Origin of the sequence: Novipirellula caenicola, assembly GCF_039545035.1 — a bacterium.
GTDB classification, from domain to species: Bacteria; Planctomycetota; Planctomycetia; order Pirellulales; family Pirellulaceae; genus Novipirellula; species Novipirellula caenicola.
The window spans coordinates 57,672-115,342 of sequence record NZ_BAABRO010000003.1 but is presented as its reverse complement, the minus strand read 5'-3'; the positions used below and the strand labels follow the sequence as shown (position 1 = coordinate 115,342).

The following is a 57,671-nucleotide window of genomic DNA, read 5'->3' as shown; positions in this document are numbered from 1 at the left end:
GAGCGAAGTAGTCGACCCTGCGTTCGATTGGACCGATTCGCAGTGGCAATCGGTCAAGCGAGACGATTTGATCATTTACGAAATGCACGTGGGTGCGTTCACACCCTCGGGCACCTTTCTCAGTGCGATCGAGCGACTGGATGAACTGGTCGAACTCGGCGTGACGGCGATCGAATTGATGCCGCTGGCCGATGCGGCGGGCCGCTGGAATTGGGGCTACGATGGCGTGAATTGGTTCGCACCGAACCACAATTATGGAACGCCGACAGATCTGAAACAGCTTGTCGATGCGGCCCACCAAAAAGGATTGGCGGTGATCGTCGATGTGGTCTACAACCACCTTGGTCCCGAAGGCAATTATCTGGGTGAGTTTGCTCCCTACTTTTCCGCAAAACACGGCACGCCGTGGGGCGATGCGCCAAATTTCGATGATCCGCAGTGGGGCAGCGAAGTCCGCCGCTACGTGATCGCCAACGCGATCTACTGGCTTGACGAATTTCATATCGACGGGCTCCGTGTCGACGCAATTCACTGCACCCGCGATGACAGCGACCCGCACATCGTCGCCGAGATGAGCGAGGCGGTACGGCGTTGGTCCGAAGCAGCAAACCGAGACGCGCTATTAATCGCCGAATCCAACGTGCACGATCCCGAGATGAATCGACCGCTTGCCGAAGGCGGGATCGGGTTTGATGCCCAGTGGTGCGACGATTTTTTGCACAGCGTGTTTGCCGTGGTGCGTCCGGGTGAGCAACTTTCCAATCGCGTCTATCGCTCGGGAACCGACTTGGCTCAGTCGCTATCCAAAGGATTTGTCTTTGAAGGGACGATGCGAAAGGCACGCAGCCGACAGACGCCGGATACGCGAACCGAGACCCATGGACTGGTTTATTCGATCCAAAACCACGACTTCATCGGCAACCATCCGCTAGCCAAAAGACTGGATCAATTGACTTCACCTGCGACACAGAAGTCGGCGGCGGCGCTGTTATGTTTGACGCCGGCGATTCCGATGCTGTTCATGGGCGAAGAATTTGCCTCGACCCGGCCGTTTTTATTCTTCGTCGATTTTACCGACGCGGAACTGCAACAGGCTGTGGTCAACGGACGACGACTCGAGTATCCACAGCACGATTGGTCCGAAGGCCTATTGCCGACCGAAGAGGCCGCGTTCCGGTCCTCGAAACTGGAATCACGAGAGAACGGAAACCAAAGCATGTTGCAGTGGTACCAATCGCTGATCAAGCTGAGAAAGCAGTGGCGAGCATCAGGTTTATTGAGTGATGCGAACATTCAAACGCATTACGATCGTGAATCGAGTCTGTATCAAATCCGCTACGCACGAGGGCCGGAAACGGCGACCGTCTATTCGCGACTAACGACGAACGAAACCGATGCAGGCCCGATCACCATCGAGCCCACCGGCGAGTTGCTGCTCGACTCACTACCGGAAACCTCGGTCGAACACGTTGCCGTCAATGAATTGCTGCTCAACCAAGCCAAAATCTTCTACTCAAGCGGTTCGTAGACGAGAATTTGTTAGGCAGGGCCGATCCCTCGCTGCTTATTTTGCGCTGCATCGTGCCAATAGGTTTGTTGCTGCGATGCGCCGGATCCCCTGCACCACCGGTAAAGTTTTTGTAGGAAGATGGGAAGACTGACCGGTGGATCACGATGAAGGCGGCTTCATTGTTGGCGATGCAGATCAACTGGATCGCACGTCGACGGTACCACAATTACATTTTTTATCCTCCCATTTTCTAACCTCCTCTTTGTCCGAGCTAGGTCGTATTGCGGCGGCTCACGCCCGCGAATCGTCCCACGCGTGCTAGTGCCGATCGAAGGGGAGCAAGGTTAAAAAATGGGAGGTTAGAAAACAATAAGAATGAGCGTCAGACAAACTCGACGTTCCCCTCGCTATCACAGTGACGTGGAGCACCGTGCGGCTGTACCGTACAATCCAATCATCCGCCGCTTTGAAACACCCCAACATGACGACGTTTCTCACTAGAGCAATCGCGTTGAGCAGCCGGACGAACCGAACATTGAATTTTTGAGGAGCTTCAAATTGCAACGCAAGTGGATCGTCGTCGTTTTAGGCATCATCGTGATACCGACCTTCCTTTGGATGCAGCGTGACAACGGCGATCATCGACAAGCTCAGCAACTCATCGAGCGTGAGAAGCGTCTCGCTATCGCTGAACCAAGCGAATCGATCCAATCGAGCGATTTCGACCTGGCGGCCTCCGCCGATCGAGGACTCGGACAACCGCTTCCCAACGACTTTCTAAGCTCGTGGGTCGCAGAAGATGGGTATTGGTTTGTCGGTTACCCTCGCGCGGACGTGGGGGTCGAAATTCCGTTCGCCCCGGGAAAGATCGCGAAGACCAGCACCAATACAGAACCCGTGAATGAAAACCCTGGATTCATGGGGGCACAATCCTGCCGTGAATGCCACGCGGAAAAATTTGACTCGTTCATCCACACCGCACATTTTCAAACCAGTCGATTGGCAACGCCTGAAACGGTTCACGGGGATTTCAGCGAAGGCCGCAACAAGATGACGACCCGCGAACCGAATGTGACGTTCCACATGGTCCAGCGGGATGACCAACTGTACCAGAGAGTCAATTTCTACGGATGGCGATTTGAGGTACCGATGCAAATCGTGTTTGGGTCAGCCAAGATGGGCGAGTCCTATCTTTACTGGCACGGCGACCAACTGTATCAGCACAACGTCACCTACCTTACCGATCCCGACCATTGGGTGAACAGCCCAGGGTATGTCGATGGTGATGCAGCGTATGCACGCCCCATTCCCTCGCGATGCGTCGAGTGTCATACGACCTACGCTGATTTTCGCGAAGAACGCAATCACTACACGCCTGGGTCACTTATTTTGGGGATATCGTGCGAACGTTGTCATGGTCCGGGACGCGAGCATGTCACTTTTCATCAAACGCATCCTGATTCGCGTGAAGCAAAGGCAATCACGAACCCTCGACAATTGACACGTCAACAGCAACTTGACATTTGCGGACAGTGCCACTCGGGAACGGCCCCCCGAAAAACGACGCCTTTCGCTTTTCGTCCGGGTGATCGTGTTACCGACCATTTTGATATGAGCAAGGCGCACCTGGATGACAACCGCGTTCACACCAGCAATCAACTCAATCGATTATCGCGGAGCGAGTGCTTCCAAGCATCAGAGATGACCTGCGCCGATTGCCATAACCCGCACCAATTGGAACGAGGTGACATGCAGCTTTTTTCGCAGCGATGCATTCAGTGCCACCCCCCTCAACAATGCGGCATGGCGGAATCCATTGGCGATCGAATCACAGAGAACTGTATCGATTGCCATATGCCACTTCGCAACACCAAAAAGCTGAGGTTTGAAACCGCAGCAGGAAAATTGTTCCCACCGCTTCGTGACCACCACGTTCGCATCGACGAGATGGCGACGGAAACCTACCTTCGTTCGACAGCCTCGGAATCGTCCGCATCGGAATAACCCTCCGCCGAAATCATCACGACTGGCGAGAAACCGATTCCGGCATCGCGCAAAAAAAACTTGGCCTCGAAAGACCAAGTTTCATTAATTTAAAGCAATCGTAACGCTAAGCAATCTTCACGCTAAGCCATCATCACGATGGCAATGGCTTGATCGCCGCTCGGCTATTCGAGCGATTCCACTTCTTTGCTGGCCTTGGTGCCAAGTGCCCCCCACAGTCCGTAAGGGCTCTTGCTTCCCGATGGCGGCCACGGGCCTCGCACCTGGACGGGCGCTTGATTCTGGTTGCCTGACTCGATGCTGTCGGTGATAAATTTCACTGCCCCATCGGCCATCAGCACATGACATCCACCTTGGTGGCGGCTGCCTGCTGATAGAAAACCTTCGTCGCGATCGTTGTTAACGACTGCACTCACGCCGTTTGGCGGGATAATCGTTTGGAATCCCGAGTAGGTCAAATAGCCATCGGCCCAGCGGCTACCACGAGCAAAGGTATTTCCGGCGACTAGGAAACTTGGCCGTGCAGGGTCACGACTGTCCTTGTCGATAGCGGCGGGTTCATGGGGCGAACCGCCCGAGAAGGATCCGCCAACTCGCAACACGTCGCCCACGACCGATCGGTCGCCGAGCGAACAACCAATTTCACCCACTGCGATGGTGTTTGCGGTGCCATCGAGAATGTCGCGGAATTTTGTAAAGTGCCGACCAACAAAGACGCCGCGTTTTGTGGCACCACTGCGTTCGACCACCCAGTTTTCGTCACTATCGGGTCCTTGCTGCCAACTATTGTCGTCTCGATAGTAACCTTCCTCGTTCTTTCCGCCGATGTTGGTCATGTTTGACGCATCCCCTACGCAAGCCGCGTAGTTCGTGTAACCAAGACCGGTCGAGGTGGCGGGATCACTTGGGCAACGGAATGTCGCCAACTCGGTCGTCCAGGGTTTGTAGCCCGTCTTCCACGGACCAGGCCCCATTGCGGGATAGCCATCGAGTGGATTGCTGATTTGCTCCCACAGAGCTTGTTGCTCGACGAATGGCAAAATTCCAACCAAAAAGCTGAGCCGTCGCACATTACTGATGTCAGTGTTCCTGGCGCCGCCATCTTGGTTGATGTAGGTGCCGCCCAGATGTTCTGGGAATCGGCCGTAGGCACTGTGGTAGTTGTGCAGCCCCAAGCCGATTTGCTTGACGTTATTGCTGCACTGCATCCGACGCGCCGCCTCGCGGGCCGCTTGAACCGCCGGAAGCAACAAACCGACGAGAACACCGATGATTGCGATGACCACCAATAACTCGACAAGGGTGAACCCTTGCCGGACTCGAAGAAACTTCATTAAGAGACCCTCTTAAAAACTAGAAAAGAACCTTGACCGTTGCGCAAACAAAGAGATAAAGCGACAAAACGGTCCCTAGCGAACAGCTTAGTGGGACAGCCATCCCCTGTCAAACCGAAAAGCTGGAACTCTATATACAGCAGCAGGTTGCATCGCCGCTCTATACGCTCCGCCACGCTGCATCGCGGACGTGAGAAATGCGAGCGAAACTTAGCGGCTCGCGCCCGAAATCCGCTGAACGCCGCGGGCGGCCGACTGATCCGAGGGGTCAATTTGGAGGGCCCATATGTACTGCCGCAGCGCCGCCTCTCGATCCCCAATCCGTTCTAAACTGGCACCAAGTGCTCGCGCCACCGAGGTCAATTCCGGATCAATGCTCTGAGCTTGCCTGAACGCCGCAATTGCCTCGTGGTGACGACCATCGGCAGAATAGGCGCGTCCGAGGTTAAAGTACGTTGCCGCCGATTGTGGGTCGATCTGTAGCGAGCGTTGCAACCACTGTATGGCTACATTCATATCACCATTTTTTCCCGCTGCGGCTCCGACATTCATATAAGAGGTGGCGAGCAACCGGGTTTCATCGTGAACCCGCCAATGACACACGACCGCCACCGAAAGCACCGTGCATGCTGCGTAAGCAAAGGTCCGCCAATCCCGTGTTCGCAGGCGGCCAATGACATCCCAGAATCCAATTGCAGCCCAAATCACTAACAGCGGAACCAATGGCTGGCGATAGCGGCCGAGAATAAAGAACCCGACAATCGCCAACGACATGGTCAACAACAAAGTATAGAGCAGCCAAAGCCGGCGGCCGTTCTTTAGCTTCAGCAGCATCCCCCAACAAGCGATGGGAAACAGTACGCCAAAGTTCCACCAAGACAAGAGGATCGCCAACGGTGTGGACGAGAAGCGATACACCAGAATGCTTTCGACATCAGGAACTTCGTATCGATTCACCAACATGAAGGACTTCGTCACCATCAGCCGCACCCAATCAATCGGATGCTGAGCAATTTCGGCCCAGGCACGTCGCATCCAAAATTGAGAGACCTGTCGGGGAGACAACTCTTGCCCCGTTTCCGCCTCGGCCAACCACTCGGCGTCGGATCGCTCGTAAACAGGCGTGCCGCGGCCAGCAATCAAAGGGATATAGATCCCATTGGCACCATGATGATTCCCGATATAGAAGTTTGGTCCCGCTTGAAAGGTCGTCGGAGACCACTCGCCGCCAAGGTAGGCATTTCGCGCAGCGACGGGGAACAAAATGAGTGCCGCACCACATCCAAAACACGCGGTCGCGATGCAACGGCCGCGAAAAGAAACACCGCGCAACCCCCACAAAAGCCAACAGGGAACAAGCGGTACCCACAACAGTGCGTTCTCACGTGCAAGCACAAGTAACGCAAGCGTGACTCCGACCAACACAGCAACCTGGTAGACAACCGCCACGCGGCGTCGGCGATGAAGGAACGCGAGGCAGGCAAGGAATGCTGCGAGCAGGAAGGACGCCAAGCCGGCTTTCTGAATCAGCGTGTCATAGTAAATGGCCGGCGGATAAATGGCCAGCATCGCCGCAGCAGTCAACCCGATTCGCCGGGTAAACCACCACCGCCCGGCAAACGCGATCAGAGCAACGGTCGCGGCGCCCATGCAGCCTTGGACCATTCGCACCATTGTCAAACTTTCAAAGCCGACCGTTTTCAGGACTGCTAAAAAGTAGGGGTAAGCCGGGGCCTGATAGAAAGTCGATTCACCAAACCATTTGCCCGCGGCGATCTCATTCGCCCAAGCAAGGTAGCCTGCTGAATCACCTACCGGCGACTGAGACGTGGGGACGCCGAACGTTTCAAGAACGTGCAGGACCCGCAAGAATAACGCGACAACGCAGACGACAAGCACCGCCCCAAGAAAAAACCGATCCGCGTTGACCCGAGGCTTCTGCTGATGATGTCCAACCGAATCGGTTTGCACGTCAACCACCTGCTTTCGCGATTGGTCGTTGCGAGCGATATTTTTGCGAGCGACATCATCGTTTCGAGCTTTGCTGGCAGAACGCTTTGACTTGGGCATGATACTCCAATAATTGCGGTCAATCGTTGCGTTACCGCCGAGTGGCGAATCGGTGGTGCAAAGCTCGTTGATTCGCCCCATGCCGCGACGACGTCATGCCACCGCCGCGGATGTGACTTTTACAGCACAAACGCGGTCGTTTTACTGCTCGATGGGCGCCGATGGTGCTTCGTCCAGTGCATCCGCTTCTGCTTCCAAGTTTGGTGCGGGCTCAGCCTGCCGCGTTCCCTCGGACGATCCACAACCCACAACGGCCAACGAAAAACAAACTGTCAAAATTGCAAGACTATTCCAGATGACAGACATATTCCAATTCTCTTTTCTTAATAGGAGGATGAACCGACCACGTGCCATAGAAACCAAATGCATCCAACATGGCACTGGCGAACACCGATAACGCTTGTGAAAAAGCGAATCAATGGAGCTTCTGAAAACAAACAGAAACGCATGCGATCGGTGAAATAATAGACCACCTAAAGCTAATTCAAATCACCAAGGACGTCCAGTACTAGAAGGGGGAAGGCTTCGAACCGCGAAAATCAGAAAAATCTTGCAACGAAGCACCTAACGATGCGGAACAATACGGCGGTCGCCGTGCGTCTTTGAAAAAAAGATCTTGACAGTCGAGGCAAACCGACGAAGACTAAAAATGTAAACCAACTCTTCTTTGCTCGACCTTTCTCGGTTTGCATCGCCAAACCTTTTGAATGTCATCGCCAAAACTTCGCCGCCAAATTGCTTGGGAAGCGGCACGCTTGATGTACTCGCGCGAATGCAGTGAATACTTCAACGCCAAACAAAAAGCAGCCCGTCGAATCTACAAAGGCTGGATCAAACCAGCCGACTTGCCCACCAATGCGGAAATCCGCGAACAGGTGCAACTGCTTGCTCGCATCAGCGAAGGCGACCAGGGTTATTCCCAGCGACTGCTCGAGATGCGACTGCGGGCAGCATGGTGGCTGCAAAAACTGGCTCCGTTCCACCCCAAATTGATCGGCAGCGTGCTGACCGGCAGCATCCGCAATGGCTCGGATATCGATATCCATGTCTTCGCCGCTTCGCCTGAATCGATTGCGGTCGTGCTGGATGAGCAGGGCGTTTACTATCACATGGAACGTAAACGCGTCGAAAAAAATGGCGAGCAGCGTGTGTTTACTCACCTGCACGTACGCGACCAATTCCCAGTGGAATTGACGGTGTACCACCCATCGCTGCTGGGGTTCAATTTCCGCAGCTCGATCACGGGCAAACCGATCGAACGCGCTGGGATCGGCGAACTTGAACGTGTGATTGCGATGGAACACGACGTTGATGTCAACGGACAAGCCGAACAATTGCAGTCGATGGACGCCTGTCCCGATCGCAGCAACGTATTTCTGTCACTGCTGGTGCCGCTGGAAAACGTGCGGCAAAGCCCACGCTATCACCCCGAAGGCGACGCGTTGTTTCACAGCATGCAAGTTTTTGCATTGGCCAAGGACGTGATGCCGTACGACGAAGAATTTCTGTTGGCGGCGCTGCTGCATGATGTCGGCAAGGCGATCGATCCCGACGACCATGTCGCCAGCGGGCTGGAAGCACTCGAGGGATTCATTAGCGAACGAACCGCTTGGCTGATCCAACATCACATGGAAACTCACAAAATCCATGACCGTACGATCGGGGCGCGACGCCGTAAACGATTGGCCGCTCACCCGTGGTTCGAAGACCTTTGCTTGCTGGGTGATTGCGACCGAGCGGGGCGTGTTCCGGGAGCGGAGGTGGACGAACCCGAAGAGGCGCTGCAGTACATCGAGCAGCTTGCCGAAATGTTCGAATGAGGGCTGGCTAAGGATGCGACGGGGAGGACGCGTCGCAGAACGGAGCTTTGCGCCATGGGGGATCTTTAGCAAGATCCACTACGAAGGGAGTTAGAGGATGGGGGATCTTTAGCAAGATCCACTACGAAAGATGTGGATCTTTGGCAAGATCCACTACGGGGCGCCGATGGCTCGGCGGAAGGAGTCGAAGGCATCTTGGTAGGCCGCCGGTGGTGGCGTTCGGTTGCCGGCGTCACGCAGTCCTCGAAGTGCATCGGCTTGTTCACGGCGTTGGCTGGTCGCTCGCGTCGGTTGACGCAGCCCCAAACTTTCTAACGCTTCGGTCAATTCGCTTTTGGCGTTGGGATCATTGGGATTAGCGTTGTCCAGCTCGCGAACGGATTTCCAGCGGTCAACAAATCGCTGCATGTCCTCTTGGGTCCAATTCAGTTTCTCTAGAAGCTCTTGATCGGGTTGATCGCGAGTCTCTTCGAGGTAGTCGAGCACCATGTCGGTCGACTTTTTGGCGTAATCAAGATCGATCGGGTCCGGAGCCGTAGGCAGATCATCGGCGGCGGCATCGCCTGCGTCCGCTGCGGCCCCCGAGCCATTACTGCCCTGGCCGGAGGAAGCCGAGGCTTGGTCCGATGTAGCTTCGGGCTGCCCCGCTTCGGACGACGGCTTGGAATCCATGCCGGAATTGCTGGGTTGCCCCGATGATGACTCACGGCCCTGGGATTCACTGCCTTGCGATTTCGCGTCTTGATTGGGTTTGGACGCGGAATCTTGGGGCGTCCCCGACTTGGATTGACTTCCGTCATTTCCCTGATTTCCATCACTCCCTTTGTCTGCGTCAGCTGTCTCGCCCTGATTCTCCTCGCCTTGCCCCTTCTCGGCTCCTTCGGCCTGCTGTTGTCCCGCCGCGTCTTGCCCACTGCCGTCTTGCTTGCTGCCAGCTTGATCGCTCATTGGATCATTTTCGGCCGCGGAGTCGCTCCCGTTTTCGCCGTTGGCGTCTGCTGCTTTCGCATCGTTTTTCTCACCGGATTGGCCAGCCGCTCCGTCGGCCTTCTGCTCGCCAGCGGCTTCGCTGCCGGATGGCTCCTTCGCGGACTCCGGTTGTCCCGCTCCGCCGTTGTCCGCGGATTGGCCGTCTGCACCGGACGGTTGCCCCTTGGGATCGCTGGTGGCCGATTTGGAATCTTCAGCTGCGTCCGACTGGTTCCCTTGCCCTGATTGGTTTCCTTTATTGGGGTCGTTCGGTTTGTTCGCCTCGCTGCCTTGTGTGCCTCCGTCCGGTTTTGCGTTCGTAGGATCTCCGCCGCTTTGCTCTAACTTCGATTCCGACTTGGCCGAGGAATCCGCTTGCGTTCCCTGGCCGCCTTGCTGTTCCGCGCCCGCTTGCTGTTCTGGGCCCGCTTGCTGCTCGGAGCCGCCTTGCGGTTCCTGCCCAGGCTGTTGTCCCTGTCCTGCTTGCTCTTGTCTCTTTTTTTCCAGGTAGTCACGAATCCGCTCAATCGCCTCGCCATCATGCTGAGGCGTTTCGGGCTTGCCGCGATCCGCCGATGAATTTTCGGAATTCGACGATCCTGCAGCTTGCGACTCACCAGATTGCTGGCCCGAACCATCCGATCCAGACGCTCCCTCTTGGTTGCCAGAATCCTGTTTCGAAGGATCGATCATTCCTTCTTCTGCCCTGCCCTGCCCTGCCCCGTTTTTGGAATCGCCCGGGGGTTGGCCTGCGTTGCTTGGATCGCCCGACGGCGTTTGATTGGGATCGGTATTGTCTTGAGTCGAGGGATCCCCCTGAGTCGACGGATCGCCACTCGAATCACTGGAGCCCTCGTTTCCCATCGAATCGCCAGAGGGCTTTGAATCTGAATTCGAATTCGAATCTGAATTCGAGGCATCGCCCTGATTCGAACCGCCCTGGCCTGCACCGCTGCCGTCGGACGGGTTTTCATTGCCGTCTTCGTTTTGGTCGCCCGACTGCTTTCCACTGCCGCCGGATGACCCCGACTGATTTTCTTGATCGCCGTCTTGCGGTTCCCCCGACTCGCCACCTTCGCCGCCGCCCGACGAGCCTCCCGATTGATTGCCGGATTCACCTTCGCCACCCGAGGAAGACGAACCGCCCGAACCGCCCTGCCCTCCTTCGCCCGATGCATCGCCTGCGTTTGGATCCGCCGCAGGCTTGTTATCAGGCGACGACAAACCGTCGCCCGCGACAGGTTCCTTTGGCACCGGTTCACTCATCGTGATACGAAGCTCTAGAGGATCCGTTTTGGCAACGTTCGGCTCGACCAGGGGATCCGATTCATCTTGTCGATTGTCGGTTGCGATTGCGGTGACTTGAACCGCATCTCCCACGCGAAGGAAATGTTCATGAGGCCGAAAACGATACTCGGCAATCTGGTTACCTTTCTTGCCAACTTCGTCGCTCCACAGCGTCGCCCGTTCGAGCGTTTCGATTCCACGACGAATCTCGATTTCAATTTGCTGCAAACCAAAATCGGCATCGGCTGCATGAATCTCGATGATCTGCTGAGCGTCAATCGGGATGTTTTTGGGCGATTGCTGCGGCATCACGATTGTGACTTCGGGCGACAAGTCTGCGTTGACTCGAATCGGGTACACGATCGGCGAAGGATTGGTTTGCCCAATCTTGTCCCACACCTTGATGCGATAACTTTCCAACTGGACTGCAGCGGATCGTTGACGCGCATAGCGAACGGGGAAGGTGTAAGTGACGAGCATCCCCGAGTCATCAATGCTCATCGCCGACTCGCCTGCGGTCGCATGCACAAGGTCGCCAAGCGGTTTCGGATTGAACTGGATCGTCGCTTTTTCAATCGGACGATTGGTTCGCGCGGTCACCGTGACGCGTGTTCCGTCCAACGCCGTGATCGCCGCACTGCTGCTGGTGTGAGGTTGCTTTTGCGTGTAGGCCGGCGGTACGTATCGAATCGACTGCACCGCAACGACGGGAACGTCTTGAACGCTCAAGCAGTAAGGTCCCGCGACATCATCACCAGCCACCATTTGATAAGGCACTTGGCCGGACAAGGCGTGATCGAGCGAGACTTCGCCGACGAAACGGCCCGAATCGGCATCTCGGACCAACTTGATTTCCGCTTCACGGTCTTCGAGTTGCCAACGACAATACACGGGCTCGTCTTGCCGCAACCCCTGGACGACCGCAGACACCTCGACCGTTCGCCCCGCCAACACTTCGGCATCACCGGGGATGACGTCACGAATTTGGACTCGTTTGGCCGGTTCGATCGAAGCGACGGGCATCACCAAACGGCTGGCCGATTGGAAGCTGTTTTTCGGTGACAGCGCGGCATAGATGAAAAAGATCGCCATCAAACTTGCGGCCGCGATCCACCAACGCAGCGTGCCGGTGGCTTCGACGGGCAGCGCATCGTGAGTGCGGAGCCGGCTTGCCGCGTGAGCGCCGATCGAGCGAATGACTTTGCCGCTGAGGCTGGGTGAATTGCTTTGGTCGCGAAGCGTCACGTAGCTGGTCAATTCTTGACGCATCTCGGGAACATCCCGTTCGAGCGAACGAGCCGCATACTCGGGCCGAATCGTTCCTTGAAGGATCGGGTATACTCGTGTGATCGCTTGATGCACCACCCACCCAAGAACCAAGGCGAAACCAGCCACTCGGGCCGCAATCCCGGGGGTATAGATCCATTGATCCACGACGACCCAAAGCAACACGGCGAGAAACACACCGATAAAAATTCGTAAAATGCTGCGAACAAATTCGGACCACCACAGCGCATTTTGAGCCTCGCGGATCCTCGATTCGATCAAACTGGCCACGCTTTGGAAGGCGTTTTGATCGCGATTGGACGCAGGATCTTGGGTTGGCGAAGCGGTGGTCGGTTGCGACATGGAGACGTCAAAACTTACGTAGACGGAAGAAATTGGCTCTTAAAGTATAGCTCAATGGATACCCAGAACACTCATCGTACGACCTAGCAACAGGAAGCTTGTCGACCGCGAAATTCATTCTAGCGACGTCCCGCCCCCAAACCAATCATTGGGAACATGGCATAATCGTGTTAACCGCTGCGTTCGATCGGGGGGTAAATTGGATCGAAATCGGTAATTCGATACCTAGGCGTGACAACCGCAACTTCCTGCTACACTATTACGCAAACGGGACCACTCACTTCACTCCTCTTTTTTCGACATTCACTAATGAGATACGCATTCCGGCTTGCGGAATTACTTGGGCATACCCCGGACCGGCGTAAGCGGCCTGGGACGATCAAGTCGATTGTGGAACACACGGGTCTCGATCGGCACCAAGTGGCTTCGCTGTTAAAAAATGAGGCAAAGTACATTCCGCTGGATGCACTTTCACGACTGTGCGACTACCTGATTGACCATGGTTATGCGACGGCCGACCAGCTGCCTGGCGCATTGTTCCAGATCAATGCCGAAAACTTCTGGGAACTGCTTGCCCGTCGAGGCGACATTGAAATCGTGATTGGCGTTCGCCAAAACGATGGCGATGACTCGCCCGAAAACGCGACCGTCGTCGCTAGCGACTCGGTTTTGTTCGGCGAATTGCTCAACGGCGTCTCGACGCTCGGCGGTGCGGCCAAGCACAAATCGACGAGTGAAAACGAAGAGGGCAAGGTGCCGGACGTCCCGATGCCAGACCGTTTGCAACAAACGTTGGTATGGAGCCCGGGTCAAGTCACGCTCGAGGATGCTCGCGAACGAGCCGGCGAGGTCTTTAACGGTTTCGTCGAAGCGACCGGCGACCGCGGCTTGGTGTGCATCGGCAGCGTGAAAAGCAACCCTGTGGTCGAGCTGATGTTTTCAGACGCATTCGGATGCACTCCGTTTGTGACCGAAGACGACGTCGATGACGTCTCGGCTCGCTCGTGCCCGTTCTTCCTGCGTTACCGCGATAGCGATCCGAAACCGGGTGCGGCATCGGCAGGGATGCGATTGAGCAAGAACGAAGATGCTCCGGAACCCGGCTTTTACTACGAGAAAGACGACGGCACTTGGGCCTACGCAGGCGGCAAGGGCAAAGACTCGGCATTGGTGTTTTACATCTTCCGTGAAGCCCTCGGACGACTCGATATGGTGCTAAGCGGTTTCTCAGGACGAGCCACGCGACTGCTGGCCAAGACGCTGGCGATTCGCGGCGAAGAATTCTGGCCGCCGGTTTACGAGCATGGCGGGATGCAGGTCGGAGCCTACTTGGTTCAGTACGAGAACACGGACACGAAACCAAGTCGCGACGATTTGCTTTACAACCCAGGCGGTGCGGCGCAAATCATGCCGCTGTCGCAGAAAGCACTCGAACGACGTCTGTCCAAGCGATAGAACACGGACAACCAATCTCAAAAAAACGACGCGATGTTTTTCATCGCGTCGTTTTTTTTTTGTGGGATAGGCTTCCTAGCCTGTCATCGCGGCGGGCGTGGGACCTGGCCGCTGACGCGTAAGCGGCTCACTGAATTGACAAGCCATTGACGGCTTCCGCTACGCCGGTTGCTGTACGAAAGTCTTGACGACTTCCGCTACGTTGGTTGCTGTACGAAAGTCTTGACGGCTTGTTGATTTAGTGAAGTTTCCTGCGGCAAGGGGTGTAGGATGGACTTCCTGGTCCGTCAGTGGTGGATTCGACGGACGAGGAAGTCCATCGTACGACTAAAACAACAAGTCGTTGACGGCTTCCGCTACGTTGGGGTGTTTGGTCTACAGGCCCCAGGACTCGTTGAAAAACCCTTCGGCTGCGATCTTGCCGGGGAACATGCTGTCGTCTTCGGCTTGCACATCGATGACCGCCCAATCGGGAAGCATGGCGATTTGCCGTGAGTTGCTGACGTTGGAAAACTCGCGAAACGTCATCCCACTGTTGACGACTATGTACTTGGCTCGATTTTTGGGATTGGGATAGCACATCGCAACCGCGTGCGTGGCCGGATCAAACGTCTTGTCGCCCACCGTGATCGTTTCTTTGGTCCATTGGATTGGCAACTCGCGGCGGATGCGTGCGAGGTAACGGTTACTAAAAAAATCGCCAAAGCAAACAAGGTGATTGTTTTTGATCTGATCCTCGGTCAAATCGACATCCTTGACCACTCGCACCTCACCACGCATCAATTCACGCCAACGCTGTTGAGCGTACTGTTGTTCACGGTTGACCCACCGCTGGACTTCGCCATGTGTCGCTGGTCGTGTCGGCAAGACGAACAAGAATCGATCGCAAAATGCATCATCGATAGGCCCCTGCAATCCAGGCCGCTTTCGCAACCCATTTGGCTCGGACACATCAATGTTCCACTCGCCATCGCCACGCACCAAGCGGCACTGCCATCCGGGCGCATCACTTTGATCGGGCACGGTGAAACGCCCACCGTCGATGATTAAATCCACATCGTCCGTCGTCGTCGGCCAAGCCGATTTGCGAAAGTCGAATTCCACGTGGGTTACTCCCTCGGTCTTGACGACCAAGCGATCTTTGGCGGCAATCTTGGCTTTGACTTTTCCCGCCGACCAATGTTCCTCGAGCCCTGTCACGCTCAACCAATCCGCTTTGGCATAGCGAGTGGTGTAGGTGACAAATTCGATCTCGGGTCGTGGCTCAGGCACCGGTTCGGCGGCCACCGCGGCCAATTGCCGATCGATTTCGTTGGCGGAAACCTCGTCGACCTTGTGCCCCATTTTGGCACCGATCACATAGGGGAATTCAAAACCGGCCTGCTTCGCCGCGGCGACCACGCGATCGGCTGCTTGGCGTTGTTTATCGACTTCGCCGCTGTAGGCCACCATGTGCGTGTTTTGCAGGTTCGTGACCCACGGCAACACGTCGTACCACCGAAGCAGTTTCTCTCGAACCGGAGTGATCTTGAAAGGCGGATTCGACTGCCAACCTTGATAGACGATCGAATCCACAAAACCGGCTCCCGGATTGGCTGCAAACCACTGCAATGGATCATGAGCGGCCAGGTGCCAACATCCGGCGCCCCCCATCGAAAACCCTCGAATCGCGATGCGATCATGGTCAATCGGCAAGATCCGCTGGACATGACGCATCGCTTCGTAGACATCGGTTTCCCCAGCAAACTTGAACGCGTTGCAGTGACGACCAAACGGATGCAACACGATCGTGTCCGCCGGCGCGTAGGTGCCCACCTTATTCATCCGTTCGATCAAAAACGGAATCTCGGTTTTGGTATCACCACGCCCATGCAGCCACACATCTAAACGGTGCGGTGTGGTCGCCCCGAGGTGAAACCCGGCGGGGATCACCAAGCCATACGGCTGGACCGAGTCGTCGATATCAGACACGAATCCGCCGACCACCGTTTGCGGCTTGTCGCTGCTGCGAACGGAGACTCTCAACACCGCCAATCCGCGAATTCCCGATTTGACTGCCGCGATCCGACGCGCGGCTTCGTCGAGCAGCTTTGCGGCTTCCTTTGTCTCGGACTTTTTGTAGAAGCGATCCTGCGTGATGGCCAACCGCACCGCGCGGGTCAACACGCGAATGTCGGGCAGCCAGCTTGCCGAATCCGATTCCGCGTCCGCCAACGCATCGATCTCGCGATCCAAGTGATCGATTTGCGCGGCCAAGTCGTCTTTCACTTCTTGATCGATTTCGATCCCGGCGGGGGGCAACTGTTTGTAATCGTCCGCGACCAGGGCCGTCACATTCCACAACGACAACCACAACACAATCCAGCCACAGCCCGTTGGAATTCGCAACGCATTCATGCCACTATTTCCCCTACAAATCGTTTGCGATTTTGACCACGTCCTCTAGGTTCATCGCACCGTCGTACAAGGAGCGGCCAATGATCGCAGCAGGCATTTTCATTTCAACCAATTGACGTACGTCGTCGAGTGTCGTGACTCCGCCGCTTGCGACAAGCGGGATGTCGGTGGCCGAGGCCATTTGGGCCAACCCGTCGAAATTGGGACCGCTCATCATTCCATCGCGTGCGATGTCGGTATAGATGATCGCAGCGATATTGGCCGTTCGGCTGCGAAGGTCTTTCGCCAAATCAATCGCCGGTGTCGTACTGGTTTCCAACCAACCATCGGTGGCGACCATTCCATCGCGAGCATCGATGCCGGCAGCCAATTGGCCAGGATAGCGATCGCACATCGACGCAAACCACTCCGGCTGCTTCAGTGCTTGACTTCCGACGACTAGGCGAGCCAATCCGAGTCCCAACAACAGCTCGATTGCCGCCTCGTCACGCACCCCGCCGCCAAGCTGACATGGCAACCCCGTCGCTTCGACGATCCGAGCGGCTGCATCGCGATTCCGCTCGGGATCATCGCCGCGGGCGGCATCAAGATCGACCAAATGCAAACGCTTCGCACCAGCGTCCTGCCATCGCTTGGCAAACTCGACGGGATCATCGCCAAAAACGGTTTGGCGATCGTAGTCACCCTGCTTCAGCCGGACGGGTTTGCCATGACGCAGATCAATTGCGGGCCAGATTTCCAAAACGATATCCTCTCGAAAATTCTATATGATTAGTCGGTTTAACTTAGGCGGTCAAATTTAAGCAGTTAAATTTGGGCGGTTTAACTGAGTCGGGGCCGCAGCGGCCCATGCGATCTACTTTCGCACGAACCGGGTGATTTTTATAGCGGTGCAGCGCGGGCGCTACCCAAAGCCAGATAGCATCGGCCGCAAGACGCCGGTAGGAACGTGACGGGATCCGGCCGCTTCCGCGTGCGGTGCCTCTCGTGGAATTGTGAGCGATCCGGTGCTACGACGTAAGCCCGGCCAATTCGGCGGCTCGGCGGACCCGGGTGATCCCAATCATGTAGGCAGCGATCCTGAGCGAAACATTGTTTTGCTGAGCCGTTTGCCAAACGTTCTCGAACGCTTCGTTCATGGTGTGATCGAGTTCTTGACGTACACGATCCAAGGTCCAGCGGTAGTGTTGACGATTTTGGACCCATTCAAAATAGCTGACTGTGACCCCGCCGGCGTTCGCCAGAATATCGGGCAGAATCGTGACCCCTTTTTCTTGCAACGCGGCATCGGCTTCGGGGTCGACGGGACCGTTCGCTGCTTCGATGATGATCGAGGCATGAATATCGTTCACGTTCTCGGCCGTGATCACACCGCCCAGTGCCGCAGGGATCAGGACCTTCACATCACTTAGACTCATCAATGCATCGACCGGCAAACATTCGCAGTGCTGGTAGCCTTCGAGCAATCCCTTGGGGTGATTGAGTTTGTGACGAAGGACTTCTGAAATGTTCAATCCATTGGGGTCGTAATAAGTCCCAGTCAAATCGCTGACCGCAATGATCGGGAACTCGGACTCGTACAAAAATTTGGCCGCATGCGTGCCGACGTTTCCGAATCCTTGAATCGCGGTCTTCGCTGCGGCAGGTTTGATCCCCAAACGCTTGGTCAATTTGACGGTAAGTGAACCGACCCCACGGCCGGTTGCCTCTTCGCGTCCGCGAGCGCCGTATTCCTCGACGGGCTTGCCGGTGATCACCGCGGGGTTAAAACCGTGATACTTTTCCCATTGGTTGCGAAACCACGCCATCACTTGATGATCGGTTCCCATGTCGGGAGCGGGGATATCCGTATCGGGACCAACGATGTCATGGATCTGGTCAACAAAGGCACGCGTCAGTCGCTCGATTTCTCGCTTGGACATCTTGGACGGGTTAACCCCAATGCCTCCTTTTGCACCGCCATAAGGAAGATTGACGACCGCGGTCTTCCACGTCATCAGACTGGCCAACGCACGCACTTCGTCCAAATCGACTTGCGGGTGATATCGTAAACCACCCTTCATCGGCCCCCGGCTGTTGTCATGCTGGACACGAAAACCAACATAATTCGCCAACGAACCGTCGTCGCGTTCGATGGTGACTTGAACTTGCACCTCACGGCTCGGCATCAACAAAGCTTCACGCAGCGAGGGTTCGATGTTGAGATGCTCGGCTGCTGCATCAAAAAAGATCTGGGTTGATTCAAAAGCTCGCATCTGCGTATCTCCGTCGCTTGTGAGAGGGGCGTCCTACAATCGTAAAAAGGGATCATCCAAACCATTGCCGACCACGCTCGTTACGCATGATGCAAGACTCGGTACCGAAAATCTGCGCCGCCATGGTTCCATGCTGCCCCCCTTTGACGCTTCACGCTTCGTCATCCAAGAGCTGCAAGTGAGTCGTCCAACCTATGATTCAGTAAAGCCCAATGTCTGCGTCAGCAACACGCGTGCAATACAGCCCACTTCATTGCGTCAACCAATTGCGTGCAGCTACATGATATTCGGAATCCTATTAGGATACCAAGTTCGCCACCCCGGGTGATGGGGAGCCCCCGGCAACCGCCCGCCGCCCCCTCGCCAGAGACAACCAAGCCGTGTCCATCAGCGATGGTCCGTTTACCGCATTGGCCCAGCGCGGTGAAGCATTTTCTCGTAGCCAGCTTCGCCCAGGAGGTGGCGATTCACATTTGCACGGCAATCATCCACGCTCTGCTAGGCGGCGCGGCGATACGGTGCTTCGATCGTGGTGTTGACCGGTTGCTCTACAGGTTTATCGACACGCGTGACGGTTTGACGCGATTCAAGCCGCCGCTGACGCTCTTGTTTCCAGCGTAGTTCGTCGTGATAGATCTTCACCACTCGATGGACGATATCGACTTCGGCTGGCAGATGGCGTCTTAGCTGCCCCGTGCGTTGGTACTCTTCGACCAAACTCTCTCGTTCGTCGTGCAGCCATTTCGATTCGATTCGATTGCCCCAAAGCCGAAACGGCATTTTGATCGTCGCGGCAACAAGCGGCTTCCAAAGCGTAAACGCAGGCAGCGGCTCACCGCGGGTTTGTTCGGCCGAGCGGGCGATGCGTTCCAGCACGCGTGCCCATCCCGTGACGGTCAACCCCACCAATTCGGTCAGCGCCGACCTCGCTGGATCCCCCAACGCGGCGGCCGGATTGTCGACACTTTTTTGTAAATCGTAATGATCAATCAGTAGGTCATACTTTTGATTGGCAAAGCGGGCCCCATGCAGGATCGCTTCACCGAGCCAACCGGGATCTTCGGCAAGCTGAAAAACGACCTGCAGCTCGCCTCGTTGCCAATCCTTGAAAATGCTGCGGTACGCCGCTTGAATGCTCCATTCAATCGGCTGATGCAGCACGCGTTCTCGGTCTCCATGGGCGGTATGCAGCGGTTGCAGAGGATCGGTGAAATAGTGGCTTAGCACGCCTGCCGCATGCGCCGCGTCGGCCCACCGCTGGGTCCGCAAGTACTTCATCAAGCGGTCGCACCATTGTTGTGCCACACGCGGTGCGCCGCCCCAGTACCCTTCGCTGACATGCACCACATGATTTTGATAATCACGAAATCGGAAATCAGGATCCGTTGCCCCGCGGAGATAATGATCGGGATAGCGCAGCAGCAACCGCGATAATCGCTTGCCGCTATCGGTCGCGACGAGCGGTATCGCATCGAGAGCGAAAAAGTGATGAGTGTTGCGACAATAGACGGTTCGCAACAGCGACAGCAGTGGTTTCATGATTCGACAAACCTTCGTGGAACCAAACGCAGACCAAGATTGCTGCTAGAAGGTACCGCAGTTTGCCGATTTCACGCCGGCGATGGCAAGATGAATCAGATTAAAATGATGAATCCGGTGAAAATATTGCCCACGTCACTCGAAAACCTGACCGCGACGTCGCAGCAAAATCGTCACATCCGATCAGCGAGGTTTGGAACGGATGATGTCGCGTGTGTCCCAAACCAGACGCATCACTTGTTCGGGACGCGGATCGGGTGCGACGCAGGTGAAGTAGTCCGCATCAATACCAAGCAGTCGACGACGGCGGTCTGAAATCCCCGGATCCACATCGAGAAAGCTGTCGGCCATTTCAAAATCACGATCCCACAGGACCGCATCGGTCAACCGTTCGATCAAGGTTTCCCAGCGAGGTAGATCATCCGAGGTAACCGAGGGCAACGCGGATGGATCCCACTGCCAATCGGCTTCGCTGTGAAAGTCTTCGCCTGGTTCTGCCGCACGAAACAACGACTGGTACGCCGACAACACCAAGCTTCGCCAAGGGGCAATATCGCTCACTCGTTCGTTTTGAACATTTTCGCTGTACAAATCTTCGCTGTACAAATCGATTTCGATGGCCACTTGGTCGCGGACTTCGACATAGATCGCCGCGATCGCCGCTTCGGTCGCGGCGGACAACGGCATGACCGACTCGGTATCGGTCAACAAGTAGCGTGCGATGTCGTGTAACAAACCGATTCGCTGCGAGGCGGTGAGCGAGTCGTAGACCGCGATTCCGGTTTGGCATTCCGGTGCCATAGACGATTCGTCTTCGTCATCGAAATGCAACAAGATCGCATCGATCATCGTGTCGATGGCCAGACTGACTAACGTTGCTTCACTACCTCGTAACGTTCGATCTCCCCGGCTTGAGTGCCACATGCTACGCCTTGCTCCTTCGTCCCTGCTCATCACGATGTCGGTCGCTATGAATCGCTGCCGATCCGTTACGATCCCACGATCAACGCGGAATTCGATACCGAACGACCGACTTGTGATGAACGCTGATGTGTACTACTGAAAAGTCGGCGTCATCATAATCGCTAGAGCGGCGGCAAGGTTGTTGAATTAGAAATTTTATTGCAAAGCGATTTAAGTCGTTTACTGGGCTAAACCTAGAACGATCGCACCCCGATACTTGTGGCGAGGTTTGTATGCGACATGATCTGCGGCGTTGCCGACTGCCACGCGAAAAAACGTCCAAATTCGTTCGGGTGGCTCACGCCGCTTCGTAAAAAACTCTCGGGTTTTAGGATGCGCGAGGCAGCGAGTGGCTGTCGGCGGCGCGGCGCATCGGGCGAACACGTGGACGTTGGAACACGGTTTCTTCGGCAACGTCGGCTCGGCTTAGGTGAACATCCAATTGAGGGAACGGGATGCTAATCTCGTTGGCATCAAGATGACGCTTGACTTCGACCGTCAACGCTTCTTTCAAGCGAAAGAACTCTTTCGATGGCACCCACATACGAACGAGCCAATCGACCGAGCTCGCCCCGAGATTGCTCATGATGACGGCATGCCCTCGCGATTCGCCAGGAATGATCTCGTTCTCAAACTTCATGACCGCCGCAGTCAATGCGGCACGTGTGGCGTCGATATCGGCGGCGTAAGCGACGCCCACCGGCACCTCGACACGGCGATGAGCATTGTGGCTGATATTTTCAATCGTACCGCCCGAAATCGAACTGTTGGGAACAACGATCCGGCGGTTGTCCGGCGTATCAAGTGTGGTCGTAAACAAATCAATTTCGTTGACCTTGCCCATCACCCCAGCAGCATTGATCACATCGCCCACCTTGAACGGACGAAACACCAACATCAAGACTCCCGAAGCAAAATTGCTGAGCGTGCCTTGAAACGCCAAACCGATCGCGAAACCCGCCGCAGCAAGCATCGCGGCGAGTCCACCTAACGGAGCGCCCATCTTGGACAACACCGCCCCAACCACTCCGAACATGATGCAGTAGAAGACGATCCGACCAACAAAGATCCCCAGCGTTTCGTCGACACGGCGACGCACCGGTTTGCTGATGATTCGCGACAGATAGCTGGCGACCAAATAGCCCAAAAAGATAATCGCCAAACCGATCGCAGCCAAAAACAATTGGGGTACCAGATACAACGTGATGTATTCCATCACCCCGGATACGTCGCCGTTGGTCACGTCGCCGATGAATTCTTCGGTCGCTTTGGTAAAGGACAAGCGTGGCTCGCCTTTGTTCGCGTCCGCCACGACAGACTCGACCAACTTGGCGTCTTTGACTAAACCGTTTTCCACAACGAAATCCCTTCCTAAAAATCCCATGCTCGATGAAGAGACCTCCGCCAACCGGAAACGCTCTCCACCGCTGCGTGCCGCTCGTGCCTACAACTATGGTTGTAGGTATAGAAAAAGACGCCTCGGTGAGTAAAGACGAACCCAGAACGCGTGAAACACGCCGGCATGCGGTTGCTATCAACGCAAAAGCCTAAAACATGCTTCCGCGTTGACTTGAGCGAGCCTGGAACCGACCCAAGTGTCGTTCATTTGACGGGCAGTTACTTGACGGGCAGATAGATATCGGTGATCCGGTCACGCGGAGACGTGGTCGCGGGATCGTTGCGATAGATTTCGTATGCGTCTTGGCGAAGCACTTTTAGTTTTTTGTAGCGAGCGTATTGGTAGGCTCCACTCCACGCGTTCCCTAGATTTTCGTAGCTGCCGATATGCCGGATGTGCAGCGCGTTGCCGGCGGGTAGATGACAATGTTCCAATCCGGCAGCCATCCCATCTTCGTTGGAGACCGCGAAACCGCCCGTGAATGAAAATTGGTTCTGCTTCAAATCACAAGGGTGATACACGCTGACCATCGGCGCATCGAGCGACACGTCAGCTTGTTTCAATTTTTCTCCGCTGGCTGAAAAAACACGCTCCATCGCAGGGCCCATGTTGTTTGGCGGCGCCGCATCGCTGACGCCATAGACGTCGATCGGTGAAACGGGCTGGACGCCATGTACTTCGATCTTCGAGAGCACTTCGCCGGTCTCTAGAAACTCACGCAGCATTTTCAGCCCGCGGTCGTAATCCATGCCGATCATGATCTGCATATTGGCCCGCATCCAAAACAAGAACCAAGGCAAATGTCCCTGCATCCGCCACGTCACCTTGGTTCCCGCGTAGGTGGCTTCAAATGCGAAACCGACTTTGGACGTCGATTTGAACGGCTTGGTGAAACGAATCTCTTCGTCGATTTTTCGGGGTCGATCAAGGTTTAGGTGCTCAATTTCCCCCGCACCCACGACCTCCCCTTTCCAGCGATAAATCGAACCTACGGAATTTGGATTGTCGGAAACGGTCACGACCGCTTCGGGATCGATTCCCAGCCACGGCGACCACTTGGTCCAGCTGCTAAAATCGGCGACACAGTCGAACACCGTCTCGGGCGGCACTGCCATTTCGATGGACCGAGACACTTCAAAAGCAGGCATCAGCGAAACTCACTTTAAACGGTTGGGAAAATCGCACCCCACACGACATCGGCAACAAGAACGTCGCGGCGGTTCCAAGTCTAACATGATCGCAAATGCCAATCGGACGTGCATTGACGATCACCGCCGAATAACACCGCAGAAACGCAAACGGGCCGCAATCAAACCGATCACATACGTTTGTCTAGGTTGCCGTCGGCATCGGCGTCCGCAATGGCTTGCCCACTTGGACCGCGTTTTTCGGGGGCGCCAGACTCTGTCGATCGCTACGGGACTGTGGCCTTGTCGCTGCCAGACATCCCCATGTGGCGGCGATCAAGCCACTAGGTCAATCCAATGTGGAACAGTCAATCCGAGGGTGAAAAGGGTGCATTCCCGGTATCCCCCTGTCTGAATCGCGTTATTTTAGAAGAGTCCGAAAGAACACTCCGACGCTCGTCAAACGGCTTCGAAAGCCCCCTGAGTTTTGCCCTCTAATTGAATGAGAGTTCAAGCGATGACAGCCAAGCCCCCCACGTCAACCGGAACTGCCCCCCAATCCATGTCGCAAAAACAAACCACCGCGTCCAAGCAAGCGGTCCCAATTGTGCAACAAGCCTCGGCACCTCAAGCGACCCCCGCCAAGCCCACCACTCCGCTGACCCAAGCTCCACCCGCAAAACCCGTATCCGATGTCGCTTCGCGTGTCGCTCAAGCGCCCGAACGCTACCATTGGCTCGGAGCTCACTTGGAAACCCGCGATGAAGTCGAGGGTGCCCGGTTTGCTGTATGGGCTCCTAACGCGACCGAGGTCAGCGTGTTGACCGACGGCAACGGCTGGCAACACGGCGCCGATTGGCTGACCGGCAGCGACTCAGGCGTTTGGACTGGCTTTGTTCCCGGAGTCAAACATGGCACATCGTACAAGTATGGGATCCGCACCAAACATGGCGAAGTCTTGCACAAGGCGGACCCCTTTGCGTTTTACGCCGAGCATCCTCCGGCAACCGCTTCGATCGTGTACGACCTCGATCGCTACACCTGGAAGGATGATGCATGGATGGAAAAACGCAGCAAGAGCGATTGGCTTCACGAACCAATGTCGATCTACGAGGTTCACTTGCCGTCCTGGAAACGGCCTTGGGATGGACGTCGCTACCATAGCTATCACGAGTTAGCAGAAATGTTGGTCGAGCATGTCAAATCGCTTGGCTTCACTCACATTGAATTGATGCCGATCACCGAGTTTCCCTTCGATGGATCGTGGGGCTACCAAGTGACAAGTTACTTTGCGCCGACGAGTCGCTTTGGCGAACCTGACGATTTCCGCTATTTTGTCGACTATTGTCATCAAAACGGCATCGGGGTGATCATGGATTGGGTTCCCGCCCACTTCCCCTATGACGCGCACGGGTTGGCACGTTTTGATGGCACCGGGCTGTATGAACATGACGACCCCAAACAAGGTTTCCATCCAGATTGGAAGACCCACATTTTCAATTATGGTCGTCACGAAGTCCGTGACTTCTTGCACGCCAGTGCTCGATTTTGGTTGAAGGAGTATCACATCGATGGACTGCGAGTCGACGCGGTTGCATCGATGTTGTATTTGGACTATTCGCGGAACGATGGCGAATGGGTACCGAATTGTTTTGGTGGCAACGAAAACTTTGAAGCCATCCAGTTCATGAAAGACATGAACACTCATCTGCATGCCGATTTTCCTGGGGCGATCACCCTTGCCGAAGAATCAACGTCGTTCGGCGGGGTTTCGCGTCCCGTTTATACCGGCGGCCTAGGCTTCGGCATGAAGTGGGACATGGGATGGATGCACGACACGCTGGAGTACATGAAACGCGACCCGATCCATCGCAAGTATCATCAAAACGAATTGACGTTCCGTTCGGTCTACGCTTACAGCGAAAACTTTGTCCTGCCGCTTTCGCATGACGAAGTGGTTCACGGCAAAGGATCATTGATCTCGCGAATGCCGGGGGATGATTGGCAAAAATTTGCCAACATGCGATTGCTGTTCGGTTACCAATACGCTGTCCCAGGCAAGAAATTGATGTTCATGGGCTGCGAGTTTGGCCAGTGGTCCGAATGGAATTATGAACAGCAGTTGGATTGGGCGTTATTGGAGTACCGGTTCCATGATGGTTTGCAGCGTTTTGTCGGCGATTTGAACCGTTTACACAAGGATTACCCCGCGCTGCACGAACTCGACTGCGACCCCGCCGGATTCTCGTGGATCGCCGCGGACGATGCAGCCAAAAGCATCTACACGTTCTGCCGCACGTCACGTGACGGGCAACAAGTGGTCGTGGTCGTCAACTTCACGCCCTCGACGCACTCGAATTACCGTGTCGGCGTTCCTGAAAAAGGAGCTTATGTCGAGATTTTGAACAGCGACGCGGAAGTCTATGGAGGCAGCAATTTTGGCAATCTGGGGGCCAAAGAAACGATTGACGAAGAAAGTCATGGTCGCCCCTACAGTCTCGAGCTGAACATTCCTCCGCTAGCGATTATGATGTTGTCACTCGACAAACCTACCTAACCCGCTTCGTTGGGTTAGCCCTCTCCCCTACCCCAACCTGCTGCTAGGCGTTTTATGAGATTTTGCTGCATCGCTGCATCCGTGAGTTTGCTTGTTTGTGTATCGACCGTGATGGCGGCACCGCCATCGTTTGATGATCCCGATCCTCAGCATTACAAGTTCACGACGCGAGCGAGCGAGATCGATTCGCGAGTCAAATCGCATCCCGAAATCAATTTCCTAATCGAAACCGACAAAGGGAAACCAGCCGACCTGCAACATGCTTCGGTCGACACCCGCGTCGCCCCTCGGGGCGAGCTGGTGATTTGGTTGATGGGACACAACAGCGGACTTTTCGATCGGCTAAACAGCTACGGACTGCACGCGATGCAAGTCCATTACGCCAACAAATGGTTTGGCATTTGTTGCCAAGAGAAACCGGTCGGCGAACATTGCCGAGGCAACATTCGTCTTGAGGCGGCCACGGGAGAAGACTTCAGTGACGAAGTCGACATCCCTAAACCCGATGGAATGATGCAGCGAGCCTATCAGTACGTGAAATGGTTGGCCAAAGAAAACCCGCAAGGCAAATGGGAACAATTCCTTAGCGAGGACGGCAAGGATCTGCGTTGGGACAAGGTGATCATTTCCGGAGCATCGCACGGCTCGACCACCGCAGCCCGCTTTGCCAAACACGTCAAAGTCGCTCGCGTCGTGGCGTTGTGTGGCCCGCGTGACCAATACCAAACATGGCAAGCGTTACCCTCAGCAACCCCCGAGAACCGTTACTTTGGTTTCTCGCATGTGTTGGACGGCGGCTGGACCGCCGACCACTATTGCCGCAGCTGGGAATTGATCGGGATGCACAAGTTTGGCCCGATCGTGAACGTCGACAAAGTACCGTTCCCTTACCAAAACACTCGTCGGCTAGTCACCGATTTTGATGTCAAAGGAGACGCCAATGCCGCACACAGCAGCGTTCAGCCTGGCAGCCGGGCTTATCGAGATAAAGCAACCGGCAAATTCATGCACGAAGACGTTTGGCGTTATCTGTACACTCATCCGGTCGAATTGGTTGGCCAACCCACCGCGATGGACAGCAACTGTAACAAAGAACAACAGCAGTAGCGCGAGGACACTGCTGTGACTTAGAAACTTCGGCAGAAGCTAACGGTCGTCGCCACGCTCGTCAGAGCGTGGATCCACCGTGAACGCGACGGTCGCTAGATAGCATCGACCGCCACTTGGTCATCCGACGGCTCTTACAGCAGCAGGATGTCGAACATCAGCGATACCGTGACTGCGTCGTCGGTTCCCAGCGTTGCAGCCGAACCGACGTTGTGGTTGATCGTGGGCATGTCGGCAAAGTAGGTCACGCCGATGGTCATCCCGACGTCGTAGCCGCAGAATTGATCGCGAGTCGTGAACTCGGTTTCGATCGTGTAAGTCGTCTTGCTGAGTTCGGCACTGTAGTTGGCTGGGACTGCCGACGGGGTCGCCCAGTAGTTGGCGTCCATGTCATAGATACCGACGTTCAGCTTCAAGTTGCTCGCCCGGCCGAGCAGGTATCCGTCCCAACCAGTGACGACCTTTCCGCCTTGGAAATCTGTATCAAGCTCTTCTTTGAACAACCGCAATGAACCGTCTTCGAGTTCAAAGTCTTGATCAAACGCCATCAAGCTATACGCCACCCCGGCCGAGAGTCCCCCAAAGCGAGTTCGCCAAGTGTCGCGAATGACAAGGTCGCCCCCGTAGTGCTGAACGTCGCTGTCGAACTTTGGCGAAGCCCCGGATCGCAACAGATTGGAACCATCGGCCGGGTTGGGGAAATTGATATCGCCAACGTTTCCGCCGCTCGATGATCCGGCAAACGCGTAGAAAATGTTGCCCTCGAAACTGGTCCGCGTCCCCAGTGCTCGGCGAACGGCGTCGAGCCGTACGATCCCACCGAATTGGTCTTGATCATCATAGAATGCCGATCCGCCGCTGCTGTTGGTTCCCATTTGATACTCGGGAAGCGACGCGATCCAACTACCTTTGCTAAGGGTCAAATCGAATGGCGAATTGCTAATGGTGCTTTGACCATACGACGGAGTCACGACACAAACGGCCATGCTCAACAGAAGGTAGGAGAAAAGGATTCGCATCGTTCGGTAAACCAACCTATTTTATTCTCAACAATCGATCGTAACGGCGACCCGGCCATGGTTTGCTATCGAAACTTCGCTGGAACGAGATACAGTTTCTTCCTATAAGAACGAGCTGAACTTACGTTTTCCGAACCAGCTGATGTCTTTTGTGGCGACCCTGAGTGTTGGGGGTATCGGTCCGGTTGTATGGATGGTGAAGAAAAAACGAATCCAAGCGACCTTGTCCCCTTCGATCCAACCGCGCTGATAGCAAAAAACACGGCAAGAACAAACATTGTAAGATCGCTACTGTCGAACTCCGCCGGTCGCTGACGCGGCGTTTCAATTTGCCAGCTGCCCCCCTTTTCTTGATCGCACGCACCCCCTACTTAATTTCCTATCTGACGTTTTTCCTTGGCAACTTTACCTTCGTTGGCAACTTGCCCCGCTTTCTTGCATTTTTGCCCCCAGGCGTTCCGTGACATCGACCTCCGCACCCCACGAACATGAACGGCCACGCTTTACGTTTGGTGAGAATTGGCGATCGTTTTTAGAGCGACTCGATGACAAACGCGTGGCCGAAGCCGAGCGATCGCTTCAGCAATTGCTGGGGACGCAGTCGCTTGCTGGCAAACGGCTATTGGACATTGGCAGCGGCAGCGGGCTCTTCTCGTTGGCCGCGCACAATTTGGGAGCCGACGTGGTCTCGATTGACTATGACCGCGACAGTGTCGGGTGCACCCAAGCATTGAAGCAGCGATTCGCCGGTGACGCCGTCAATTGGCAGATCGAGCAGGGATCGGTGCTCGACCAAGCTCGAATCGAATCGCTGGGCACGTTCGACATCGTTTATTCCTGGGGCGTGCTGCATCACACCGGCCAGATGGATCGCGCGATCGAAATTGCCGCCAATGCAACCAAACCAGGCGGCCAGCTCTGTTTGGCAATTTACAACGATCAAGGTGGCGCGAGCCGACGTTGGCTCAAGATCAAACAGACCTACAACCGCTTGCCCAAACGGCTGCGTCCACTGTGGGTACTTGCAATCGCGTCTTGGTACGAGTGCAAGTTCGCACTGGCCCGGATCGCTCGCTTACAAAACCCTTCGCCGCTCAAGGATTGGAGGGCGAAACGCGAGGACCGCGGCATGTCGGCTTGGCACGACTGGGTCGATTGGGTCGGCGGACTGCCGTTTGAAGTCGCCAAACCCGAACGGATCATCGTACCGCTGCGGCAACGCGGTTTTGTGCTCAATGAACTCAAAACCGTCAGCAACGGCTGGGGATGCAACGAGTATGTGTTCGAGCGACAGCCAACGAACAAGTGAAGTCACCCGTGCTGCGTCGTGGATTTTGCCAAGGATCCCTCAGCCAATCAGTCGCATACGCAAGGGAGCTTTAGCAAGCTCCACTACCGAAGCGGGTTACTTGTCCGACTGCATCAACTGCTTGACGAATGGAATCACTTGTTTGTCGTAGGTGAAGCCTGCGGTATCACCCGCATCGACAAACTTTTTGACCAACTTTCCATTGGCGTCGTAAATCAACACTGCGGGAATCGAATCGAGATCCAATTCCGAGTAGACCTCATCGCTCTCGGTCGTGCTGATGTAGTTGGGGAAGGTCGCTCCCACGCTAGTGACAAACGCCATCACCCGTTCTTCGTAATATTTCGGTGGTCGCGATTTTCGTCCGTCGTAATCGACATCCACCGAGATGCACTGGACCTTGTCGGCGAACTGTTGATCCAATCGCACCAAACCAGGAAATTCTTCGAGACAGGGACGACAGGAGAGCGACCAAAAATCGACAACCGTGATTTTGTTGGTGTCGGCGATCTGTTTTTGAATGTCCTCCAAAGAACCGTATCGTAATTCAGGTGCCTCCGTTTCGGAGACGTCTTCGATGGGTGGTTTGTTGCTGATCTGCACATCAGGCATCTCCAAACCGCCGCCACCTCCGGGTTTGGGAGTAGTCGGGTTCGCTGGAGGGATATCGCCGGGTGGCAATTCGAGCTGGCCTGGCGGTTCCGATTGCGATGGCTCTTCGGGAGATGGCGTTTCTTCGGCTGGCGTGGCCAACTCTGGTGGCGGCACGGTGGGCGATTCCTCCGAAGCGTTCCCACATCCAAGGCAGGCAGAAAGGGCGATCAACGCAAACAAATTCAGATTGTTCCGCAGAGATTGCGAAAAGCGAACGTTTAAGTGATTCTTTGGCATCCGAAGTTCTTTCATTCTTCTATAATCAGGTTCCATGTCCCCCCATCCCGCATCCGCGAACACCCGCAGCGCTAAAGCGTTTGGACATCCAATTTCATGCGAAATCTGATGGGATGACCATCGAAACACGGTGCTGTGGGGGTGACACGATGATTGTACCGGTGTGACCGTGTCGCGGGTACGTCATTCTGACAAAGGTTTTCCAGTAAAGCACAATAGGCGATCTCAGCGTGGAGCGTTCCGAATCAACCACCCATTTGGTCATTGCTTCGAAAGAGGGAAACAATGAAGCGCTCGGACTGCTGCTCGAGCGTTATCGGGGGTACCTATTGATGTTGGCACATCGTTTTCTGTCGGAGCGACTGCGGCGACGGATCGATCCCGCCGACATTGTCCAGTTGACGTTCCTGGAGGCCAAACGCGACTTGGCTTCCTTTCGAGGCTCGAGCCCTGCGGAATTCGCTGCTTGGTTACGCGGGGTGCTGAAAAACAACGTTGCATCGGCGGTCACTCGGCATGTGACGACGCAAAAACGGTCGCTGAAACGCGAAGTCGACGCCAACCAACCGTCGCCGAACGATTCCGCCGGTGGTGCCTGGATCCAGCAATTGCCTGGCAGCACCACCAGCCCAAGCGGCGTCGCGATCCGTACCGAGGCCACTGTGGCGCTGCTAGAGGCCCTGCATCAATTGCCCGAGACTCAGGCCGAAGCGATCCGGCTCCGCTATATGGAAGGACTGCCGTTGTCGGAAATTGTCGAGCGAATGGGTAAAAGCGACACCGCAGTGGCGGGTTTACTGAAACGTGGACTGCAAAAACTGAGAACGATCTTGGACCACGACATGAGTCCTTGGCTGTGAAATACGCGGCAATGGGCGGCTTTTCCCTTGTTTTCGCCGTGATCAAGGGCGAACCGAGATTCGATCCGTGTCAAACTTTGCCGCGCCCTACTGGGGCATCCAATTGAGCCTGAGTTAGAATCAATGACGTCTTTGCCCTCCTTTTCATCCTCTGCCACGACCTGTTATGGCTGATAACGAACCTACCGCAGATCCCGTGGATGAAGCTTTTGCGGCCTACCTGCGTTCGTGCGATGCGGGCGAGGTGACCAGCCGTGAAGATTTCTTGAAACAGTTTCCCGAGGTGGCTGGACAATTAAAGCAATTGATGGAAGCGGCCGATCTGCTCGGCCAAGTGACGATGGCGTCCGGGCTATCGTCCCATCGCCAGCAGGTTCAAAACGGCGCCGATACAGTCGCCATCACCTCGGCCGTCGGCGAACAATCCGATGTCGATCCGGCAATCACGTTGCCGATGGCGAATCGCTCCAAGAACGATCCGGGTCCCACGCTGCCGTTTGATCTGGGCGATTACGAGCTTCAAGAGGTGCTGGGCAAAGGCGGCATGGGGATCGTCTATCTGGCGAACCAAAAACAACTCAACCGCATGGTCGCGGTCAAGATGATTCGCGGCGGCATGTTAGCGGACGAATCGGATGTGCGGCGGTTTTATACCGAAGCCCAAGCCGTGGCACGGCTGAACCACCCAGGGATCGTGCCGGTGTATCAGTTTGGCCAACGCGCCGGCCACCATTTTTTTTCGATGGCGTACATTCGCGGCAGCGACTTGCAGCGGAAAATCTATGCGGAAACGCTGCAGCCCAAACAGGCCGCTCGCTATGTGCGTGATGTGGCTCGCGCGATCGACCATGCGCATCACAAAGGGGTGCTGCATCGCGATTTGAAACCTGCCAACGTGTTGATCGACGAATACGACGAAGTCCATGTGACCGATTTTGGGCTGGCCAAACACATGGACGCCGACAGCAGCGTGACCGGAACGGGTGCGGCGCTGGGGACGCCCCACTACATGGCTCCCGAACAAGCTGGCGGATTAAGTGATCGAGCGAATCGGCAAAGCGACGTGTATGCGATGGGGGCGATTCTGTTTGCGTGTCTCACCGGCCGGCCGCCGATCGTGGGCGACACGGTGATGCAAACGCTGTTGGATGTCGTGCACAATCCCGCGCCGCCGGTACGCCATTTTCGTCCCGATGTCCCCGTCGACATCGAAACGATCGTGGCAAAATGTTTAGAAAAGAGTCCTCAAAAACGCTACGAGTCGGCAGCAAAACTTGCCGATGATCTCGACGCCTTTCTCGAAGATCGTCCGATCAAGGCGCGGCCTCGCTCGCTGCCGGTCAAGGTTTGGCATTGGCTCGAAGGCGTCCCGTTGGTCGCGGCCGTCATGGGACGCCGCATGGTCAGTTCGTCCACGTCGCACCGCCGCTTTCAAGCGGTGATGCTACTGCTGTTGTTACTGACTCCCTTTGTCGCTGTCGGATTGTCCGTGCTGTGGCACCAATACAAAGAATCGATGCCTAGCATCGTACGGATTGCCGGCGGGTTGGACGATGGCGTCTACAACTCTGTTTCCGCAACGATCGCCGAGCGATTGGAACAGAAACACGGCGTCTCGGCGTCGGTGGCCGCCAGCAATGGATCGCTTGAAAACCGTTCACGGCTGTTGAGCGGCGAAGTCCATCTCGCCCCGATGCAGGCCTCGGCAATTAGCGGCAGCGACCTGTGTGTTGTTGCTCCATTGTTTTTCGAAGTTGTCCACCTGTTGGTTCGTGAGGACGCAAACATCCAAACGCTGAGTGATCTGAAAGGCCACCGCATCGCCGTCGGTCCGATCGGCAGTGGATCACGCGAGGCGACTGAAATGGTGTTCGAATCGCTCGAGATTACCCCCGACGTCGCTCCCCGCGAGGTGATGGCGTGGAAAGAACTCGAATCCGATGCGGCTCCCGATGTCGCGGTGATCTGCGTCGGGATGGGCAGCCCGCTGATTTCTAAGCTGATCCGCAACCATCACTGGGAACTGATGCCGATCCCCAATCCAATCAAAATTGCGCTTCAGCATCCGACGCTGCGTCCGATGACCATTGATGTGGGCGATTACCCCGGGATCGAACTGCCCGAAGCGGGTGTGGCTACCGTAGGCACGACTGCGTTCTTGGCGGCACGCACCGACACCTCATCGGAACTGGTGACCGCCACGCTGCAAACGTTGTACGAACCGCCGCAGTTGTGTGCCGGATTGATTCCGCGAAAACACGCCGCCGAATGGCAAGGCTTGGCGCTGCACCGCGCCGCCCGCCGATTTTTCGAGGTTCAAGAAACGACGCCTTAGGAATCGAGCGGAGAACAAACAGCAGGGCCGTTTGTTACCGGATGCCGAAGCTGTCGGCAGTTCGTTGGTTTCAGCGTGTTTGACTAATGATTCGCATTGGCCGAAATGGTGTCCTCTGCTTGCAGGTGCCCCCAGCGATCGCCGCACATTTTGCGTTGGCCCGCACTTTTTTGCGACGGAGGCACGCGTGACGCCAACGCTTCCATGTAGTCCAAACGTTCTTCTTCGCTGTTGAATTCCAGCGGCCGAATCGCTTGCAATTCAGGCAGAGACCGGATGCCGTGGCGCTCCATAAACACGACCAAGCCATCGATCATCGAACGCACGATATCGGGTCCTTCGCGATAGACCGCCGACGAAACCATGGCGACATCGGCACCGGCCAACAGAACCTTGATCACATCGGTCGCGTTGCTGACACCACCACACGCCGCGATCGGCATCGCCGGACAAAAGGCATGCACTCGCATCACCGATTCAAGCAGATGCGATATTTTTCCACTGGGCGTCAAACACCAATCGGTGCTCATCTGCAACGTATCGAGCGAGATATCCACCTCGGGCGAACGACCGAACAAAACCAAGCCTTGGATCCCCGACAACAAGCGAACCGCTAAATGGCTGAGACTGGTGTATTCGCGACTCAATTTCAAGAACAACGGAATCGAGATCGATTGATGAATGATCTTCACCGCGTTGACTAGCGAATCCTCGATCTCGCGTGCATCCGAAAACTCTGCTGGTGGCGGATGCCGCAAATTCAACTCGATGGCACTCGCTCCGGCCTCTTGTAACGCCCCGGCATAATCGAGCCAATGACTCGCGTTGTCCCCATTTAGACTGGCAATCACCGGCAGCGTGGTCTGGCGGCGTGCTCGCCGCACGATCGACAAATAGGTTTCGGCATCGTTGCAGTAGGAATCGACCTTGAATCGTTGCGCTCGCACGAGCGTTTGAGTATCACGTGAACTCAACGCTTGGCCGTTTTTCTGGTTCCACAGTAATACTTGCTCTGCGAACAACGATGGCAACACCACCGCTCCGGCCCCCGACGCATCAATGGCAACACGCATCTGCTCTTGCGCCGTCAACGGGCACGCGCCGATGACCACCGGCGAACGCAAACTCAATCCGCCATAATGGGTTGTCAAGTCGATACTCATTCAGGTTGTCCCCATTTTCAAATGGATTTCATATTCACATGTGAAGATCCACAAACCGTATGGCGACATCCGATGCACACTAACACGAACCGCAGATCGGGTCTATTGTATCTCGTCGTAACACTCACCGCCAACGTTGTCCGCCACTCGCGATAAACCATGGACGATATTTCTGCAATCACCACCGTTTTACTGTTCGTGCTGACCGCCGGCTTGATTGCGGGCGCCGTGTGCAAACGTATCGGTGTTTCGATGCTGGTCGGCTATTTGGTCGTCGGTGGAGTGATCGGCGAAGACGCGTTGGGGTTCGTAAAACAGCAAACCCATGAACTCGAAGCGTTGGCGGAACTCGGTGCTTTGCTACTATTGTTCGCGGTTGGGATCGAGTTTTCGCTCGAAGAACTGGTACGTCTAAGCCGCTACTTTTTGCTCGGCGGTGTCGTCCAAATGACCCTCGTCGCGATCCCGTTGGCGTTGATCTGCATGGCGATGGGGATGAACGTGAATGGGGCGTTGTTGGCCGCGTCCGCGGTCGCGCTGAGTTCGACCGTGTTGGTGTTCAAGGCGTTAGCCGAATGGGGCCAAGCGGCATCACCATCGGGCCGCCGTGCGATTGGAATTCTACTTTTCCAAGACGTTGCATTAGTGCCGCTAATGTTGCTGATCCCGCTGTTGACTCATCACGGCGAGCCACCTTCGCTGAATGCGTACGCGTTGCTCGGCGGAAAATCGCTGATTTTCGTGATCAGCGTCGGCATGGTCTATCACATCGTTCGCCGCTGGATTGTGCCGGAATTGGCCCAACTTCGCAGTGTGGAACTGGTTGTCCTGTTTGCCGTTTGTGTGCTGGGCGGTGTTTGCTGGGTTGCCCACTATTTGGGGTTACCCTCGGCGGTCGGTGCGTTAGCAGCGGGAATTGTGCTGAGCGGGAATCGGCTTAGCAAGCAAATTGACACCATCGTGTTACCGTTTCGCGAAACGTTTGCGGCGATCTTCTTTGTCACGCTCGGCACGCTTTTGAATCCGCGTCAATTCTTCGACGAACCGTTCCTGATCACCTGTGGCGTGCTGTCGATCCTGCTGATCAAAGGCGCGGCCGCGGCGATGGCGCTGCGTTTGGTGGGGCTGCGAACCAAGGCTGCGATCGGCATGGGAATGGGATTAGCCCAAATGGGCGAGTTTTCGTTCTTACTGCTTTCCGAAGGACTGAAACAGGAGCTGCTTAGTCCGATCGCGTACAACCGCTTGTTGTTGATCGCGTTGGGCACGTTGATCGTCACACCGCAATTGATCCAGTTCGGACTGCGCTGGTCGGGCGAAGATCAGTACGAACACGATGATCACGACCACCACGGTTTGATTAACGACACCAGCCGACATGCGGTGGTGATCGGCATCGGGCTGATTGGACGCCAGATTAGTTCGCAATTGGAGATGAAGGGGATCGATGTTCGCTTGATTGATTTCAGCCCCATCAATTTACATCTTTTTGCTCAACAAGGTTTCCATACCGTTGCTGGCGACGCTCGCGACCCGCAAGTCCTGAAACGGGCTGACGCAGACCACTGCAACTTGGCAGTCGTTAGCGTTCCCGATGACGCGGCCGCCAAAGAGATTGTCGCGGTGCTGAGGGCACTGAACACCGACTCGACGATCCTGGTCCGATGTCGCTATCAGGGCAACGTGGCCGCGATGCGGCGAGCCGGGGCAAATGGCATCGTCAGCGAAGAGGGCGAAGCGTCCGCAGCGCTACTGCGGTGGTGCGAACGTTTCGTGCAGTCCAAGGCCTGATCGATTGACGATGATCGCCATGCCCGTCCCTTCGACACGGTGACGCATACGCCGCGGGCCACGGGTGGCCGTAGCCGGTAGCGAAACTCGCCCGAGACACGAAGCCAACAACGGACGCAGAGGATCTTTAGCAAGATCCTTTATGGGGAGAGGATCTTTAGCAAGACCCACTACGAGAGAGTCCATTCGAAAGCTTCGAGGCCGGACGCGCTCTCACGCATCGCGGCCCTGACAATCAACAGCCCTCTAGTCAATCAACAGCCCTCTAGTCAATCAACTGGCCTGCTCGTCAATCAAGGCTTTTGACGACGACGTAGTAGGCGCCGAGTTCGCCTTCGCTGATCTCGAAGACCGGGGCCAACCGATACGATCCCTTTTTCAGTTCGGTAACGAAGCTGACTTCCTTGGCACCCGCATCGACTGGCTTGCGATCGAGATCCTTGTCGTCGATACGCAGGACCGCGTGGGTAGCATCGATGGCGCTGCCCGGCGTGGTGCGAAATGCCTCTGCGGCGCCCGGAACATTTTCTCCTGCGGGTAGCGACGCGTTGATCGATGCTCCCGACTCACCAGGCCAACGCCGCAACGAGATCTGGTACTTGCCGTCACGAACCACCTTCACCGCCCAGTGTCCCTCGTGCTTGAGCTTGTCGGATTTCGGGTGTTTGCGGTCCGCCGCGCGGATCGAACCTTGATGCCACGGTGGATAGACTTTTTGAATCCAATCGTGAGCGGTCATACTGACCACGGGGTGATTGGGGTGCCCGAGGTAGATCTCGGTGGTTTGAGAGAACGTGGGTTTCAATTCATCCCACCACTTGTCGTAGAACTCTCGCATCGTCGCGACGACTTCGGGATGGTCTTTGGCGATGTTGTTTTTCTGGCCTGGATCGACGGTGATGTCATAGAGTTCCTTGCCGTTGATCAATCGATACTTCTGCGACATCACTGACGAACCTCGCCATTTGATCGGGTCGCGAACTCGCTGCGAATCACTGATCACAAAACGCTCAGGCCAATCGACGTCTTTGGCTGGATCGAGAAGCGAGGCAATGGAAACGCCATCAAACTTGACATTTTCCGGCTTTTTGACGCCCGTCATTTCCAACAGCGTGGGAACGATGTCCACGGCGTGCGTCAACTCATCGACGTCATGTTGTTTGTCGATCCCGCCGGCTGGCCAATGCAGGAAAAACGGCACGCGGTGCCCGCCGTCGTAGGGACTGCCCTTACCGGCTCTCATCCCCGCGTTATAGATCTTCGCCCCGCTGGCCGTGCCATTGTCGGTGGTGAAGACAAAGATCGTGTCGTCAGCGATCCCAAGCTCTTCGATCAACTTGCGGGTCTTGCCAACATTGTCATCGATATTGGTGATCATGCCATAGAATGCGGCAATGTTGTCGGACTGGTCTTGATACATGTCCATGTATTTTTGGGGACAATGCAGTGGTCCGTGAGGCGCGTTCGTAGCGATGTAGGCAAAGAAGGGCTTCTTCTCTTTGGCACACTTGCTGATGAACGCATTCGCCTGATCAAAGAAGACGTCGGTGCAAAAGCCTTCGGCCGGAACGATCTTGCCGTTGTGAAAATAGGCTCCGTCAAAGTAGGCGTTGTCCCACACGTCCGGCGTCTGCCCGATGCCACCGCCGCCATGGCGATAGACTTCGGTGAATCCGCGATCTTCGGGACGATAAGGATAGTTGTCGCCGAGGTGCCATTTTCCGAACATGCCGGTTTGATAGCCGGCGTCGCTGAACATCTGGCCCACCGTGACTTCGTTTTCTCGCAGCATCGATCGTCCCATGATCGTGTGCCAAACCCCAGTGCGGTTGGTCCAGTGCCCTGTCAACAGCGCTGAACGCGTGGGGGAGCAGGTCGGAGCGACGTGGTAATCGCTCAGCCCCGAACTTTCCGACGCAAGCTGATCGATGTTCGGCGTCTTGATGATCGGGTTACCGGTGCACGCCAGATCGCCATAGCCTTGGTCGTCGGACATCACGAACACGACGTTGGTAGCCGAGGCGGCAAGCGTTCCCGAGAAAAAGAGCCCAAAGCTGAGCAAGGCAATTCGAAGATTAGAAGTCATGAGTGGTGGCGACTACGAATAGGAGTTGGAAGACAAGAGAGGCGCTGTCAGGTTGACGTGGATTGTAGCGTCAAACCCAGACCGCTGCTTAATAGAACCGCAATCGACGAAGTTAGTCGATCGCGATTTCCAAGGCAAGTTTTTTCGGCACTCAGTCCCAGTTCACCTGTTTTTCGGTGTGGGTTTAACCCGAATGTCATCGCCGACCATTTTTTGCAGTGCCTCGGCGACTCGCACGGCGATCGCCTTGCTGCCCGCCGGGTTACTATGAATCCCGTCATCGCTCAACTGGAACCCGGGCATCCACATCCCCGGCGGTGCCACGGGACTCATCACCACGATTTGCCGTAGCCAAGTATCCGCCACGAGCTGGACATCCTGTTCATAGGCGATCTCACGCTCAAGACTTGCAAACGGATCGAAGATAAATCCTCGCGGGATTTCCATCAAAATCACCTCCGCGTCGTGATCGCGACAGGTTTGGATCATTTTCAGCAGATTCGCCTTTGTTGCCGCTCGCGAGTGTCCCTTCAAAAAATCGTGGCCGCCGAGTTCAATCACGACCACCTGAGGATGATCGGCAAGCACGCGGTCCATTTGCCCGAGTCCTTGTGACGTCGCGATCCCCGAAAAGCCTCGATTCACAACCGGCACGCGAATCATCGCTTCCAAAGCACCCGGGTATCCTCGATCGGGAATCATCCCTTGCGTCAAACTGTCGCCCAGACAGACCACGGGCCGAGCAGGGTCCAGTACCAGTGTGCGACTGGAATTGGCGATTGCGTGGAACTCATAAAACATCCATCCCCAACACCCCCACAATGCTGCGACACAAAACCCAGCAAACCGTCGGTCGTACAGACGATGATGTCGATAGCGAATCCGGATGGCAATCACAATCAGCATCACGCACCCGAGCACGATCATCGCAGGCGTACGTGGTACCAGCTTGACCGCCAAGATGACGAAGCAGGTCAACAGCGGAAGCCAACCTGGCCGATTTCTAAAGAGCAAGACGGAAGCCCAAACCAACCAGAACGCCACCATCCAAGGCAGCACACTCGGGAAACTCAACAGCGAGACCACCACCACGAAGGCGATAACTAGCGTCTTGAAAACCCCGAAGAGCGAAGTCTTTGGTTTGCCGAGAGAGGGCTGTTCCGACGGGGCATCGGATTCAACGGGCAGGTTCATGGATTTTGAATCACTGGCTAGGGCAAGTTGTAATTGGGCCATCATAGCCCACCCTCACCGATCGCGATCGATTTTCGGACTAACCTGTTGGATGGCCGTGATGGTACAATCAATCCACTTGAATTACACCGACGTTTTGTCAAACCGTTTTGTCGGCCAAGGGTTCCAACCAATGAGCACGGGTTTGCATTTAACCGTGGAAGAATACGGCCGCATGGTCGAGCGTGGAGCGTTTGATCACCTGAATCGCAAGATTGAGTTAATTCGCGGGGAGATACGCGAGACGAATCCGGCCGGACCTGCTCACGATGACTACATCATTTACTTGACCGACTGGTCTGCTCACAGTGCGCCAAGAGACCAGATCCGCGTAACGGTCCAAACCGGCTTGACGATCTCGAAGCTAGACAGCCGTCCTGAACCGGACCTGCTTTGGATTCGTGCCGGTCGCTATCGCGATCAACATCCAGCGGCGGCGGATGTGAAGCTAGCAATTGAAGTTTCCGACAGCACACTGAAGTCTGACTTGATCGAGAAGGCTGCACTTTATGCCGAAGCGAAGATCGTCGAGTACTGGATTGTGGACGTGCAAGGCCGCTGCGTGCATGTTTTCCGAGAACCTAAAAACGGTGAGTACACAGACCGCACCGTGGCCAAACCCGGCGAGCAACTTCTGCCACTCCAACCGTGTGCCACTGCACTGGACATCCAAGATTTGTTCGGCTGAGCAGTACACATGCAGTCATTCGTCCGATAAGAATGAAAAGGAGCAATCGTTTGGACTTCGTACATTACGATCACTCAGGAAGCTGCCTCGAGGGAATTTTCTACGCATTGACGTTCGGCGACTTTTTTGATGAACCGGAGCGGGATGACACTTGGATTAGCGTCCAAGGTGACGAGGATATTTTTGTTGAGATGGAGGAAACAGTACATCGAGACGTTAGGTGCAAAAAGGGGCATCATTATGGTGGATTGCTGAATGGGAAGTTCAACATGCGTAGCAGTACCAACGGTAAAGCCTTTAGCTGCCCGGAGGGCTATCATGTCATCTCGAGTGAGTCGAATCAGATTTTGAAGCAGGCCGGCTTTAGCAACTATCTAGTTGCTCCACTTGACCCGCAACCCTATAGCAGGCATCAACACCGACTTTGGGGGTTGTGCTTCAGTGATTTGCCCATGGATCGAGCGGTCGTATACAACGGAACGATTCCTAAATGCCCTTCTTGCGGTTCCGCAATGGTGTGCGAGTACTGTGCGATGCCTTATGGGATCTGCCGAACATGCCAAAAAGGAAAGCTGAAATACTTTGGAACTGAAAAAGCGTTTCTTGCTAGTGCGAAAGACCTAGACACCTTTGAGTTGCCAATCGTGCTGCCCGCGTATCGCCCGGTCGTTGATGGTTCAAAATGGAACGGTGAAGACTTTGTGAATCTCCATACTCGTAGTATTGTCACTCGCCGTGTGCTGCAGGTATTTCAGGAAGCAGGAATTTGCCCCGCCTATGGTGAACCGATCAAGGTTTGGGTGGACAAATGCAATGAATCGAAACTGAAGATGCTTGAGAAAGCCAAGTCCACCGATTCATTGAATAGCAAGTAGTCAGAGTGTCCCCCTAGAATCACGACCTATTAATCCCTCACGCCGACGATTACGCCGAAGCCGTTGCAGACATTAGCCGGCGGTCGAGCGAAGCGAATACCGCTGGAAGCCGATACAAACGCAAACACCGACCATGATGGTGATGGCAAATTACAATACGACCCTCATAACCCACTCTTGCTGATCACGATCGATTTTCGGACTCACCTGCTGGCTGGCCGTGATGGTACAGTCACCGTCCCAAACGACATGACGTGATCGATCAGTCGTTTCTCAGTGAATCCCTAAACTCTTGATCCGTGACGCGAGCGTCGTGGGTTTCATCCCAAGCCGCTCGGCGGCTCCACCGACTCCTGATACTTTTCCGTTAGATTGCGCTAGCGCGCGGCGAATATTGGCGGCTTCCCACTGACGTAGTTCCGCGGCCGTCATGACACGCTCGTCGTCAAGTGACGCGACGATCCCCGCCTGCTCGGTGGTTGATTTGCGGTTCACCGCTTGCACCGGATCGAGCTGGAATCGCAAACGTCCAGCCTGGGATGTGATCATGGCTCGCTCGAGAACATGCTGGAATTCACGAATATTGCCAGGCCAATCATAACGCTGCAGATCATGGACATTCGCCTTGGTCAAGCGAGGAACGGGGCGGCCGAGCTTTCGTGCAAGCTGTGCGAGCAGATGCTCGGCCAACAAGGGAATGTCCTCTTTGCGTTGACTCAGCGGCGGCAACTCGATCGGAAACACGCTCAGTCGATAGTACAGATCACTGCGGAACCGGCCTTCATCGCTTTCGTTTTTCAAATCTCGATTCGTCGCGGCGATGATGCGAACATTCACGCGGCGTGTTTGCTCTTCACCAATTCGCTCTAGTTCACCTTCCTGCAACACTCGCAATAACTTGCTTTGCAGATCAAGCGGTATCTCGCCAATCTCATCGAGGAACAGCGTACCTGCATCGGCCAATTCGAAACGGCCGACTCGATCACGCACGGCGCCCGTGAAACTTCCTTTGGTGTGACCAAAGAACTCACTGTCGTACAACTCGCGAGGGATCGCGGCGCAGTTGACCTTGATAAGCGGCCGTTCGCTGCGTGAGGAACGCCGATGAATCTCGCGGGCTACCAGTTCTTTGCCGGTCCCACTTTCACCGGTGATCAGAACGGTTGAATCGGTCGGAGCAACCAACTCGATTTGCTCGGCAACCTTTTGCAGCGCCGCACTTTTGCCCACCATGTCTCCGAACGCGTTTCTCGTCCGTACCTCCTCTTGCAAATAGTCGTTCTCCATTTCCAATCGGCGACGAAGCGACTCGATCTCCTCCCATGCCGACGCATTGGCAATCGAAGCGGCCGCGTGATTGGCGATCGTACGCAGCCAATCCAGGTCTTCGTCATTGATGGTGGTTCGGCTGAATACCGCCAGCACGCCGAGGACTTCCCCGCGGTAGACCAGCGGTTGGCCGCCGAAACCTCGAATCCCCTCTGCTCTAGCCCATTCCGGATGAACCAACCAATCGGGTTGGCCTAAAAGATTGCCGACCTCTAGTGGTTCGCCGGTCGCTGCGATCCGGCCTACTTTGCGAACGCCGATCGGAAAACGCCGAAACGCACCGTCGGTTCGCGAGAACTTTCGCTGAGGATCCACTACCGAGGCACCGGCGCTGGCTACCAAGTGCAGACAGCGGGTTTGATCGGGACACTCCTGACGCAACGGACAGGTCTCACAACCGGCGCCAGGGCGAATCAGCCAAATCCTCGCCAATGCCACCGCTGGCGATGCCGCAATGCGATCAACAATCAAGTTTAGCGCATCGTCCACCTGCAGCCGCTGAGCCAACTCTAACAGCAGCGTTTTGGGCTGATCGATCAGAGGCGTCTTTTCTTCGAGCATTCGCAAAAAATACACGACATTTCGTGAATCGCAAGCGATTTTTCGTGAATCCACGATATCTCGCAAACCTCTGCAGCTCCGACAAATCCACGCAACCCGTTTACTGCAAACGACTTCCAACTTTCAAAAGCAGTTTGGTCCGGAACGTGCCTAAGGAAGCGGTGACGAGCAGTGGCTTTCACTGTTTGCAGTTTTAAAAACCCTGATATGAGGAACGAAGCAATGACACGAATCAGCCCCATCGACCCTGCAAAGGCAACCGGCCCCGCCAAAGCACTGCTCAACGGCGTGCAGTCCAAACTGGGCATGATCCCGAACATGATGTCGACGATGGCCAACTCGACGGCTGTCTTGGACGCGTATTTGAAATTCAGTAGTGCGCTGGCCGCCGGAGCACTCTCGGCCAAGGATCGCGAGCAAATCGCGCTGGCGGTCGGGCAAGCCAATCAATGCGACTATTGCTTGAGCGCCCATACGGCGATCGGCAAGATGGTCGGGCTGACGACCGACCAGATCCATGACGCCCGATTGGCGAAGTCCGCCGACGCGAAATCCGATGCGATCTTAAAGCTCGCTGCTCTGCTGGTGGAAAAACGAGGCTTGGTCTCCGACGACGAAGTCGCCGCAGCGAAGGGCGCTGGATTGACCGATGGCGAGATCGCCGAAGTCGTGGCCAACACGGCGCTGAACCTGTTAACCAACTACTTCAATCACGTCGCGGAAACCGACATCGATTTCCCGGTGGCCGAGCCGATCGACGCCGCTGCATCCTGCGGCTGCCACGGCGATACGTGCAGCGCCGCGTGATCAACCGTTCGATTGGACCACAAACATCAAAGTATCTCGTTGGAGGAAGATCACATGTCAAAACCAACTGACATTCGCCCCCCTTTCACTCGTGAAACGGCGGTGCAAAAAGTCCGAGCTGCCGAGGATGCTTGGAACTCGCGTCATCCAGAACGCGTTTCGTTGGCCTACTCTCCCACCAGTCAATGGCGGAACCGCGAGACGTTTGTCGAAGGACGTCCTCAGATCGTCGAATTCTTGAGAGGAAAGTGGGACCGAGAACAGCAATACCGTTTGGCCAAACAATTGTGGTCATTCACGGACAACCGAATCGCGGTTCGGTTTCAGTATGAGTACCACGATGAATCTGGAAACTGGTTTCGTGCTTACGGCAATGAAAACTGGGAATTTGATCACGATGGCTTGATGCGACGCCGAGAAGCCAGCATCAATGACTACGCGATCAAAGAATCGGACCGAAAGTTCCACTGGCCACTTGGTCCCCGCCCGGCGGACCATCCCGGCTTGGAAGAGTTTGTCAAATAGTTAGATAGACAGGCTCTGATTTCTAAAGTCGGCCGCTACCACCGGCGGCCGACTCGCGGGCAACACGGCACGGCTTCGATCCAAAAAATCGTCTTTATTCCGCAGGCGTGTAGATCGCGTGGGTTTGCGTGCTGCCATTGTGCAAGTGGATACCAACGTCGTCCAATAGCGTGCCCGACTGGGCACTGACCGATACGATCGCTAGCGAGTAGCGAGACAGATCGGCAGCGTATTGACGTTCGGTTTGCAACAGCTCTTCTTGAGCATCGAGCAGGAATTCGATTTGAATCTTGTCCGAATCAAACAACACTTCCGAGGACCGCAAACGATCTTGCGCCGCTTCGTATTGCAATCGCGAGTAGTTCAGCGAAGCGTAGGCGGCATCGACCTCGGCGATTGCATCCTTGATGTCAAATTCGAGGGTCCGCTGCTGTTCGGCCAACAAATTGCGTTCTTTGGCTAACAACAGCGTCGCATTGCGTACCGCCGCACGGGCTTGTCGGCGTCCGGCAGTCACGCCCATCTCGAGCCCGAATTCCCACTCCTGATGATCGCCGGTGAAAAAGTCGTCATAAGCACTGCCAAATCGCTGCTGACCGTTCCCCGTCAACTCGTCACCGAAACCACGAAGCCGATAGCGACCGATCATGTCCAGTTGAGGCAGCAAAAAGTTCTTCGATGCCACCAACTGCAACTGCTGTTGCTGGACTTTCAAACTTTGCCGCTTCAGTTCAGTCCGATTCGCCAACGCCTGGTTGAACACACTTTCAAAGTCGAAATGGAACTCGGCTTCGGGGCCGTCTTCGATCGGATGCAGGATTTGACCATCGCTAATCGGCAATCCGACCATTCGCCGCAACTGCCGCTCGGTCGCAAACAACCCGGTTTCCGAATCGCCGCCGCCGAGGGCCAATTCGGCTTCGCGACAATAGCGGTAGTACTTCGCTCGTGCCTGAGCCTCTTTGTTTGCCTCGCCCCCATCGACTTGGGCATGGCTGCGAGCCAACACGCTCTGCCAAGTTCGATAGGCAAGGTCACGCGCCGCGATGATACTTTCGTAGCTGCGGTACTGCCGTTTCAAATCCCAATACACCGCGTACAGGTCGCGTACGAACGTACGTACCGCGATTTCAAAATCGGCTTCGGTGATGCGAGTATTTAAACGGGCAACCATGATGCCCTTTGAGAAATTGAAACCGGGTTGGGCATTTGGTCCCGCAATCGAATTGAACTGCTTGCCCGCGCCTCGCAACAGCGGCTGACGCACACCGGCTTCGAGCTGGGTTTCCCAGTAACTGGGGAAGCGATTGGCGCTACGATTATTGGCATCGTATTGCTTGCGGGTCGTCAGATCCCAGGTGGCACCCGTGAGCGTCCGTTTTTGGATCCCGGCGTTAAACGTTGCATAATCTTGCGTCAACTCTTGGACGTCGCCGCCGAGCGTCGAATTGTTGAATACACGGTCGTTGTTCTGAGACGTGGCGCTGGCGGACAATGTGCTGTCGAAGGCCGCCAACGCGGCTTGCGGTCCAAAAAAAGGATCGCTCGCGGTGATACTGCGGTCGTAGATGGTGGTGGCAGATTCGGGCGATTCCAAAATCCGCAGCCCCAACGGACGAAGCACCGGACTTTGCGATAATGCCAAGTGCAGCATTTCGTTTTCGCTGATCGGACGTGTCGGCATTCCATCGATGGTGTGGGACGCCGTTGGCAGCGAAGTCGCTTCCACCGACGGCAATTGCAGTTCCTGCGACGGTCCGGTTTGCTCGAGTTCCATCGAATCCGCGAGCGGAGTCGAGGCAAGATTCGTCGATGAAGCCGATTTCTTTTTGGGAAGCGGTGCCGGAGTTTTTGTCGCTGTGTTTGGCGTATCATTTGACGCGGCAGTGGCCCCTGCCATCGGCGTCTGCGGCGACACAGGCCAATACGATTGCGGGATGCCCAGCGTGACACCCGAGGGCGATGGCTGCGGACGACTTTCGATTTCAGCGGCGGGCGTTTCCGCAACACGACGGGGCTTGGTCGTTTTTGGCCCGGCGGGACGAATCGGATGGCTCGTCAATTGAAACACCGACGTCTCGGTCGCGTGCTTGGTTTGTGCATCACGCGTGGCCATCCGCCCTGATTCGGAAGATTCCCAAGATGTCGAATGAGTGGAGTCGACGCTGACACACCCCCCGCTAATCACCAGCAGACTGAGGGCAAATCGCAACCGACGTCGTTTCGTTTCTTGCAAATTTGCCAAGCGAAGCTCTTCCTTTCGCCGCGATTCCCTCGCGAGGGCCGGGCTAACTCGGGTCACACCGTCAATGACATGCGAAGTGAATCCCAGCGATACCGTCAGCCAAATCCGTTTGGCCGTATGATGAAGTGAATCGGTTGCTGTCATTGCCACACTCAAACCGGCAAGGCGGGATTGCTAAACACGGCACAACCGTCACCATGATGGACAGAACGATTGTGCCGATTGTGAGGAATTCTTGGTGGTCAACATGACAATGGAAACAGCGAACCCAGCGTCCCTAACCCAACGACCAACCACGTCGTTTGGCATGAAAACGATGGTGATGTCGTCGGTGCGTCATTCGTGGCGGATTTCGACTTCGGTCGCTCTCGGGGTCGCCACGGCGACGGCTGTGATCGTGGGAGCGTTGTTGGTGGGCGATTCGATGCGGGGCAGTCTGCGTGAATTGACGATCGAACGACTTGGACGCACCGATTCGATGGTCGCACCAGGCCACTTCTTCGATAGCCAACAAGTCGTGACGGATTCGGCCGACGCTGTCTCGCTGATTTTCTTTCCCGCAGGGATCGTCGAAGCCGAAAACGACGCAGGCGACGTCACCCACCGCGCCGGATCGGTGCAGTTGATCGGATGCGACGATAATTTTTGGGACCTGGGCGTGCAGAGTGTTCGTCCAGACGTGTTACCCAGCGATGATGGCGTGGTGCTGAACCAGGCGACTGCGACCGAGTTGGGGGTGAACGTGGGGGATTTGGTCACGGTGCGACTGCCGATCGAAGCCGCCGTGCCCGCCGACAGCCCACTGGGGCGACGCGACATCCAAAGCGAAGGATTGCCGCGAATGGAGGTGCTGAGCATCATTCCGGATCGCGGTTTGGGACGATTTTCGGTCACCGCCAGCCAAGCGGCTCCGCTGAACGTCTACCTTCGCCGCGAAACCGTTGCCGAAACGCTGCAGCGTGAGGGCCAGGCGAACCTGTTGCTGTTTGATTCAGCCATCGATCGCTCGGCGCTGAACATCACCCTCGAATCACTTGGACTAAATCTAAAACAGGTCAAACAGACGTTTGTCGACGCAGGCGAATCGGATAGCAGCGATAACGGCACGACGATTTTCGAGTACGCGTCGTTGACCAGCGATCAGCTGCTACTTCCCGAATCCGTCGTCGAACACACGACCAAGGCCCTCGGGCGTGACCGCGTGACACCGGTTTGCACCTATCTAGCCAATGCCATCGAACGAGTCGATGCGGACGGCAAGGTGATTGCCTCGGTGCCCTACAGCACAATCACGGCGATTGATTCCACGACGGGCTTGCCGCTGGACTACACGCTGCCCGACAACGCCAAGCAAGCCGACTCAGGTGCAACCGGCGAAACCAACATTGTGCCACTGGTCATTAACGACTGGACCGCCAAGCAGCTCGACGCGGAAATCGGCACGCCGCTGCGGATTGCCTACTACGAACCCGAAGTCGAAAACGGCAACGAGATTGAGCGACATTTCTCTGCGGTGGTGACCGGCATTGTTCCGATCACCCGGCCGGCGAAACCGTACCGTCGATCCCGCGAAGCGGTGTTTGACAAACCGCCGACGGTTTACAACGATCCCGATTTGACCCCCACCGTCCCGGGCGTCACCGACCAGGATTCGATCAGCAATTGGGATTTGCCCTTCAAACTGACTCGCGACATCTCGTCTGACGATGACGAGTACTGGAACGATTACCGGTTGACGCCGAAAGCCTTCTTGCCGCTGGCCGAAGGGCAACGCTTGTTTGGCAGCCGCTTTGGAAACACGACGGGACTTCGCATCCAAATCGCCGATGATGAAAGCGATGCCGAGCTGCGATCCAAGATACTCAGCTCGCTGGAACCTTCGTTTGACGACCTGGGTTGGTCGATTCACCGCATCCGCGAGCAACAACTTGCCGCATCGCGAGGCACAACGCCGTTTGACGCCCTTTTCTTGTCGCTCAGTTTTTTCGTCATTTTGGCGGCAGTCATGTTGATCGCGATGTTGTTCCGACTGGGGCTGACCCAGCGACTAAAACAGCTTGGCACGCTGCTGGCCATCGGTTGGACCCCGCGTCGGCTTGGACGTTTGGTGCTGAGCGAAGGAGCGGTCGTGGCAACGATCGGTGTTGTCCTGGGGATCATCGCCGGCATCGGCTATGCGATGTTTGTGTTGTGGGCGCTTCGATCATGGTGGGTCGGCGCAGTCACGGTTCCCTTTTTGACGTTCCACTGGACACTGCGAAGCTTGTTGATCGGTTCGACCGTCAGCTGGGTTGTTGCGATGGCCACGTTGGCATTGACCGTTCGCTCGATCGTGAGAGTCGACGCACGCAGTTTGTTAACAGGAAGGGACCAAGATCAATCGGCCACGACCTTACAAAAAGGAAAATCACGCGGCGTGTCTCGGTTACGGATTGCGGCGGTTTCGCTCGGCGTGCTAGCGGTTGCCGTCGCGGCGGCGGGAGCCCAGGCGGGCGGTCAAGCCGCGGCGGGTGGCTTTGTGGGCGGCGGCATGCTGTTGCTCGTCGCCGCATTGACGCTGGTCTACAGTCGACTGAAACAGCCACACCTACGATCCAACGACGCGGTCGTCACGCTTTCCTCGTATCGATCGCTCGCGACGCGGAACGCCGCACGGCATCCGCTGCGAAGCACGCTGACGATCGGGTTGATGGCCACCGCCGCGTTTTTGATTATCGCGATCACCGCATTTCGGCTGCGTCCGACCGAAGCAGGCAGTGGCGGATTCGATCTTGTCGTACAAACCGCCCAACCGCTTTACCGCGATTTTGCCAATCCTCAAATCCGCGAAGACTTGATGGGCAAGGACGCCGCAGCGATGGCCAATGCAATCGTGGCTCCGATGCGAATGCGTGCCGGGCAGGACGCGAGTTGCAACAACTTGTACCAAGCAACCAGCCCCACCGTGCTGGGCGTTCCCGCCACGTTTACCAACCTGTTCGTGGAGAATCCGGATCGTTTACCCGGCTTTGAATGGGCGAAACATGCGGCGATTGCCGAAGGCCAATCGCCTTGGGATTTGATTTCGCCCGAGGCCACCGGCACCGCAGAAGATCCGATTCCGGTGATCATTGACTTGAACACGGCGATGTGGAGTCTGCAGATGCAGAAGGGGATCGGCGAAACCAAGGCGTTTGAGTTCGAACCAGGCAAACCGCTGTATGTGAAAGTGGTGGGGCTGTTATCGAACACGCTGCTGCAAGGCAAGTTGCTGATCGGTGAATCAAATTTTGAAACGCAGTTCTCCAATCTCAGTGGTTATCGCTACTTCTTGATCGATGCCGAATCGGACAAGATGGCCCAGGCTGCCTCGGCGCTGGAAAATCGTCTTGGCGATGTTGGGATGGACGTTTCGCAAAGCGATTCGATTCTGGCGAGCATGATGGCGGTGCAAAACACCTACCTGCGTACGTTCCAAAGTCTGGGGGCACTGGGGCTATTATTGGGAACGGTTGGATTGGCGATCGCTCAATTGCGAAGCGTGCTGGAGCGGCGTAGCGAATTGGCGGTGCTGCGAGCGATCGGGTTTACTCGCGGGCGATTATCCGCGATCGTGCTGCGTGAAACCAGCATTTTATTGTTGGTGGGCATCGGTTGTGGGGCGATTTGTGCGATGGTCGCAGTTTTACCCTACGGCATTCTAAGCGGGATAAATCCACCTTGGATCGAGCCACTGTTGATTGTGATTGGTATCGTCGTCTTCGGGTTGCTGGCAGGATTGTTAGCGGTGCGTCAAGTCGCAAAAATGCCGCTGCTTGACTCGCTACGCGGAGACTAGGAACGAATGCAGATTGTCACCCACCCCCTGACCAAAGCCTCCCATCAGATCGCGATGGACGAAGCATTGTTGCTGATCGCGGAAGAGCAAACGTCTCGTGCGGGGGGAACGTGTGAATTCGTTCGTGTCTGGGAATTCGAGCACCCGACGGTCATCGTCGGTCGATCGTCGCGGGTGGCCGAAGAAGTCGACGTCGAATTCTGTCGCAGCCAAGGGATCCCCATCTTTCGCCGCTGTAGCGGAGGCGCCTCGGTCGTCGGCGGTCCGGGATGCTTGATGTACAGCGTGGTACTCGATTTGGACCAGCGTCCCGAACTGGCTCGTATCGACGTGACCCATCAATTTGTGATGCAGCACCTACAAACGGCGGTCAATCGACAATTCCGCGGCGAGACCGAGACGGCTCGATTCCAGGGGACGTGTGACTTGACGTTCAACAATTGCAAGTTCTCGGGAAACAGCATGCGAATGGCTCGCAATCATGTGCTGTATCATGGCACGCTGCTGTATGACGGTGATTTGGCGTTGATTGCCCGCTGTTTAAAATTTGCGCCGCGACAGCCGGATTACCGTGCCGAACGGGATCATGAACAATTCATCACCAATGTTCAGGTCGACCCGGCCAACCTAGGACGTGATGTGGTCGATGTGTTCGGGGGCCGAGAAATTTGGCCGGAACCGTTACCACAGGCACAGATCCAACAGCTGTGCGAACAGCGATATGAGAACACCGGATGGAATTTCTCGCGTTAGAGGCTTATCGTCTTAGGACCGAACGTCGAGGGCTGTCTTCACCACGCATGCATAGCCGATTCAATCGTGTCCTCCGGCACACATTTTGCTTGGCAGACCGCAAAAGTGCCCCGTTCGCACATCGATCCAACTTCTCCCTTCCCTCGTTATCCACGCTTGAACCATGAATCTCGAGTCATTGAAATCGAAACTCGCTAAATATTCACAAGAGCATGTCCTGGATTACTGGGACGAACTCTCGGACGAAGAACGCCAAAATTTGGCCGCTCAAATCGAGGAAATCGACTTCGAAACGATTGCGACGCTGGTGGCGGGCAAGGACGAGAAAATCGATTTCGAATCGCTGGCAGCCAATGCAAAAACACCTCCTTCGGTCCGCGCCGACGGCAGCGGGGCCCAGTGGAGCGTCCAGGAAGCACTGCAGCGGGGCGAAGCGGCGTTGCGAGCAGGCGAAGTCGGCGCGATCCTGGTCGCCGGTGGCCAGGGAACCCGGCTGGGGTTTGACCAACCCAAAGGGATGTTTCCGATCGGTCCCGTCTCGGGCCGCACGCTGTTTCAGATTTTTGCCGACCGATTGTTGGCGATTGGCAAAAAGTACGGCGTCGCCATTCCGTTCTACATCATGACCAGCGATGCGACCGACGCGGAAACGCGAGCTTATTTCAAAGACAACGATTATTTGGGCATGTCGCCCGATGATGTGCGGATTTTTCGCCAAGGCACGATGCCCGCGGTGGATGCCGAGACCGGCAAACTGTTGATGGCTTCGAAAAGCTCGTTGGCACTCAGCCCCGATGGTCATGGCGGAACCGTGCGAGCACTCGACCGCAATGGATGTCTCGAGGATGCCAAACAACGCGGCGTCAAGTATTTGTCTTACTTTCAAGTCGACAATCCGCTGGTCAACGTGTGCGAACCGACCTTGATCGGACACCACTTGTTGTCGGGCAGCGAGATGACGACCCAGGTCATCCGCAAACGCTATGCAACAGAAAAAGTCGGAAACATCGCTTTGGCCGAAGGCAAGGTACAAGTGATTGAATACAGCGACTTGCCTCAAAAAGCAGCCGAAGCGACCGATGCGGACGGCCAATTAATCCTGTGGGCCGGCAGCATCGGGGTGCATGTGATCGACGTCGACTTCCTGTGCCGAGCCAGCCAAAACACGTCATCGCTGCCATTCCACCGGGCTCAGAAAAAGGTGCCTTATCTGGATGCCAATCAAAATCTGGTCACCCCGAGCGAACCCAACGCGGTGAAATTCGAGAAATTTATCTTCGATTTGTTGCCGAGTGCAAAAAACGCGTTTGTGGTCGAAGTGCTGCCGAGTGAAGGGTTTGCGCCGGTGAAGAATGCTGACGGAGCGGAGAACGATACACCTAAATTAGCCAGAGAAGCGATCGTCGCGCAACATCGCCGCTGGCTCGAGGCGGCCGGGGCGACCGTGGCCGAGGGAGTCAAGGTGGAGATCAACCCCCGATTTTCGTTAACACCCGAAGAGCTTCGCACAAAGATTCCCGCGAATTTGAAGATCGATGCCGATCGTTATTTTGAGCCCTGATTACAATGAGGGGGCATAATTCGTCTTGGTGACCGATACTTTTGTCTCCGGGCGTGGTTTAAACAGAGGCTCCGTCCAGATCGGGCCTGAATCGACGCCCTCCCCCCCTTCATTCCCCACCTGCTTGCAATGATCAAACCAGCTTCCCGCTTGGCCTCGGCCCGCCATCGACGTGGGGGCCTTATGGCTGGATTTCTCGTGTTTTTGGTAGTCGCTGGAACCGCGGGGTGGTTCGTGTACAACTACCTTGCCAAACGAGCCGAGGGCATCTCTACCAAAGATCTCATCACGGCTCCGGTCACGGTGGCGCCGTTTGACCACATCGTGTTGGAACAAGGCGAGATCGAAAGCAGCAGCAATATCGAAGTCACCTGCCAAGTCGAATCGCGAGGCAATAATTCGGGCACCGCCATCCTGTGGGTGATCGACGAAGGGACTCGCGTTTCCAAAGGCGACAAGCTGGTCGAGTTAGACGCATCGCAACTCGAACTGACACTGAAAGAATCACGGATTCAAGTGATCACCGCTGCGGCAAACGTCGCGACCGCAAAAGCGTTGGTCGAACAAGCCACGATCGCTCGCCAAGAATATCTCGAAGGGGTATTCAAAACCGAAGAAAGGGCGATCCTGAGTGAAAAGGCGATCGCCGAACAAGAGCTTCGCAAAAACCAATTGGCGCTGCAAAGTAGCGAGCGATTGGTCGCCAAGGGACTCGTCAAATCGCTGCAACTTGATGCAGACAAGTACGCCGTGGCAAACGCACGAAACCAACTGCAAGCCGCCGAGGGACGTCTGCGGGTCCTGCGCGAGCTGACCCAACGCAAGATGCTGGTCCAATTCGATAGTGACATCGAAGCGGCCAAAGCTCAGCTTGCCGCAGCCGAAAGCGGGTTGGCCGAAGAGGAGCAAGAGCTGGCCGACGTCAAAAAGCAGATTGAGAACTGCGTGATTGTCGCTCCATCGGACGGCGTGGTGGTCCATGCGAACCGTTACAGTTCACGAGGCGGTAACGCCGAATTTGTGGTCGAAGCAGGAGCCACGGTGCGTGAACGCCAAGCCATCATTCGCTTGCCCGACCCAAGCCAGATGCAAGTGAAGTGCAAAATCAATGAGTCGCGAATCACATTGATCCAGGCGGGGATGCCGGCCAAGATCGCCGTGGAATCGGTCGCTGGGTTGCAACTAAAGGGAGCGGTGGTCAAGGTCAACCGCTATGCCGAACCAGGCAGTTTTTTCAGTTCGTCGATCAAAGAATATGCCACCTGGGTCGAAATCATCAATCCGCCGGACAATATCCGCACCGGAATGACGGCCGAGGTGCAAATCTTTGTAGAACAAATTCCCGACGCCATGCAAATTCCGATTCAAGGACTGTACGAACACGGCGGCAAAATGTACTCGTTGGTGAAAACGGGACCGCAGTCGTTCGAAACACGCGAAGTCACGATCCGCGCCACCAATGACACGATGGCCTGTATCGATGAAGGACTTGAAGAAGGCGAAACGGTGGTGCTGAATCTGCGTTCGTACCTGACGCTGATGGACTTGCCCGAGCTGGAACAAACCGACAACAGCGACATGCGAGAAATCGCCGCCGAACGTGCTCTCGATTCCGCTCGCAGCGCCGAGCCGATGGACGCGACCGAAGACGGACCAAGCGGTCCAATGGACGGTCCCCCACGCGGCCGCGGTCCCGGTGGCATGGGCCCCGGTGGTAAAGGCCCCGGCGGCAAGGGTCCCGGTAATCAAGGTCCTGACAATCAAGGTCCTGGCAATCAAGAATTCCGTAACCCGCGTCCCGGCGGAGGCAGCTCGGCCGAAGGTGGACGTCCCGATCCCGCGACGATTGCGAACACGCGGATTCAGCAATCCGACACCGACGGCGACGGCAAACTGTCCAAGGATGAAATCGCGGCCGTCGAAGATGAACGACGACGCGAATCGCTGGTCGAAGCGGACAGTGATGGTGATGGCATGGTGACGGAGTCCGAATTGACCGCCGCGATGGAAAAACGCATGTCGCAGGGTGGTGGAGGCCCGCGATGAGCACCAAGGAAGCGTATTCCACCGAAACACGGCCTGCGCCGCCCGCGAGCGATACGCCGCCGCGATTGGCAACGTCGATTCGTAATCTAAAAAAAGAGTACGTGCTGAAGAGCGAGACGGTACGGGCGCTTCGCGGCGTCTCGTTCGATGTCCCCGAAGGCGATTACGTGGCGATCATGGGGCCGTCGGGAAGTGGCAAGAGTACGCTTTTGAACATGCTCGGCTGTCTCGACCAACCCACCTCGGGAAGCCTGTTGATGGGCGACGACGACATCATCACGTTGACCGACGACCAACTTGCCGACATTCGCAGTAAACGGATCGGCTTCGTCTTTCAATCGTACAATTTGATCCAACAATTGAGCGTGGTGGAAAATATCCAAGTCCCGCTCTATTACCAGGGTCGCCTCGGCGCTGCGGAACTCGAACGAGCCAAGGCCATGGCTGAGCGAGTCGGATTAGCCGAGCGTTTGGACCATCGCCCCTCTCAGCTTTCCGGGGGCCAGCAACAGCGTGTTGCGATCGCGCGCAGTTTGATCAACGACCCCTTCTTTATCTTGGCCGACGAACCGACCGGGAACTTGGACTCGGTGACGACCGAAGAAATCCTGGGCATCTTTGACGAACTCAACAACGAAGGCCGCACCATCATCTTGGTGACCCATGAAGATGACGTTGCCGAGCGAGCCAAGCGAATCATTCGCTTGAAAGACGGGATGCTTGATCGCGATGAATTGATCAGCGAAGAAAAACGCGCTGCCGCCCGTGCTGCCCAACACGAAAACGTCGTTCAACTTCTTGCAAGGCAATCGTAATGCTTTGGTTACGAACATGGCAACTTGGCATCAAAAGCCTCTCGCTGCATCCGCTGCGAACGGGTTTGACGATGCTTGGAATCTTGATCGGCGTCTGGGCGGTAATCGTGTTGACCGCGATCAGCCAAGGGGCAAGTGACCAGGTTCAGAAGCAAATCGAATCGCTCGGCGCCAACACCATCATCGTCCGAAGCGTCAAACCGCCGGACGAAAAAATGGCCGGCATGTCGGCCAGCAAGTATGGACTGCTGCGTAGCGACTTGGAACTCATCCTTGGCACGGTCCCCACAATCCAAGCTGCGATCCCGATTCGCGAAATCCGCCGTCAATTTAGTTACCAAGACCGCGTCTTGGATGGACGGCTTGTCGGCTGCACTCCGCTTTACGATGACGTCAACAACTTGGTCATCCGCAAAGGTGGAGGCCGATTTTTGTCCGACGCCGACGGCATCCGCTCGGCCACCGTGTGCGTCATCTCGGCCGGCGTCGCGGACCGCTTGTTCCCCTACGAAGAACCGCTTGGCAAACGGGTGTATGTGCCTGAAAGCCAAGACTTTTTCAAAATCGTCGGGGTCCTCGAACCTCGAAATCCTTCGGCAGCAATCGGAGGCTCGCTCGATTCTCAGGACTTCTCGTCGGACATCTACATTCCGATCCAAACGCTGCGAAAACGTGTTGGTGATACGATCATGACGCGGCGGAGCGGTCAGTTCCAAGTCGAGATCATGGAATTGAACCAAATCACGCTGCAGGTCGAGCGAGTGGAGCAGGTCCGCAGCACCGCTGCGATGATCGAATACATGCTTGAGCCCAAACATGCCGCCGTCAACGATGTCGCCGTCGTCGTGCCGCTGGAACTATTGGAACAAGCCCGCAATTTGCGGATGATGTTCTTGGGCATCGGTATTCTGATCGCCTGTATTTCGCTGATCGTCGGCGGGATCGGGATCATGAACATCATGTTGGCGAGTGTCACCGAACGCACCCGAGAGATTGGTATTCGGCGTGCGTTGGGTGCCAAACGCGGCGACATCGTACGCCAATTTTTGGCGGAAACGCTGGTGCTTAGCTTCGCCGGTGCGACCCTTGGCATCCTGCTTGGGTTCTTAGGTCCATCGATGTTCAGCGGGTTGATGTGGATCGTCAAAACAGGCTTTCCCGACAAATTTGCGGCGCTTCCTGATGCGATTCGCGAAGCCGAACCGACGATCGTCTACGGCACGATCCCATTGGCCGTGTTTATCGCAGTCGCCGTCGGTTTGATCAGCGGGCTGTACCCGGCGATCCGGGCCGCACGGATGAACCCGATCGAAGCGCTGCGTCACGAGTAGCTTCGGTGCAGTGGGTTTGCATATCGAACCGCGATTGGAGCATGCTCCACGCTGGATCACAGGCAGGACGCCTACCCCACAGGATACGCGGCTATTTGGGCTTGCGGGCGACGACGCGGTGGAAGTGCAGGTAGACTTCGCGGTCAATCACGCGGCGCACCCCTTCGGTCAAACATGCGGGCTCGTTTTCGCTTTCGCCGATCCGGATG

General features: G+C 55.9%; 39 protein-coding genes (2 of these 39 cut by a window edge). 21 read left to right on the top strand and 18 right to left on the bottom strand.

Going from position 1 to position 57,671, the window contains the following annotated elements; genetic code table 11:
• Window positions 1-1,528, top strand: the 3' portion of a protein-coding gene (treZ, locus tag ABEA92_RS07920; RefSeq protein ID WP_345683281.1) for a malto-oligosyltrehalose trehalohydrolase. It extends 317 nt beyond the left edge of the window; 1,528 of the gene's 1,845 nt are visible here — the last part of the coding sequence; its start codon lies off the left edge, out of view; it ends in the stop codon at window positions 1,526-1,528.
• A gap of 540 nt (window positions 1,529-2,068) precedes the next feature.
• On the top strand, window positions 2,069-3,514 hold the full coding sequence (locus ABEA92_RS07915) for a multiheme c-type cytochrome (protein WP_345683280.1): 1,446 nt from the start codon (window positions 2,069-2,071) through the stop codon (window positions 3,512-3,514).
• 164 nt (window positions 3,515-3,678) lie between these two features.
• On the opposite strand, the gene ABEA92_RS07910 is transcribed toward ABEA92_RS07915, so the two are convergent.
• Together ABEA92_RS07910 and ABEA92_RS07905 are read right to left on the bottom strand one after the other, a co-directional pair.
• The gene (locus ABEA92_RS07910; RefSeq protein WP_345683279.1) at window positions 3,679-4,848 is read right to left on the bottom strand and encodes a DUF1559 family PulG-like putative transporter; all 1,170 of its coding nucleotides are present in this window, start codon (window positions 4,846-4,848) and stop codon (window positions 3,679-3,681) included.
• A 210-nt stretch (window positions 4,849-5,058) separates the two neighbouring features.
• The gene (locus ABEA92_RS07905; protein ID WP_345683278.1) at window positions 5,059-6,999 is read right to left on the bottom strand and encodes a tetratricopeptide repeat protein; all 1,941 of its coding nucleotides are present in this window, start codon (window positions 6,997-6,999) and stop codon (window positions 5,059-5,061) included.
• A 626-nt stretch (window positions 7,000-7,625) separates the two neighbouring features.
• On the opposite strand from ABEA92_RS07905, the gene ABEA92_RS07900 reads away from it, so the two are divergent.
• Window positions 7,626-8,738, top strand: coding sequence for an HD domain-containing protein (locus ABEA92_RS07900; protein WP_345683277.1), 1,113 nt, complete (start codon window positions 7,626-7,628; stop codon window positions 8,736-8,738).
• 153 nt (window positions 8,739-8,891) lie between these two features.
• On the opposite strand, the gene ABEA92_RS07895 is transcribed toward ABEA92_RS07900, so the two are convergent.
• Window positions 8,892-12,623 carry a hypothetical protein gene (locus tag ABEA92_RS07895; RefSeq protein WP_345683276.1) on the bottom strand — a complete coding sequence of 1,244 codons (3,732 nt, stop codon included), beginning with the start codon at window positions 12,621-12,623 and terminating at the stop codon, window positions 8,892-8,894.
• 309 nt (window positions 12,624-12,932) lie between these two features.
• On the opposite strand from ABEA92_RS07895, the gene ABEA92_RS07890 reads away from it, so the two are divergent.
• A complete protein-coding gene (locus ABEA92_RS07890; protein ID WP_345683275.1) occupies window positions 12,933-14,078 on the top strand; it encodes a helix-turn-helix domain-containing protein in 1,146 nt (381 codons plus the stop codon).
• A gap of 375 nt (window positions 14,079-14,453) precedes the next feature.
• Here the strand turns inward: ABEA92_RS07890 and ABEA92_RS07885 are convergent, their stop codons facing one another.
• From ABEA92_RS07885 to ABEA92_RS07855, 7 genes are all read right to left on the bottom strand, one after another.
• Window positions 14,454-16,475 carry a prolyl oligopeptidase family serine peptidase gene (locus tag ABEA92_RS07885; protein ID WP_345683274.1) on the bottom strand — a complete coding sequence of 674 codons (2,022 nt, stop codon included), beginning with the start codon at window positions 16,473-16,475 and terminating at the stop codon, window positions 14,454-14,456.
• A gap of 13 nt (window positions 16,476-16,488) precedes the next feature.
• Window positions 16,489-17,217 (bottom strand): 1-(5-phosphoribosyl)-5-[(5-phosphoribosylamino)methylideneamino]imidazole-4-carboxamide isomerase, encoded by a 729-nt coding sequence (gene hisA / locus ABEA92_RS07880; RefSeq protein WP_345683273.1) that lies wholly within the window; start codon window positions 17,215-17,217, stop codon window positions 16,489-16,491.
• A 268-nt stretch (window positions 17,218-17,485) separates the two neighbouring features.
• A complete protein-coding gene (locus tag ABEA92_RS07875; RefSeq protein WP_345683272.1) occupies window positions 17,486-18,730 on the bottom strand; it encodes a Glu/Leu/Phe/Val family dehydrogenase in 1,245 nt (414 codons plus the stop codon).
• 498 nt (window positions 18,731-19,228) lie between these two features.
• Complete coding sequence (locus ABEA92_RS07870) at window positions 19,229-20,269, bottom strand: zinc dependent phospholipase C family protein (protein ID WP_345683271.1); 1,041 nt, start codon at window positions 20,267-20,269, stop codon at window positions 19,229-19,231.
• Window positions 20,270-20,452: 183 nt separating this feature from the next.
• Window positions 20,453-21,193 carry a hypothetical protein gene (locus ABEA92_RS07865; protein ID WP_345683270.1) on the bottom strand — a complete coding sequence of 247 codons (741 nt, stop codon included), beginning with the start codon at window positions 21,191-21,193 and terminating at the stop codon, window positions 20,453-20,455.
• Between the two features lie 367 nt (window positions 21,194-21,560).
• Complete coding sequence (locus ABEA92_RS07860) at window positions 21,561-22,589, bottom strand: mechanosensitive ion channel family protein (RefSeq protein ID WP_345683269.1); 1,029 nt, start codon at window positions 22,587-22,589, stop codon at window positions 21,561-21,563.
• A gap of 260 nt (window positions 22,590-22,849) precedes the next feature.
• Window positions 22,850-23,779: an SRPBCC family protein gene (locus ABEA92_RS07855; protein WP_345683268.1), complete on the bottom strand. Its 930-nt coding sequence runs from the start codon at window positions 23,777-23,779 to the stop codon at window positions 22,850-22,852.
• A 541-nt stretch (window positions 23,780-24,320) separates the two neighbouring features.
• On the opposite strand from ABEA92_RS07855, the gene glgB reads away from it, so the two are divergent.
• Both glgB and ABEA92_RS07845 read left to right on the top strand, forming a co-directional pair.
• Window positions 24,321-26,315 carry a 1,4-alpha-glucan branching protein GlgB gene (glgB, locus tag ABEA92_RS07850; RefSeq protein WP_345683267.1) on the top strand — a complete coding sequence of 665 codons (1,995 nt, stop codon included), beginning with the start codon at window positions 24,321-24,323 and terminating at the stop codon, window positions 26,313-26,315.
• Between the two features lie 81 nt (window positions 26,316-26,396).
• Entirely contained in the window at window positions 26,397-27,422 is a 1,026-nt protein-coding gene (locus ABEA92_RS07845; RefSeq protein WP_425572405.1) for a BPSS1187 family protein, read from the top strand.
• Between the two features lie 134 nt (window positions 27,423-27,556).
• Here ABEA92_RS07845 and ABEA92_RS07840 read toward each other — a convergent pair whose 3' ends face one another.
• Window positions 27,557-28,441: a hypothetical protein gene (locus ABEA92_RS07840; RefSeq protein ID WP_345683266.1), complete on the bottom strand. Its 885-nt coding sequence runs from the start codon at window positions 28,439-28,441 to the stop codon at window positions 27,557-27,559.
• Window positions 28,442-28,901: 460 nt separating this feature from the next.
• Here ABEA92_RS07840 and ABEA92_RS07835 point away from each other — a divergent pair, with 460 nt between their 5' ends.
• Window positions 28,902-29,750 (top strand): class I SAM-dependent methyltransferase, encoded by an 849-nt coding sequence (locus tag ABEA92_RS07835; protein WP_345683265.1) that lies wholly within the window; start codon window positions 28,902-28,904, stop codon window positions 29,748-29,750.
• A gap of 96 nt (window positions 29,751-29,846) precedes the next feature.
• Here ABEA92_RS07835 and ABEA92_RS07830 read toward each other — a convergent pair whose 3' ends face one another.
• Window positions 29,847-30,641 carry a TlpA family protein disulfide reductase gene (locus tag ABEA92_RS07830; protein WP_345683264.1) on the bottom strand — a complete coding sequence of 265 codons (795 nt, stop codon included), beginning with the start codon at window positions 30,639-30,641 and terminating at the stop codon, window positions 29,847-29,849.
• 230 nt (window positions 30,642-30,871) lie between these two features.
• On the opposite strand from ABEA92_RS07830, the gene ABEA92_RS07825 reads away from it, so the two are divergent.
• A complete protein-coding gene (locus ABEA92_RS07825; RefSeq protein ID WP_345683263.1) occupies window positions 30,872-31,501 on the top strand; it encodes a sigma-70 family RNA polymerase sigma factor in 630 nt (209 codons plus the stop codon).
• A 166-nt stretch (window positions 31,502-31,667) separates the two neighbouring features.
• Window positions 31,668-33,836: a serine/threonine-protein kinase gene (locus ABEA92_RS07820; RefSeq protein ID WP_345683262.1), complete on the top strand. Its 2,169-nt coding sequence runs from the start codon at window positions 31,668-31,670 to the stop codon at window positions 33,834-33,836.
• A gap of 83 nt (window positions 33,837-33,919) precedes the next feature.
• Here the strand turns inward: ABEA92_RS07820 and ABEA92_RS07815 are convergent, their stop codons facing one another.
• Window positions 33,920-34,999 (bottom strand): beta/alpha barrel domain-containing protein, encoded by a 1,080-nt coding sequence (locus ABEA92_RS07815; protein ID WP_345683261.1) that lies wholly within the window; start codon window positions 34,997-34,999, stop codon window positions 33,920-33,922.
• Window positions 35,000-35,158: 159 nt separating this feature from the next.
• On the opposite strand from ABEA92_RS07815, the gene ABEA92_RS07810 reads away from it, so the two are divergent.
• On the top strand, window positions 35,159-36,790 hold the full coding sequence (locus ABEA92_RS07810) for a cation:proton antiporter domain-containing protein (protein ID WP_345683260.1): 1,632 nt from the start codon (window positions 35,159-35,161) through the stop codon (window positions 36,788-36,790).
• 289 nt (window positions 36,791-37,079) lie between these two features.
• Here ABEA92_RS07810 and ABEA92_RS07805 read toward each other — a convergent pair whose 3' ends face one another.
• Together ABEA92_RS07805 and ABEA92_RS07800 are read right to left on the bottom strand one after the other, a co-directional pair.
• On the bottom strand, window positions 37,080-38,876 hold the full coding sequence (locus ABEA92_RS07805) for an arylsulfatase (RefSeq protein ID WP_345683259.1): 1,797 nt from the start codon (window positions 38,874-38,876) through the stop codon (window positions 37,080-37,082).
• Window positions 38,877-39,038: 162 nt separating this feature from the next.
• On the bottom strand, window positions 39,039-40,070 hold the full coding sequence (locus tag ABEA92_RS07800) for a GDSL-type esterase/lipase family protein (protein ID WP_345683258.1): 1,032 nt from the start codon (window positions 40,068-40,070) through the stop codon (window positions 39,039-39,041).
• Window positions 40,071-40,170: 100 nt separating this feature from the next.
• Here ABEA92_RS07800 and ABEA92_RS07795 point away from each other — a divergent pair, with 100 nt between their 5' ends.
• The 3 genes from ABEA92_RS07795 (at window position 40,171) to ABEA92_RS07785 (ending at window position 41,930) form a co-directional block, all read left to right on the top strand.
• Window positions 40,171-40,797: a Uma2 family endonuclease gene (locus ABEA92_RS07795; RefSeq protein WP_345683257.1), complete on the top strand. Its 627-nt coding sequence runs from the start codon at window positions 40,171-40,173 to the stop codon at window positions 40,795-40,797.
• Window positions 40,798-40,904: 107 nt separating this feature from the next.
• Window positions 40,905-41,672, top strand: coding sequence for a hypothetical protein (locus ABEA92_RS07790; RefSeq protein WP_345683256.1), 768 nt, complete (start codon window positions 40,905-40,907; stop codon window positions 41,670-41,672).
• 63 nt (window positions 41,673-41,735) lie between these two features.
• Window positions 41,736-41,930: a hypothetical protein gene (locus ABEA92_RS07785; protein WP_345683255.1), complete on the top strand. Its 195-nt coding sequence runs from the start codon at window positions 41,736-41,738 to the stop codon at window positions 41,928-41,930.
• Window positions 41,931-41,945: 15 nt separating this feature from the next.
• On the opposite strand, the gene ABEA92_RS07780 is transcribed toward ABEA92_RS07785, so the two are convergent.
• Window positions 41,946-43,562, bottom strand: coding sequence for a sigma-54-dependent Fis family transcriptional regulator (locus ABEA92_RS07780; protein WP_345683636.1), 1,617 nt, complete (start codon window positions 43,560-43,562; stop codon window positions 41,946-41,948).
• A 222-nt stretch (window positions 43,563-43,784) separates the two neighbouring features.
• Here ABEA92_RS07780 and ABEA92_RS07775 point away from each other — a divergent pair, with 222 nt between their 5' ends.
• Both ABEA92_RS07775 and ABEA92_RS07770 read left to right on the top strand, forming a co-directional pair.
• A complete protein-coding gene (locus ABEA92_RS07775; protein WP_345683254.1) occupies window positions 43,785-44,369 on the top strand; it encodes a carboxymuconolactone decarboxylase family protein in 585 nt (194 codons plus the stop codon).
• A gap of 54 nt (window positions 44,370-44,423) precedes the next feature.
• Window positions 44,424-44,894: a nuclear transport factor 2 family protein gene (locus ABEA92_RS07770; protein WP_345683253.1), complete on the top strand. Its 471-nt coding sequence runs from the start codon at window positions 44,424-44,426 to the stop codon at window positions 44,892-44,894.
• A 94-nt stretch (window positions 44,895-44,988) separates the two neighbouring features.
• On the opposite strand, the gene ABEA92_RS07765 is transcribed toward ABEA92_RS07770, so the two are convergent.
• Entirely contained in the window at window positions 44,989-47,283 is a 2,295-nt protein-coding gene (locus ABEA92_RS07765) for a TolC family protein (protein ID WP_345683252.1), read from the bottom strand.
• 103 nt (window positions 47,284-47,386) lie between these two features.
• Between ABEA92_RS07765 and ABEA92_RS07760 the strand changes: the two genes are divergently transcribed.
• The 6 genes from ABEA92_RS07760 (at window position 47,387) to ABEA92_RS07735 (ending at window position 57,462) form a co-directional block, all read left to right on the top strand.
• Window positions 47,387-50,956, top strand: coding sequence for an ABC transporter permease (locus ABEA92_RS07760; RefSeq protein ID WP_345683251.1), 3,570 nt, complete (start codon window positions 47,387-47,389; stop codon window positions 50,954-50,956).
• Window positions 50,957-50,962: 6 nt separating this feature from the next.
• Complete coding sequence (locus tag ABEA92_RS07755; RefSeq protein WP_345683250.1) at window positions 50,963-51,709, top strand: lipoate--protein ligase family protein; 747 nt, start codon at window positions 50,963-50,965, stop codon at window positions 51,707-51,709.
• Window positions 51,710-51,872: 163 nt separating this feature from the next.
• Window positions 51,873-53,270: a UTP--glucose-1-phosphate uridylyltransferase gene (locus ABEA92_RS07750; protein ID WP_345683249.1), complete on the top strand. Its 1,398-nt coding sequence runs from the start codon at window positions 51,873-51,875 to the stop codon at window positions 53,268-53,270.
• 183 nt (window positions 53,271-53,453) lie between these two features.
• Window positions 53,454-55,316, top strand: coding sequence for a permuted SH3 domain-containing protein (locus ABEA92_RS07745; RefSeq protein ID WP_345683248.1), 1,863 nt, complete (start codon window positions 53,454-53,456; stop codon window positions 55,314-55,316).
• The gene (locus ABEA92_RS07740; protein WP_345683247.1) at window positions 55,313-56,131 is read left to right on the top strand and encodes an ABC transporter ATP-binding protein; all 819 of its coding nucleotides are present in this window, start codon (window positions 55,313-55,315) and stop codon (window positions 56,129-56,131) included. Before ABEA92_RS07745 ends, ABEA92_RS07740 begins: the two co-directional genes overlap by 4 nt.
• On the top strand, window positions 56,131-57,462 hold the full coding sequence (locus ABEA92_RS07735) for an ABC transporter permease (protein ID WP_345683246.1): 1,332 nt from the start codon (window positions 56,131-56,133) through the stop codon (window positions 57,460-57,462). Before ABEA92_RS07740 ends, ABEA92_RS07735 begins: the two co-directional genes overlap by 1 nt.
• Window positions 57,463-57,553: 91 nt before the next feature.
• Here ABEA92_RS07735 and ABEA92_RS07730 read toward each other — a convergent pair whose 3' ends face one another.
• Window positions 57,554-57,671, bottom strand: partial view of a formyltetrahydrofolate deformylase gene (locus tag ABEA92_RS07730; RefSeq protein WP_345683245.1) — the 3' portion only. It continues 743 nt past the right edge of the window; only the last 118 of its 861 coding nucleotides appear in the window; its start codon lies off the right edge, out of view; its stop codon occupies window positions 57,554-57,556.

Coding starts and splice junctions, on each gene's coding strand:
- ABEA92_RS07910 (WP_345683279.1), bottom strand. CDS start 4,848: ATGAAGTTTCTTCGAGTCCGGCAAGGGTTCACCCTTGTCGAGTTATTG.
- ABEA92_RS07905 (WP_345683278.1), bottom strand. CDS start 6,999: ATGGGGCGAATCAACGAGCTTTGCACCACCGATTCGCCACTCGGCGGT.
- ABEA92_RS07900 (WP_345683277.1), top strand. CDS start 7,626: ATGTCATCGCCAAAACTTCGCCGCCAAATTGCTTGGGAAGCGGCACGC.
- ABEA92_RS07895 (WP_345683276.1), bottom strand. CDS start 12,623: ATGTCGCAACCGACCACCGCTTCGCCAACCCAAGATCCTGCGTCCAAT.
- ABEA92_RS07890 (WP_345683275.1), top strand. CDS start 12,933: ATGAGATACGCATTCCGGCTTGCGGAATTACTTGGGCATACCCCGGAC.
- ABEA92_RS07885 (WP_345683274.1), bottom strand. CDS start 16,475: ATGAATGCGTTGCGAATTCCAACGGGCTGTGGCTGGATTGTGTTGTGG.
- ABEA92_RS07875 (WP_345683272.1), bottom strand. CDS start 18,730: ATGCGAGCTTTTGAATCAACCCAGATCTTTTTTGATGCAGCAGCCGAG.
- ABEA92_RS07870 (WP_345683271.1), bottom strand. CDS start 20,269: ATGAAACCACTGCTGTCGCTGTTGCGAACCGTCTATTGTCGCAACACT.
- ABEA92_RS07865 (WP_345683270.1), bottom strand. CDS start 21,193: ATGTGGCACTCAAGCCGGGGAGATCGAACGTTACGAGGTAGTGAAGCA.
- ABEA92_RS07855 (WP_345683268.1), bottom strand. CDS start 23,779: ATGCCTGCTTTTGAAGTGTCTCGGTCCATCGAAATGGCAGTGCCGCCC.
- glgB (WP_345683267.1), top strand. CDS start 24,321: ATGTCGCAAAAACAAACCACCGCGTCCAAGCAAGCGGTCCCAATTGTG.
- ABEA92_RS07840 (WP_345683266.1), bottom strand. CDS start 28,441: ATGCGAATCCTTTTCTCCTACCTTCTGTTGAGCATGGCCGTTTGTGTC.
- ABEA92_RS07830 (WP_345683264.1), bottom strand. CDS start 30,641: ATGCCAAAGAATCACTTAAACGTTCGCTTTTCGCAATCTCTGCGGAAC.
- ABEA92_RS07820 (WP_345683262.1), top strand. CDS start 31,668: ATGGCTGATAACGAACCTACCGCAGATCCCGTGGATGAAGCTTTTGCG.
- ABEA92_RS07815 (WP_345683261.1), bottom strand. CDS start 34,999: ATGAGTATCGACTTGACAACCCATTATGGCGGATTGAGTTTGCGTTCG.
- ABEA92_RS07810 (WP_345683260.1), top strand. CDS start 35,159: ATGGACGATATTTCTGCAATCACCACCGTTTTACTGTTCGTGCTGACC.
- ABEA92_RS07805 (WP_345683259.1), bottom strand. CDS start 38,876: ATGACTTCTAATCTTCGAATTGCCTTGCTCAGCTTTGGGCTCTTTTTC.
- ABEA92_RS07800 (WP_345683258.1), bottom strand. CDS start 40,070: ATGAACCTGCCCGTTGAATCCGATGCCCCGTCGGAACAGCCCTCTCTC.
- ABEA92_RS07795 (WP_345683257.1), top strand. CDS start 40,171: ATGGTACAATCAATCCACTTGAATTACACCGACGTTTTGTCAAACCGT.
- ABEA92_RS07780 (WP_345683636.1), bottom strand. CDS start 43,562: ATGCTCGAAGAAAAGACGCCTCTGATCGATCAGCCCAAAACGCTGCTG.
- ABEA92_RS07775 (WP_345683254.1), top strand. CDS start 43,785: ATGACACGAATCAGCCCCATCGACCCTGCAAAGGCAACCGGCCCCGCC.
- ABEA92_RS07770 (WP_345683253.1), top strand. CDS start 44,424: ATGTCAAAACCAACTGACATTCGCCCCCCTTTCACTCGTGAAACGGCG.
- ABEA92_RS07765 (WP_345683252.1), bottom strand. CDS start 47,283: ATGACAGCAACCGATTCACTTCATCATACGGCCAAACGGATTTGGCTG.
- ABEA92_RS07760 (WP_345683251.1), top strand. CDS start 47,387: ATGACAATGGAAACAGCGAACCCAGCGTCCCTAACCCAACGACCAACC.
- ABEA92_RS07755 (WP_345683250.1), top strand. CDS start 50,963: ATGCAGATTGTCACCCACCCCCTGACCAAAGCCTCCCATCAGATCGCG.
- ABEA92_RS07750 (WP_345683249.1), top strand. CDS start 51,873: ATGAATCTCGAGTCATTGAAATCGAAACTCGCTAAATATTCACAAGAG.
- ABEA92_RS07745 (WP_345683248.1), top strand. CDS start 53,454: ATGGCTGGATTTCTCGTGTTTTTGGTAGTCGCTGGAACCGCGGGGTGG.
- ABEA92_RS07740 (WP_345683247.1), top strand. CDS start 55,313: ATGAGCACCAAGGAAGCGTATTCCACCGAAACACGGCCTGCGCCGCCC.
- ABEA92_RS07735 (WP_345683246.1), top strand. CDS start 56,131: ATGCTTTGGTTACGAACATGGCAACTTGGCATCAAAAGCCTCTCGCTG.